This is a genomic window from Ruegeria sp. AB10, assembly GCF_056542745.1.
Window position 1 is genome coordinate 57,672 of the sequence record NZ_JBQGAI010000010.1, and the last position, 57,671, is coordinate 115,342.

Genomic DNA, 57,671 nt, shown 5'->3' on the forward strand with positions numbered 1-57,671 from the left:
GAAAGGTCGAAACGATATTGGGCTGGATCGCTGAGGGACGTACGCTTTCCCAAACCAGGGACCGTATCGGCCCTGGCCTTCATATTCTGAAAGGGGACTGGTGGGATCATGTCGGTGATGTCCCGCGCCGTTCCGTCAATACGGTACTGGTGGATGACGATCGCATCGAGAAAGTGCTGGAGGACATGCGTTGGTTCTATGGAGCCAGCGACTGGTACGCGGAACGTGGTGTTCCGTGGCGGCGAGGGTATCTGTTTTACGGCCCTCCGGGCACGGGCAAGTCGAGCCTCATTCGCGCGCTGGCGTCAGACCTGTCATTGGATATCGCGTCGCTGGATATCGGGCGCGTCACGCTGACGGATGATGATCTGCGTGAAGCGATGATGTGCGCCCCCAAGGGGTCGCTGATCGCAATCGAGGATGTGGACGCCGTGTTTACTCAGCGCGAAGGTGGTGAGAAACGCTCGGGCGTCAGCTTCTCGGGCTTGCTCAACGCCATCGATGGTGTAGCCGCTCAGGAAGGCCGTGCTCTGGTCATGACCACAAACCACAAGGAAAAGCTGGACCCGGCCTTGATCCGCCCCGGCCGCGCTGATGTGCATACCGAACTTGGATTGGTAAACGCGGCCACGGCTCGTCGGCTGTACATGCGATTTTTTCCTGGTGAACACGACTTGGCTGGGGTGTTCGAGCAGCAGTTGGGACATCAAAGGCACAGCCCTGCCCAGATACAGGGGTGGCTTTTGGCCAACAGCGCTGATCCAGAAACCGCAGCGCAGGCGTTAGGGCTGAAAAGTCACCTGCAGGATATCGCCGCAGAGTAACCGTAGCTTGGCAACCGAAAACCGTGCCTCCGCCGGGCTAGAACGCCCCCCACTCCAAATTAAACTTCCCCAGATACTTTCTAAGACGATCCGCGTCATTTTGGGTCTTTCGCTTGCCGCGAGAGACCGCAAACAGCACCCGACCAGCTGCGCTTAGACTGGATGAATTGCGGCAGGTGCGGATCACCTCAGCTAGTTGCACAAGGTCGAACGGGTCAACATCCGATACAGCGTCACCCATCACATCGGCCACCAGCCTATAGTCGTCATTGGACTGAGCAGACTTCCAATCCGCCAGAAGCGTCTCGATTTCGGCCGCGACCATCGCCCTTGTGATCCGCCCGCGTGGTGCAAGCGTGCACAAACGACGGATCGAGCCCGTGAAGTCACGGAAGTTTCCCGGCCAATGGGTTGCCGGGTCTTTGGCGAAGGCCAGATATTGGGCGCGGGCATCGGAGTTGAAACCGACATGTGTGCCCAAATCTCTTTCGCAGCGATCCAGCTCGTGCAGCAGATTTGCCTCGATATCCTCGGTGCGATTGCGCAGCGCGGGCAACGTGAAGCTCCATGTGTTCAGCCGGGCCAGCAGATCAGGGCGAAACTGTCCAGAAGCCGTCAGACTACGCAGATCTCGGTTTGCCCCGGCGATCAGGTGAAACCGGCTTGAGATTTCGTGGGCGGACCCCAGTGGATAAAACCGCCCGGTTTCAATCGCATGCAGCAGAACCGACTGCATGTTGGTGTTCAACTCGTCCACGTCATCCAGAAACAGGACACCGCCATCCGCTTCGCGCAACAACCCGCTGCGTTCAGTCCCTGCCGCCCCAAGGTAAGAGCGGCGCTGACCAAAAAGCGTCGCCATGGCATCTGGCCCGTTCAATGTTGCGCAATTCACGTGGACCAGACGGCCTTTGACGCGGCGTCGATCGAGTTTGAGGCTATGAATGCGCTCGGCCAGTTCGGTCTTTCCAGTGCCGGTTTCGCCGAGCAGCAGGATAGGTTCGTCGGAATTGCTGGCGACCAACTCAACCCTGTCAATCAGATCGTTGTATTCTGTATTGCGTGTTTCGATCCCACCCTTCAGCTGGTCGCTATGTTCCCGCGACAGCTGATCGAAGCGCTGCTGAAGTGCGTTATAGCGGCTCAGGTCCAGGTCGATGACATCGAACTTTGGCGTTTCCTCATCCGGTCCGGGTGGGCCGGTCTGGATCAGTCGCGCTGGTACATGGCGGCTTTCCGTCAGCAGGAACCAGCAGATCTGCGCCACATGTGTTCCGGTGGTCAGATGCACATGGTACCGTTCGCGTTCATCGTCAAACCCATAGGACCGCGCGAAGTCGAACAGCTTGCCATAGACCTCCTGAAAATCCCACGGGTCGTTCAGGTCAAGCCGCTGAAGCAACACTTCCGTCTCAGGTGACGTTTCCTCGATCTCACGCTGAACCTGCTTGGCTAGACGATTGAATCGCATGTCATAGAGAATCTCGAGCCGATCCACCTTGAAGTGATCATGGCTGACAAGGCTAGGTGTCGGTTTCCAACGCCTTTTCTTGCCCATATCCAACTGGGTTCCGAGAAAGCCGATGACCACGTTCTTCATTGCGTATCCAAATTTATAAATAGCGATACTATTAGATAGTATATGTGCGCGTACGAAAACTCAAACTCCATATTTTTACTTTAATATCAATGAGTTGATTGAATATTCGATTTTCTTTCGGGTGAACCGAACATCATGCCAAAACGTCCTCACCAAATATGAGGAACAAAAAAATGGCGAACAAATCCGTGTTTGCATCGATCAAAGGCCGGTTGCTGCCGAAAGCAACTGCAAAGAATGCCCACGCGGCACCGGCCTACGCTTATTCCGATGCCCATGCTCTGGCTCAAGTCGCTGTAACCGGCACTTTCGGGGGCATGTTCTATCAGTCGCCGCAGGAGGAACTGGAATATGTTCTGGACGTGGCCGAGTCTGTTGAACCTCGTTATCTGGCGCAGGCTGCAATCTATGCCCGCCGTTCGGGATACATGAAGGATATGCCTGCCGTGTTGCTGGCTGTTCTGGCTCGGCGTGATCCGGTCTTGTTCCGTTCGGCTTTTGGCCGTGTGGTCGATAACGGCAAAATGCTGCGTACCTTTGTGCAGGTTATCCGTTCCGGCCAGACTGGTCGTAAGTCATTGGGTTCTGCGCCTAAAGCTATGGTGCAGAACTGGCTGAACACCGCGTCTGGCTGGGCGCTGCTGAACGCCAATATCGGGAACGACCCGTCTTTGGCTGACGTGATCAAGATGGTGCATCCGAAACCAGTATCGGCTGAACGGGAGGCGCTGTTTGCCTGGATCGTCGGGCGGCCGTGCGAGGTGGCTTTGCTGCCACCGGCTGTGCAGGAGTGGATGGCATTCAAGGAAACCGGCAAAGGCCCGGTGCCTGACGTGCCGTTCCAGATGCTGACGCAGTTGGAGCTGTCCTCCGCCCACTGGGCGCGGATCGCACGTAAAGGCTCGTGGCAGATGGTGCGCCAGAACCTGAATACGTTTCAGCGTCACGGTGTTTTCGGCGTGGCAAAGAACATGGGTCACGTGGCGGCATTGCTGCGCAACCCCGAGGCTATCGCCAAGGCACGTGCGTTTCCGTACCAGTTGATGGTGGCGGCGCAGAACGTGAACAGCGAGATGCCGCGCGAGATCGTTGACGCCCTGCATGATGCGATGGAAATCGCGGTGCAGAACGTGCCAAAGATCGCGGGTCAGGTGATCGTGTGTCCGGACGTCTCCGGGTCCATGACCTGGTCTGTGACCGGGTATCGCCCAGGCGCCACCTCGGCCGTGCGTCACGTGGATGTAGCAGCCCTTGTGGCCGCGTCATTCCAGCGCGTGAACCGTGGTTGTCAGGTTCTGCCGTTCGACTTCGACGTGCGTGACGTACGTCTGGAGCCGCGCGACACGATCCTGACCAATGCCGAGCGTCTGGCCGCTCTGGCTGGTGGTGGAACAAACTGTTCCGCGCCGCTGAAGTGGCTGAACGATCGTGGTCGTGCACCGGATCTGGTGGTGTTCGTGTCTGACAACCAGTCGTGGGTAGATGCCCGCGCCGGCGGACAGGGCACGGCGATGTTGAAGGAATGGGAAGCGATCAAGCGTCGCAACCCAAAGGCCAAGCTGGTCTGCATCGACATCGCTCCATACGGGACCACGCAGGCGCAGACACGTGGAGATGTGTTGAATGTCGGCGGGTTCTCGGATGCGGTCTTTGACCAGATCGCGGCGTTTGCCAACGGTCAGACCGGCCCAGATCACTGGGTTGGTGAGATCGAGAATATCGAAATATGAAAGAGGTTCAGGCGGAATGCCTGTGGGACTACATTTTTAGGTAATGTCGCCGTCTCACAATCAGACTTGTCCGCCTGACCCATCCGAAACGAAACAAAAAAGGAAAGAACATCGCGTTTAGCGCAGACAGTGCGGGGGCACGATCAGAGGAACTTGGCGGTTCGACTCCGTCACTCTTGCGGGCGCTCTCTGGCATGGGCGGGACCTTATACCGCGCTGTTTGCCTTAAACGCGAAAAATCTCGGCGAATGCCGGTGGAACTACAGATCATAATCTCCGTGTCGCGGGTTCGAATCCCGCCATCGCGTTGCGATGTAGCTCAGTCAGGTAGAGCAGGTTCGTTTCACCAACACCTTGTCGCCGGGGCACGCGCCCGAAGCTCAGTGGTAGAGCAACCGCCTTTTAAGCGGTGCGTCGTGGGTTCGATCCCCACCGGGCACATAAGATGAAATGAATGAAAGGAAACAAATGGCGAATGTCGATGGAACTACAGTCCACCCCGGAGATGCGCGGTTAGCGACCACGTTGCGCCGATGCGGCGTATAGCTCAAATATGCAGAGCACCGGGCAAATTGTTTCATCAACCCCTTGTCGCCATACTATCAAGAAAACCCCGGCGAATGCCGAAGGAACTACATGGCACCAACCGGGATAGGCCGAGCGGGTTCAACTCCCCTCCTTGCCTGCGCCCAGATGGCAAACGCATCCGCCCATTCGGATGCGGGGCGGGCCTCCCATCTGTTTCTTCATCCCTTGTCGCCGGGGGCCCCAATACTCGGCTGTAGCTCAGCGGTAGAGCGCCTGACTGTTAATCAGGATGTCGTTGGTTCGATCCCAACCAGCCGAGCCAGAAATGAAAGGAAAATATCCGGGGGAATGCCCGTGGGAGTACATCGCTTGAAACGAACTGCCGAAAGGCCTCTCATGAACCTCTTGTCCTCCGAACCCGAAATATCACGGCGAATGCCGGTGGAACTACATAATCACCTGGTCGCGGGTTCGAGCCCCGCCATCGCATTCCGCGATGTAGCTCAGTTGGATAGAGCAGTTGAAAATGTTTCATCAACCCCTTGTCGCCGTGACCTTTTCACTCTTGGAGAGTTCAATGAAGACCGCTCTGTTTTGCAAGAACTGTAACGCTCGCCTTTCAAACTGGCTTTGCAAGATTGACACCGTCGAGGAAATGAACCGCCTCTGTGATCTGCGCAATGATGATCGGTACGAAGAAGAAGTTCATCCCGTGCCTAGGGGTCATGTGCTCGTCATGGCCAACGAAGTTCTACGGGAACGGCAACAAGCAGTTCCGGGTTGGAACCTTGAGGGATACTCAGAGAACTGGATGAACCTAAATGACATACTGAAAGAGGTTACCCTGACCAACATACCCTCAAGGTTAAATGGCTGTTGTGCATTGGATGGATGCGATGGCCCCAACCGGATTTGCGGCTGCGGAATCGAAGTCGGAACCGAGAGTTCTGATTGCTGGACATGGCATATGTTCGTCCCCGCTACAGACAATACATATTGGAAGAAATAAATGACTGAAGAAACTCAAAATTACCCGGTTACCGGTGAACACCTGAAGGAATGGGGGCATCGCCCCGGCAAGCAATTCCCCGCGCTGTTGGCGCGTGCGAATGAGATGCGCGCCGAAGGGTTCGGGCTGGTGCGTATCCGGCAGGAACTGGAGGGCGAGATTCCTCCCGCTCCGGTGACGTTGGACCTGCGCGCGCCCGGAGAAGTGCCGTTTCATGAAAATATCGACATGGATCATCCAGACGAGGAAGACAATGTCGACAAGGTGCGTGAAACCATGATCGCCCTGATGCGCACGCCGACAATTGAGGCGGGGGCCATCATGCCCGATGCCTGTCCGGCTGGGCCTGTTGGCACCATCCCGGTTGGAGGTGTGGCAGCGGCGCGTAATGCGATCCACCCGGGGATGCACTCGGCTGATATCTGCTGTTCGGTCATGATCACCGATCTGGGCAATGCCGATCCCAAGGCTGTGCTGGATGCGGCCCAGTCGGTCACGCATTTCGGCCCCGGTGGTCGGCCTCAGGGCAAGCGGTTTACGACCTCGATGAAGCTGATGGACGCGTTCCGGGAGAATCCATTTCTGGACAACCCGAAATCCCTGCGGATGGCGCAGGAACATATGGGCACGCAGGGAGATGGAAACCATTTCCTGTTTGTCGGGCGCTCACGCAAGACCGGACGGACCGCGATTGTGACCCACCACGGGTCGCGCGGACCGGGGGCGGTTCTCTATAAGCATGGGATGCATGTGGCCGAGAAGTTCCGCAAGGAACTGTCGCCCAAGACTGCCAAGCAGAACGCTTGGATCCCGGCAGATACTGAGGAAGGTCGCGACTATTGGGAGGCGCTTCAGCTGATCCGTAAGTGGACCAAGGCCAACCACAACGCCATCCACCAAGCAACGGTCGAGGCCGCGCGCGTGGGTGATGTGGGCGAGCGGTTCTGGAATGAGCACAACTTCGTCTTCAAGCGGGGCGATATCTATTACCACGGTAAGGGCGCGACCCCAGCCTGGGATGGGTACGCATCGGATGCGACGGGGCTCACGCTTATTCCGCTGAACATGTCCGAACCCGTGCTTGTTGTGCGTGGCAAGGATGCGGGTCACGGTCTGGGGTTCAGCCCGCACGGTGCAGGGCGCAACTTCTCACGGTCCGAGCACAAGCGGCGCATGGGATCGGTCACGCCTGAGCAAATGCTGAAGGCAGAAACCGAGGGTTTGGATATTCGGTTCCATGCCGGGGGCGTGGACGCCTCGGAACTGCCGTCGAGCTACAAAAACGCCGACAACGTGGTTGCTCAGATCAAATCCTACGATCTGGCCGAGATCGAAGATTATATCGATCCCTACGGCTGCATCATGGCGGGGGATGTACCCCCGTTCTGGAAAAACAAGAAGAAAGGTCGCCGGTAATCACTGGCGACCTTTGCGATCCACTCATGGACGTTGGGCTGCAGTTTAAACACACATCGAATTCGGCCGCCTTGTATCCGCCCAAATTGGCTTTTATGCCTTAAACTTCAACGCGTTCTTGATTGACCAAATTATGCAAATCGAAATTACCCTTACCGCACCCGACAATGCTGATTACGCCGCGAGTGATCTTGGATTCTTGCTGCACAAGCATCCTGACCACATGCATACGCGAGATACGTCGGCGGGTGAGGTCACGATTTTCTACCCCGAGAAATCTCAGGGCCGCACAACAGCTGTGATGCATCTAGATGTCGATCCCGTCGGTCTGGTGCGTGGGAAAAACCAGCACAGCGAAGGTTTGCTGGCGCAATACGTGAATGACCGCCCCTTTGTAGCAAGCTCATTTCTGTCGGTTGCGATGGGGCGGGCTTTTGCCCAGACGATGGCTGGAAAATCAAAGGACCGGCAGGCTTTGGCAGACCGTGCGCTGCCATTTGAAATCCGCGTTGTACCTGTTGCGTTGTCGGGTGATCTGGATCTGGTCAGGCGGCTGTTCGGGCCATTGGGTTACACCATTCTCTCGCCGTCAGAGATTGGCGAAGAGCAAATTATCGATCTGCGCCTGTCTGCAACATTGTGCCTCGCCGAAGTTCTCAGGCATCTCTATGTGCTGGTCCCTGTCCTGGATAACTTCAAGCATTACTATGTCAGCGAAGAAGAGATCGACAAGCTTCTGGCGAAGGGTGAGGGATGGTTGTCCGAGCATCCGGAGAAGGAACTCATCACGCGCCGCGCCTTGAAGCATCGCCGCTCATTGATGAACATGGCTCTCGCCCGCCTTGAAGAAACGGCGCTGCGGGAAGAAGAACCGGAGGAAGCTCCGAAGATCAAGCCTGAAGAGCAGCTTGAAAAGCCATTGCGCTTGCATGCGTTGCGGTTGGATACGGTGGCAGAGGTGCTCAAGCAGAACAATGTCACTTCGGTTCTTGATTTGGGATGCGGTGAAGGCAAGCTGATGTCGCGGCTGATCAAGGAACGCGGGCTGGCGCGCATTGTTGGCGTGGATGCGTCAGTGAGAACCTTGGAGGCGGCGCATCGCAAGCTGCGGCTCAATCAGGCCGGGGACGCCATGGCCGAGCGCGTATCGCTGCAAATGGGCAGCCTGACCTATGGCGACCGGCGCTGGCAGGGGTTTGATGCCGCGACGTTGGTCGAGGTAATCGAACACGTCGAACCGCACCGCTTGTCGGCGCTTGTTTTGTCGCTCTTTGCCGATGCCCGTCCGCGCATGGTGGTGATGACGACACCCAACCGCGAATATAATGTGCTGTTCGACGGTCTGAAGGACGGCAAACTGCGCCATCCGGATCACCGGTTCGAATGGACCCGAGCGGAATTCGAAAGCTGGGCCAATAAGGTGGCTGAAGAACATGGGTACTGCGTCAGTTTCACGCCTTTGGGGCCGGTTGACGACACCCATGGCGGCCCATCGCAGATGGCTGTGTTCAAACAGGAGGATGTCGTATGAGTCTGCCTGTTTTTGTCCCATCCGTAGCGCCGGATATCGAAGCGATCATTCAATCCAAGCTAACTGCCTTGGAGGCCGATCAGGGTGTGCGTATCCTCTTTGCCATCGAAAGCGGCAGCCGTGCCTGGGGATTTCCGTCGCCCGACAGCGATTACGATGTGCGGTTCATCTATGCCCGCCAACCTGACTGGTATCTCAGCATTGAGCCCGGTCGTGATGTCATAGAACTGCCCATCGAAGGCGACTGGGACATCAACGGTTGGGATATTCGCAAAGCGCTTGGCCTTCTGATCAAGCCCAATCCGGTGATGCTGGAATGGCTGTCGAGCCCGATCCGGTATCGCTGGAATGATGCGGTCTGTGATCGTCTGATCCAATTCGCGGACAAAACCACATTTGGCGAAAGCTGCCTGCATCACTATCGCAACCTGGCGGTGAAGCAATGGAACAAGCATGTCGGGGACAACCCAGATGTGTCTTTGAAGAAATACTTCTACATCCTGCGGCCCGCTCTGGCGATTTCATGGATCAGGCAAACCCCCTCGGTCCAGCCGCCAATGAATCTGCAGGCGTTGGTCGAGGGTCAGTCGCTGAATCGAGAACTCGTCAAACATATCGAACGGCTTCTGGTCCTAAAATCCGCCGCCAAAGAGATCGGGCATGGAGCTCGCATTCCGATGATCGATGCCTTCATCCACGATCAGATTGCTTGGGCTGGAGTCGTGGCAAAAGAGGAAGAACGGCCAAACTTGATGGATGAAGGCGACGAATTATTGCGGCAGATCGTAAGTGGAAGAACTTTGGAAGGGGATGCCGTATGACCAAGATATCCGTCCCCGATTTTGCTCTTGTTATTCTGATCGGAGCCACCGGATCGGGCAAGTCCAGCTTTGCGCGCAAGCACTTTCTGGAAACCGAGATTGTGTCTTCTGATGCCTGTCGTGCCATCGTGTCAGACGATGAAACCGATCTTGCGGCGACCGGCGATGCTTTTGATCTGCTCAACTACACGGCGTCCATTCGATTAAAACGTCGCTTGATGACGGTCATTGACGCCACATCCGTGAAACGTGAGGATCGGGCGAAGCTCGTGCAACTCGCGCGTAAATATCATGCGCTTCCGGTGGCGCTGGTGCTCGATATCGACCCTAAGATTTGTCACGAACGCAATCAAAACCGCCCCAACCGCGATTTTGGTGAACACGTAGCACGCAATCATGCCAAGGCACTTAGGCGCGGTGTGCGCGGCTTGCAGAAAGAGGGCTTCCGTCAAGTTCAGATCATGAAATCCCCCGAGGAAGTGGATGCGCTGGAGATTACCCGCGAACCCCTCTGGACGGACAATCGCGCTGATCATGGTCCCTTTGATATCATCGGCGATGTTCACGGCTGCTTTGACGAGTTGACCGAACTGCTTAGAAATCTCGGATACGTGATCGACCCGTTTGAGGCGGATTCCGAAGACCTGATCCGCGCCCGTCACCCGGAAGGCCGTACAGCGCTCTTTGTCGGTGATATCACGGACCGGGGTCCGCGCAATCTGGATGCTTTGCGCCTTGTCATGGGCATGTGCGATGAAGGCTCTGGCCGCTGCGTGATTGGCAATCACGACTTCAAGCTGAATAAATGGCTGAAGGGCCGGAATGTGACACAGGCACATGGTCTGGATCTGACCGTCGCTGAGCTTGAAAAAACCTCGGAGACCTTCCGCAAACGGGTCTCGGACTTCATTTGGGAATTGCGCTCTCATGCCTGGTTGGCCGATGGCAAGCTGGTCATTGCCCACGCGGGCCTGAAAGAAGAAATGCACGGGCGCGGATCCGGTCATGTGCGTAATTTCGCAATGTTCGGCGAGACAACTGGTGAGGTCGATGAGTTCGGCCTGCCCGTGCGTTTGGAATGGGCGCGCGATTACCGTGGCAAGGCAGATGTCGTTTTTGGCCATACGCCAATGGCCGAGGCCGAATGGCTGAACCACACCATGTGCATCGACACGGGATGCGTCTTTGGCGGTAAGCTTACAGCATTGCGGTGGCCTGAGCGGGAAACGGTTTCCGTTCCGGCAAAAACGCAATACGCGATCCCTGCTAAACCTTTGGATGCTGACCAATCCTTGTCTGCACAACAAGATCATGACCGTCTGCTTTATTTCGATGATTACGCAACCAAGATGCGAATAGAAACACGGTTCAAATCCACCCTGCAGATTCCCGAAGAAAACAGTCTGGCTGCACTGGAGGTGATGAGCCGTTTTGCCGTTGATCCCAGATGGCTGATCTATCTGCCACCCACGATGGCCGCATGCCCAACGGCACCAGAAGGCCCGTTTCTGGAACATCCCAATCAGGCGATGGACCATTTCGCTAGCCGGGGTGTGACCGACCTGGTTGTCGAAGAAAAACACATGGGATCGCGTGCCTTGTTGGTGGTCGCCAAGGATGCGGACGCCGCAAAGGCCAGATTTGGCGTGGAAGACGGCAAAGCAGGCGTGATCTATACACGTACCGGGCGACCCTTCTTCAAGGACGAGTCCGAAGAAGCCGCAGTTGTTGCGCGAATTGGAAATGCAATGCATTCAGCGGATCTGTGGGAAGAACTTCAGACCGACTGGGTGCTTCTTGACGCTGAACTTATGCCCTGGTCCGCCAAGGCGCAGGAGTTGCTCAAACGGCAGTATAATCCGACGGTGGCCGCAGCAAAATCATCCGCATCTGCACTGATGGAGGCAATCGCAAAAGCCGGGGAAGTTCAGGGGCTTGAGGCCCTCCGCAAACGCACCGAAACTCGGTTTTCCAATGCGGAACTCATGGGACAGACAATCGACGGGTACTGCTGGGCAGCGGACAGTATTGAGGACTATCACATAGCGCCGTTCCACATCCTGGCGAGCGAAGGCAAGGTTTACGCGGATCAGCCCCATACCTGGCATATGGAAACTCTGGGAAAATTGACCGCCACCGATCCGATCCTACAAACGACCGGCTGGAAACGCATTGACCCGAATAATGCGGCTGATCGCGAGACGATCGTTGACTGGTGGATGAAACACACTGGCTCGGGAGGGGAAGGGCTGGTGTTCAAACCCAACGCATTTATCCTGCGTGGCGACAAAGGTCTGATCCAACCGGCAATGAAAGTGCGCGGGCGTGACTATCTTCGGATAATTTATGGTCCCGATTATGATCTGCCTGAGAATATCGAACGCCTCCGCCAACGCGGGCTGGGTCGCAAATTCTCGCTCGCCGAACGTGAATTTAAACTCGGCTTTGAGGGGTTGCATCGTTTTGTCGAAGGGCTACCGCTCTCTAAGGTGCATGAATGTGCATTGGCGGTGCTTGCGTTGGAAAGTGAGCCCGTTGATCCAAGATTGTAAATCAGAAGCTGCCGTTTTGGGAGCGAGATGGGTTCGTTCTCACGGTCAGCCTGTTGGAGTGGAACGTGGTTTGAGATCACGAAGTCTGATTGCAAAAATTCCGATACCGAGATGGGCGAGAATTGCGACCCAGAGCCGACTTTGAGATCGTCGTTCGGCTTCCGCGTTTGCAACCCCTTTCCAGACGTTCGCCGCGCGCGTGAAATCTATGCTCGGTCAAACAACAGATCTGAGATGCACAAGCCAATTTCGATCTTGAATAAATGACGGCTCACATTGCTTGCCGCGTGGTCTCGAGTGCTTACATGTAATCAAGGATTGCTCAATGCGAACTTCTCACACCATTTGAAACGGAAAAATTTATGATCAATTCTGTTGCCCCAGTTGGTGGCCAGACAATCGGCAAAGCGGTAAGCCGCGAAGATGCCTGGTGGCTATGTCTTCGCTACGGCCTGAAGCCATTTCCTTTGAATGATGCCTTAACCGTGAGATTAGAAGAGGACGCGGAGAGTGGAGCAAAGGTGTGGACCGTTCCCTGCGAACATACCCAATAACGAACGGCGCAACGGCCCCTCGCGCTCTTACCGGGTCGATGACGCCGCTCAACGACAGAAAGAGGAGGAACTAGAGGCTGAATTCAAACATATCATTGAAGTTTGCGACGCGTGCTCCGTTTCAGATATCGACGAAGCTCTGCATACAATTCGAGAAAACAAGGGCTTCGAGTACAATACCGAAGACAGGTTCCTAGATGCTCTTGCCGAAAACTGTGCGGTCGAAAACCGCCCCGGCTTCGTACAAGCACTATGTGAAATCCAAAACCTTCGTTTTGATGACGTCGTTGAGCGCATTGTTGATCATGTTGAGGCATGGCAAAGCTCATCAGCATATTTCTCGAAAAACAAATTGGGCATTGTCGAGCGTCTTTTCGCTTTCCAAGGCTCGGGATTATTTGACCTGCGATATACCGGGATAAGCAGCATGTGCCGCAGTAGTTCCTGGAATGACCAAATCAGCAAACTTGGCCGAGAACCCACTATCAAATCCGCCGAATTTGGTGAAGGTTGCGTTCTTGCCCGACAAAAGTCGGTTTTCTAACCGGACAAGTCGCGATTCATACCGGACGGCACACAAGGGAAAATCATGGCTGGGGTGGTAGGATTCGAACCTACGATACACGGTACCAAAAACCGCTGCCTTACCACTTGGCTACACCCCATCGGTGAGCGGCTATCTACGATTGTTGATCGGCGGGTTCAAGAGGTTTTGAGTGAAAAACTTGGGCTTGGAGTAAAATTTATTTTGCCCTTGTTCCCGTTGGTGCGAGGCTTGGAATTTACGCCTGCCAGTCAATAGAACGATGAAGCGTTCCGTGGGGAAGGGCGGTCGCCACTGGGCCGGGTTCAGGCCACGAAGGGCGCTGTGCCAACCGCATCTTCTTTACGGCTACAAGATGTTTGGCGGCTGACTGCATCGGATCGCGGAATACCCTTGATGCTGCAAGTGCTTTTCACTTGCAAATTTTCCAGGCAAAATACTGAAAAATAAAAAAAATCCCAAAGGCAATGGTTGCGCCAGAACATGGGAAAACATAGCTGTAGGATTGCCCCGGAATACCGTGACACAGGAGATGAAGATGAAGTTGAACCCGAAGGTCGCAGAAGCGTTGAATCGTCAGATCAACAACGAACTTCACGCATCCTATACCTACCTCGCTATGGCGGCGTATTTCGAATCCGAGGACCTGCCCGGATTTGCGCAATGGTTTCGCGGCCATTCGGCAGAAGAGGGCACACACGCCATGCGCATCTTCGATTTTCTCGCTCAGCGTGGTGGGAGAATCGAAATCGACGGGATCGCCAAGCCCAAAACAGATTATGCCTCGCCGGTTGAGGCGCTGGAATACGCGCTGGCGAACGAGGAAACCGTGACCGGCCAGATCAATGCGTTGTTCGAGATGGCGCATGAGGTCAAGGAATACAGCACTCAGAACATGCTCAACTGGTTCCTGGCGGAGCAGAACGAGGAAGAAGACCTGTTCGGAAAAATTCTCGACCAGACCAAAGCGGCCAACGGGGATCGTTGGAACCTGTTGCTGCTGGATAAGGAAATGGGCACACGTACCGCCGAAAGCGCGTAGCACTTGCACGTTTCACGCGGGGCGGCAGGAACGCCCCGCTATTCGCGAATCTCGGCGGGTTCGACGCCCCAGAGGTTCGATTTCTGCGCCCAGCCGCGATAACCGCCGGCCGAGATGTGGCACCAGTCCAGGCTGCAACTGCCCAGGCGCGCCACTACACCGGATTCGAATTTCGCGCTGACCTGCGAATTGGGGTCGGGGCTTGTGTAGACGGTCAATAGCTCGGATTCGATCAGCACCGTGCGCGCACCGGACAGAAGGGCATAGTGAACCCAACCACCGGCACCGTCGCGGTCCTGTACCCGCCGCCAGTTGCCGTATTCAGCCGTGATCTGCAGCGGCATTCCGCGCCGTTTGAACACCCAGTCGATTCGATGGGTCAGCGAGGGGCCTCGGCGGACATTGCCCTCGGCGGCTTTCATCGAAACATATCGTGGCAGGGGCAGATTGGTAACGGGGCCGCGCTTGTCCTGTGCGCTGGCGGTCAGAGTGCTCAGCGCGACCAGAAATGCGGATGTGACCACCAGAAGGCGGCGTTTTACTGGTAGAAAACCACTCACTGACTGTCTGCTCTTGTGCCTGTTGATCGGGTTTCGAAAAAAGGTCGTCTCAATGCGTTGGGGTTCTTGTGCCCCGCCTTATCCTGCGCCACGATGCCATGGCGCGCGAAGGTTTGCAAAGCGGTGGGAGGACGAAGGTGCCAAGAGAACGTCTGAGTGTTGTCGTTACGCGACGGTTGCCCGAGGCGGTTGAAACCAGGCTGAGCGAGTTGTTTGATGTACAGTTGCGCGACGATGACACGCCCATGACACGAGAAGAACTGGTCGCAGCGGTGCAAAGCGCGGATGTCCTTGTGCCCACGGTGACGGATGCCATTGATGGCGGGTTGCTGGGGCAGGCCGGGGAAAAGCTGCGCCTGATCGCCAATTATGGAGCGGGGGTCGACAATATCGATGTGGCCACGGCCCGGCAACGGGGCATTCTTGTGTCGAACACGCCCGGCGTGCTGACCGACGATACTGCGGACATGACCATGGCGCTGATCCTCTCGGTCACTCGCCGGATTCCCGAGGGGCTGTCGGTCATGCAAAAAGGCGATTGGACGGGCTGGGCCCCGACCGCGTTGCTGGGTGGCCGGATCGGCGGGCGCCGTCTTGGTATTCTGGGCATGGGACGGATCGGTCAGGCTGTGGCCCGCCGTGCCTCGGCTTTCGGGATGCAGGTGCATTACCACAACCGCCGCCGGTTGCGCCCCGAGATCGAACAGGAGCTTGAGGCGACCTATTGGGAAAGCCTCGACCAGATGGTGGCGCGGATGGATGTGATCTCGGTTCACTGCCCGTCCACGCCGTCGACCTTCCACCTGATGAATGCGCGGCGTCTGAAGCTGTTGAAGCCTTCCGCCGTTATCGTGAACACGTCGCGGGGTGAGGTGATCGATGAAAACGCGCTGACCCGTCAAATCCGCTCGGGCGATATCGCCGGGGCGGGGCTGGATGTGTACGAGCACGGCACGCATGTGAACCCGCGCCTGCGGCAATTGCCGAACGTCGTATTGCTGCCTCATATGGGATCGGCCACGCTGGAAGGGCGGATTGAGATGGGCGAGAAGGTCATCATCAATATCAAGACCTTCGAAGACGGACACCGCCCGCCGGATCAGGTTGTGCCATCCATGTTGTGATGCGTTTGCGCCGCAGGGACGACAGACGAATTTTCAGGAGGATACGATGAAACGAAATCTGATTTCGGGATTGTTTTTGGCGGCGTTGACGATGGGTGGCGCGGCGTTCGCACAGGAGACTGCGGATGCAGTAGCCCCCGAGGGGGCCTCGGACGGGCAGGTTCAGGGCCTGACCGAAGAGGTCATCGCTTCGCTTGAGGCCAAGATGGCCGGTCAGCCGGTGACGTCGCAGAGCTGGATGGTTGCTGCCGCGAATCCTCTGGCCGTCGAGGCCGGGGCCAAGGTGCTGCGGGCCGGGGGATCTGCCGCTGATGCGATGGTCGCCGTGCAGGTTGTGTTGGGGCTGGTCGAGCCGCAATCCTCGGGCCTTGGCGGTGGAGCTTTTCTGGTCTGGTACGACGCCGCAACCGGCAAGCTGACCACGCTGGACGGGCGCGAGACGGCTCCGCTTGAGGCGAACCACAGGCTGTTCCACGATGAAAATGGTGAGCCGCTGAAATTCTACGATGCCGTGGTCGGCGGTCTTTCGGTCGGCACACCCGGCACACCTGCTTTGCTGGCCGAGGCGCACCGGCGTTGGGGCCGCAGCCCGTGGCCCAGCCTGTTTGAGGATGGCATCACGCTGGCGGACGAGGGGTTCCTGGTTTCGCCGCGCTTGGCCACATTGGTCGAAGCTGATGCCGAACGTCTGTCGCGGTTCCCCGTGACAGCTGAGTATTTCCTGCCGGGCGGAGAGCCATTGCAGCAGGGGCAGCGGCTGATGAACCCGGATTATGCTGAAACGCTGCGGGTTCTGGCCAGCGAAGGATCGGCCGGGTTCTATGGTGGTGAAATCGCGGCTGGGATCGTCAACACCGTCCGCAATGCGCCAGGCAATCCGGGGGTGCTTTCCGGCGTCGATCTGGCGCTGTATCAGGTGATCGAACGCGAGCCGGTCTGCGCCGCCTATCGCGCCTATGAGGTCTGCGGCATGGGACCGCCTTCGTCCGGGGCGCTGACGGTAGGTCAGATACTGGGGATGCTCGAAGGGTATGATCTAGCGACCATGGGCCCCGAGGATGTGCATTCGTGGCGCCTGATCGGTGACGCGTCGCGATTGGCCTTTGCGGATCGCGGTCGCTACATGGCCGATCACGATTTTGTCCCGATGCCCACACAGGGCCTGGTGGACCCCGATTACCTCAACGAGCGCGGGCAACTGCTGGGCGGTGAGGGGGCGCTGACCGACGTCGCGCCCGGCAACCCGGAATTCGACCACGCGTCGAACTGGGCGGATGACGTGTCGCTGGAACTGCCCTCGACCTCGCATATCTCGATTGTCGATCAGTATGGCAACGTGTTGTCGATGACGACGACCATCGAGAACGGGTTCGGTTCGCGGCTGATGACCAACGGGTTCCTGCTGAACAACGAAATGACCGATTTCTCGTTCAAAACCCACAGCGATGGTGTGCCGATTGCCAACAGGCTGGAGCCGGGCAAGCGTCCGCGCTCGTCCATGAGCCCGACCATCGTGATGCAGGACGGCGCACCGGTGCTGGCGATTGGTTCTCCGGGCGGCAGCCGGATCATCGGTTACGTGGCCAAGTCGATTATCGCTTGGGCCGATTGGGACATGGATGTGCAACAAGCGCTGTCTTTGCCGCATCTGGTCAACCGCTTTGGCACTTATGATGTGGAGCAGGGCACTGCCGCCGAGGGGTATGCCGATGCGCTGATCGGCCTGGGGTTCGAGGTCAATCCGCGCGATCTGACCTCGGGCCTGCACGCGATTGAAATCGGGGATGTTCTGATCGGTGGCGCAGACCCGCGCCGCGAAGGCATCGCGCTGGGCGAATAAGAGAGGTTCTTCATGGTGCAGGCAGTGACGTTGCCCCGAAACGAGGCCGGGATTGAAACAGCTGTCGGCATTCTGAAGCAGAAGTTCGGCGATCGTCTGCGAACCGGTCAGGCGATCCGCGAACAGCACGGCCACACGACCACATGGATCGAAAACCAGTCGCCGGATGCGGTGGTGTTCCCGCATTCGACCGCAGAAGTGTCCGAGATCGTCAAAACCTGCGCCCGGCACAAGGTGCCGGTGATCCCCTTCGGGACCGGCACCTCGCTGGAAGGGCATGTGAACGCTCCGGCTGGTGGTATCTCGGTAGATCTGACCCAGATGAGCAAGGTTCTGGCTGTCCACGCGGGCGATCTGGATTGCGTCGTTCAGCCCGGTGTCACGCGCGAGGACCTGAACACCCATCTGCGCGATCAGGGCCTGTTTTTTCCTATCGACCCCGGCGCCAATGCCTCGCTGGGTGGGATGGCGGCAACACGGGCCTCGGGCACCAATGCGGTGCGCTATGGCACGATGAAGGACAATATCCTCAGTCTGGAAGCGGTGATGCCGGACGGGCAGATCATCCGCACCGGACACCGGGCCAAGAAATCCTCGGCCGGGTATGACCTGACCCGCTTGTTGATCGGGGCCGAGGGCACGCTGGGTATCATCACCGAGCTTACGCTGCGCCTTCAGGGCATCCCCGAGGCAATCACCTCGGCCCGGTGTTCCTTTCCAACGGTCGATGCTGCCTGTCAGGCGGTGATGATGACGATCCAGTATGGCGTGCCGGTCGCGCGGATCGAGCTGCTGGATGAATTGTCGGTCAGGGCCGCCAACGCCTATTCCGGGCTGGACATGCCAGAAACGCCGCTGTTGCTGCTGGAATTCCACGGGTCCGAGGCCGGTGCGGTCGAGCAGGCTGAAACCTTTGGTCAGATCGCCGAGGAATTCGGTGGCGCGGATTTCGCCGCCACCTCGACCACCGAAGAGCGCAACAAGCTGTGGCAGGCCCGGCACGACATGTATTGGGCCAGCCTGCAACTGCGCCCCGGCGCGCGCGGCATTTCCACCGATGTCTGCGTCCCGATCTCGCGCCTTGCGGAATGCGTCGCGGCGACGCGGGCCAAAGCGCAGGACCTTGGCCTTCTGGCTCCAATTGTCGGGCATGTGGGCGATGGGAACTTTCACACTCTGCTGCTGATCGACATGGAGAACGCGGACGAGGTGGCCAAAGCTGATGGCTTTGTAGGCTGGCTGAACGATCTGGCGATCTCGATGGAAGGGACCTGTACCGGTGAACACGGAATCGGGCAGGGCAAGCGGCCCTATCTGATCAAGGAACTTGGCCCGGCGGTCACCTATATGGGGGCGATCAAGGCGGCACTGGATCCGGATAACATCATGAATCCAGGTAAAATTCTACCATCCGCAGAGTTTTGATCCGCGCCGAAATTCCGGCGTCGCAGTCATAAGACTGCCCCAATTTGGGTTTATCTTTCGCGAAAACGAGCAGCGATTGATTTCGGATATTCAGATGGACGGTTTGCGGATCTTTGGGTTTGTGATGATCATAGTCTTGGTCATCGTCGGCCTGGATTATTATCAACAGGACAAAAAACACGAAGGCACCTTGTCCGCCAATGGCTATGTGGACACGATCAAGCATCGCTTTGCGCAGCAGCAGGTCGAACGTGACGCCAAAGAGGCCGAGCGGGAACGCAAGAAGCTGTGGAAAGCGGGCGCAAAACCTCATCTCCCGGCATCCACCAAAAGATGGTCACGATACGAGCTGACCGATGCGGATAACAAGGCCGTTGCGACCGCGATCTCAAGCTATGGCATGACGCCGCTGATCAGTTCCATTTCAAACACGGCGGAACTGATGAGCCTGTCCAGCGGGGGCAAAGACGGCATTCTGCGCAAGCTCAGCGAGACTGGTGCGGTCTATGTTCAAGGTGAAGAAATCGCCTGGTTCGACATCAGCCTGAAACCGGAATCGGTGCGCAACACATTGGCGGGGCTCGCGCTGTCCCGGCAGCAGAATTTCATGGCACATGCCGTGATCAAGAAAGGGTTCGCCGTTATCGGTGGTGTCGCGTTCATCGAAGTTACTCAGGACATGACCTCTCCGACTGAGGCGCTTGCGTATCGCAAGATCACGGGGCGGATCGGAATTGACGAAGAGGTCGTGATCCGGTTGCATACCAATGCCAGCGATGCCTCGATCCGCGAACTTTTGGGCGCGGTTGACTATGCGGCCCTGAATGCTTTGCTGACCTTCCCTTCGCCTGTAGTGGGGCAGGGGTTTTCGGTACCGATGGACCGGCAGCCTGAGGTCGCCACGAAAATGGACCGCCTGTATTCCAAAATGAAGATGGTTCAGGAGAAGATAGCCAGCAAAAAGCTCGAGAATCTGGATTTTGCCGCGGTTATGGTGAACACGATGACAGCGTCGGGTTTCAACGGCGAAGGTCTGATGGACATCACCGGCGGAGAGGTTTTCGAAAATCAGGATGTCCTGCAGATCGGTTATGGGCGGGCGCAGAAATTGCTGCTGGATTCGGATGAACGTCACGCCGCGTTGGATGGCCCAGCCGAACAGGACACCGCAGCAACGGATATTACCGCTGAAGTGGATACCGCAGCAAAGGACGCCGCCGCCGAACAAGAGGCGCCCGGCTTTTTCAGCCGCCTGAAAGACAAGCTGCCGGCGTTCGGGGAATCGGAACCCAAAGAGGCCACGGCAACGCGCACAAAGGCCAGCCAGCCGGTGCGTGTGCACAAGGGCGGGTTGGGTGGCGGCTGTGCCAAGGTCGGCAGCATCAAGCGGTGTTCAGTCACCGGGCAATAAGCTCAGATAGACAGATTCCGCCGCTCATATGCAGCGGCGGGGTCGTTTTCCTTCTCTCACTGGTCGGATGAATGTCGCGTTTGGCCCTGCAAATGCGCCATATGGTTCCAACAGATTCCAAGGAGAGACGTCCGGTTATGAAAACCCAAGTCAAAGCACTGGTCGTTGGCGGCGGCGCCGTCGGGACCTCGATTGCCTATCACCTGGCCAAAGCGGGCTGGGACGATGTGATGTTGATCGAACGGGACGAGCTGACGTCCGGATCCACCTGGCACGCAGCGGGCCTGCTGCCGCTGTTCAACATGTCCTATGCGACGACCCACATCCACAAATACTCGGTCGATTTCTACAAGACGCTTGAGGAAGAGACCGGCCTGAACGCAGGTTTCGCCGTGGTTGGCAACCTGCGCATGGCGCAGACGCAGGAACGCATGGACGAATACATGCTGTATGCGTCCACAGCCGAGACCTGTGACGTTGCTTATGAATGGCTGACACCTGATCAGATCAAGGAACGCTGGCCGCTGATCGAGACCTCGGACCTGAAAGGTGCGATCTACCACACCGAAGACGGCTACATTAACCCTGCCGACGTAACCCAGGCGATGGCCAAGGGTGCGCGTCAACGCGGTGTGGACATCGTCCGCAAGATGCAGGCCGACGCCTTCCACTGGAACGGCACCCATTGGGAAGTCACCTGCACCAAGATGGTCGAAAAGGGCGGCAACCTCATTCCGTCAGATGAGCAGGTGGTGATCACCGCCGAGCATGTCGTGACCGCATCGGGCAACCACGCGCAACGCACCGCCAAGATGCTGGGCATCAAGATGCCCGCGATCCCGGTTGAGCATACCTTCATCGTCATGGATAAAGACCCCGAGCTGGTCAAATGGCGCGAAGCTGGTAACCCCGAACACCCCGTTGTGCGCGACGCTGACAATGAATCCTACGCGCGTGAGGAACGCGGCGGCTGGATTCTGGGTATCTATGAACACGGCGCACCCGCGCAGTTCGAGCATGGCGTGCCTGACAGCTTCCGCGCGGACCTGTTCCCGCTGGATCTGGACCGGATCGCTGAACAGTATATGGCGATGGCCGAGCGTGTTCCGTCCTGTGCCGAGTCCGGCCTGAAAGACGATTTCAACGGCCCGATCTGCTACACCCCCGATGGCAACCCGCTGGTTGGCCCTGCTCCGGGCCTGCGCAACATGTGGCTGGCCGAAGGCTTCAGCTTCGGTATCACAGCCGCAGGCGGCACCGGCTATTATCTGGCGCAGATGATGGTCGATGGCGAAGCCGAGATCGACATGGCCTCGCTGGACCCCAAACGCTACAGCAGCAACTGGATGACCACCGAGTTCGCGGCGCGCAAGAACGAAGAGTGCTATGAGCACGTCTACATCCTGCACCACCCGGATGAAGAGCGCGCGGCCTGCCGTCCGCTTCGGACCGTCCCGGCCTATGATCGCCAGAAAGCGCGTGGCGCCCAGTTCGGTTGGGTAAACGGTTGGGAACGCCCCAACTACTTTGGCCCCGTCGATGCGCCTGAAAACTTCGACGAGGAAAGCCGTTCGTTCCGCCGTGGCAACTGGTGGCAATATGCCGTCGAAGAAGCCAAAGCGATCCGCGAAGGCGTTGGCCTGATCGACGCGTCGGCCTTCACCAAGCATGTCGTCAAAGGCCCCGGTGCAACCCAGTTCCTGGATTGGTTCACCTGCAACAAGCTGCCCAAGGTCGGTCGTATCAACCTGACCTACGCGCTGACATCGAACGGCACCACTCGCACCGAATACACCATCGTCCGCAATGGCGAGAACAACTACTACATCGTCTCTGCCGGTGCCTGGACCGAGTATGACGCCGACTACCTGCGCAAGGCGGCTGAGGACAAGATGGAGGAGTTCGGCTACATCGAGATCCAGGACGTGACCACCCAGTGGGGCGTCTTCGCCATCGCCGGACCCAAGTCGCGTGACGTTCTGAAAGAGGTCATCAAGGACGCCGATCCGGAAACCGCTCTGTCCAACAAGCGCTTCCCGTGGCTGTCGGCCCGCCAGATCGAACTGGGTATGTGCCCCGTGAACGCGATCCGTGTGGCCTATACCGGCGAGCTGGGCTGGGAACTGCACCATCCGATCGAGATGCAGAACTACCTGTTCGACCTGCTGGAAAAAGCCGGTGAGAAGCACGGTATGAAGCTGGTTGGCGCGCGCGCCCAGAACTGGCTGCGTCAGGAGAAATCCTATCGCGCCTTCGGCACCGAATTGGGCCGCGATGCGACCCCGCTGGAAGCTGACCTGCCGCGCTTTGTCGACCTGTCGAAAGACTTCTACGGCAAGGCCAAGCTGGAAGAGACCGGTGTGCGCGTGAAGTGCTGCACTCTGCTGATCGACGGGCCGGACGATGCCGATCCGTGGGGCCGCGAGGCGCTGTATACGCCGGAAGGTGAGCGTGTGGGTCGTCTGACCTCGGGCGGCTATTCGGTCGCGTTCGAGAAATCCATCGGCATGGGCTACGTAAAGCCCGAGATGGCGGTCGAAGGCACCAAGCTGCAAGTCAAAATTCAGGACAAGCTGTGGGATGCGGTCGTCACCTGCGACAGCCCCTACGATCCGAAGAACGAAACCATCCGCAAGGACGGCTAAACACACAAAGGCCCCGGATCAGTCCGGGGCCTTTTACTTTTGGGATCAGGCGCTCAGTTCATCGTAGCATTCCAATGCCTTGGCGGCATACATCATCGATGGCCCGCCGCCCATCTGAACGGCCATGGCCAACACATCGGAAAACTCCTCTCGCGTTGCGCCCGCTTTGACCAGCGCTTCGGTGTGGAGTGTGATGCAGGGTTCGCACCGGATCGCAATGGACATGCCCAAGGCGATGTACTCTTTGGTCTTGTAATCCAGTGTTCCGCCTTGTTTGACCGCAGCGCTCAGCGCACCGAATGCGCGGGTGGCGTCGGGTATCGCGCCGTTGAGGTTGCGCAGACCATTGCGTGTGTCTTTGATCTTGTCCTGCCAGCTCATGTCATTATTCCATTTAATATCAGGCAAACGGAATATGTTTTGATGCGTCAAACCGGGCCTTGATCTTGATCAGGTGACGGTCTTTTCCGCGACAAAGGCCAGATTGTTTGCGGGCATCTCGACAATATCGAGGACAATCAGGTTCTGCCCCGCCATCCAACCGGCAATGTCCTTGTCGTCCTTATATCCAATCTCGGGGTTTTGCTGGACCAGCGCGCTATGGAACCTATGGTCGCCGTCGCTGGTCAGTTGGCCTGAGCGTTTGAACGGCCCGTAGAGGATAAACCTTCCCCCGGGGGCCAGTGCCTGTGCGGTTTCGGCAATCAGTACCTGTGTTTCCTGCCAACTGATCAGATGCACCAGATTGATCAGAACGATCAGGTTCTGATCGGCGAACGCTTCATGCCACCCTTGCGCTGTTGCATCCAGTGCGACGGCGTCAGCGACGTTGGGCAGATCGGTGGCATAAGCGTCGATGCTGGCACGCCGATCGGGTTCAACTTCGGTCGGTTGCCAATGCAGGTCGGGCAAGGCTTGAGCAAAGGCGCTGACATGCTGGCCTGTGCCGCTGGCGATCTCCAGCGCCTGTCCGGTCGTTGGGGCCCATTGCGTCAGCAGGTCACACAGCGCCTCGGCGTTGCGGGTCGCGGCGGGGGCAATCAGCCGCCCGTCCTGCCCTTCGGTGGCGACACTGGCATTGGACGGTAAAGGGCGTTTGGTCATCTGCGTAACCTTTCCGGGCTGAGGGCCGCAATCGTTTCCGCATCCAGGTCCGGCGCAGCACCGATCACGCGGTCCGCAACCAACTGCGACGCGGCCGGAGAGGTTTGGAACCCGTACCCGCCCTGACCGGCCACCCATATGAACGACGGGTCAGCCGGTTCCGGCCCCAGCACAAGGGTTCCATCGGGGGCAAAGCTGCGCAACCCCGCCCAGTTGGTTTCAACCCGCGTGACGGGCTCGGTGACCATCTCTTCGTACCGGGCCAGGCCTTCGGCCAGAATCATATCGTCGGCATAGGCATCATGTGGCGGCACCGGATCGGCCTCGGACGGAGAAACCAGCAGCTTGCCCGCATCGGGTTTGGCATACCACGCCTCACCCACGCCCAGCATCATGGGCCAGTCTTTCACGTCATGCCCGCCCGGCGCAGGCAGGCGTGCCATCGACCTGCGTTTCGGAATGATCCCGATCGGGGCAATCCCGGCCATTGCTGCGACCTTGTCCACCCAGGCGCCCGCAGCATTGATCAGGGTATCGGCCTCGTAGGTGCCACCGGCCTCGATTATCCAGTGACGGGCTTTGCGAATGGCGGTGACCTTGGCTTTGGTCAGAACCTCACCACCATTACCGCGAATGACGCGGGCGAAATCTTGCAGCAACCTGTCCGTGTCGATGTCGAAGGCCGCAGTACTGACGGCGGCGAAGCCCAACGTATCAGGGTTCAGGATCGGTACCCGAGCCCGCGCCTCCCCCGTGGTGATGACCTGCATGTTCAGATCCACCATGTCCCGTTCGAACCCCGAGGCCTGACCCTTTCCACCAACCAGCATCAACCCGCGCGGCGTCAGATAGCCACCGTTTCCGGTGCGCATGAATTCGGCGCTGGCCTTGTTCAGTGCTACAACCGACGACGGCCCATAGCTTTCTTCGAACAATGCGGCCGAACGGCCCGAGGCATGATAGCCCAGGGCCTCCTCGGCCTCGAGCACGGTGACTTTCCCGTGCTGGGACAGCCGCGCCCCGGTGCTGAGGCCGGCAATGCCGCCGCCGATGATCAGAAAATCAGTCATGTGTCCCCTTTGGTCACGTGCCGTGTTCAGTGCATGAAAACGTCTGAAAACTTAAAGCAGGCTTGAATTTACGCATCAACCCATCCAAACAAGAACCAAGCAGAAACAGGAGGGCAGGGTGAGTACCGCAGACCTACACCCGATGGCCACGGGGCATATTCCGTCCTACGTGACCCAGGCGGACGGCAGTGATTTTCTTTTGACGTTCATGTTTATTTTTACCGTTGTCGTCATCATTCTGATTGGCGTGGGATATTTCACCCTGCACTCGATCCCCGAAAAGATCGCGCATGAATCCAACCACCCACAGTTCCAATTGGTCGGCATACTGGCCCTGTTGGCGCTGTTCACCCATAACGGTCTGTTCTGGGTTGCCGCCGTTCTGGTGGCCGGGTTCCAGTTTCCCGACGTTGCCGCCCCGCTGAGGGCCATCGCCGACGCGATCCGATCTTTGGGCAAACAGGACCCGCCCGAACCGGCGCCGGTCCAGCCCTCGGAAACCGCCGCGCAGCAGGAGCAGTAAGACATGCTTGAGACATTGATGTGCGCGCTGATAACGGTGCTGCCCGACTATCTGTTCCGCCGGTTTGTTCAGGGCAAACGGATCGGTCATGAAATCACGCTGTTTACCATGTGGTATGAGCTGCGCTGGGGCCTGACCACCTGTGCCATTCTGGCGCTGACGGTGATCACCACGCTGTTTTATTTCCACCCGGCCAGTAAGACGGCGGCTTCGTATTTCCGCACGGTGACGATCCTGCCGCAGCTGGGTGGCCGCGTGTCCGAGGTGTATGTCTCCAACAACCAGCAGGTTGTCGCAGGCCAGCCGATCTTCCGGATCGAGGATTTCACCCAGACCGCCATGGTTGAGGCCGCCCATGCCCAGATCGCGCAGGTTCAGGCCTCGTTGAAAGTGGCGGAAACCGATCTGGCCGAGGCCGAAGCCGGCATTGCCGGTGCCCGCGCCGGGCTGGATCAGTCGCTTGAGGATCTTGAGCGCAACACCACGCTGCGCGACGAAGGCTCCAGTGCCGTAAGACTGGCCGAGATTGATCGGTTGGAGAATCTGGTGGCCGAACGTGAGGCGCAACTGAGGGCTGCCGAGTCGCAGCGTGCAGCCGTCGTGCAACAGATCGAGGAACTGATCCCTGCCCAACTGGCCAGCGCCAACGCGCAGCTGGATGCCGCGTTGACCGAACTGGACAAGACCGTGATCAGCGCCGGTGTGACGGGCCGGGTCGAACAATTCGGCCTGCAGGTCGGTGACTATGTCAGCCCGCTTTTGCGCCCGGCTGGTATTCTGGTCCCGTCAAGTTCGGGTCACAACCGGTTTCAGGCCGCGTTCAACCAGATGTCGGCGCAGGTTATCAAACCCGGTATGATCGGAGAACTGGGGTGCATGACCAAGCCCTTCACAGTGATCCCGATGGTGGTGGTCGAGGTTCAGGACGTGATCCCATCCGGGCAAATCCGCCCCACGGATGAACTGCGGGATGTGCAGGCCAACACCAATCCGGGTTCGATCCTGGTGTATATGGAGCCGCTCTATAAAGGCATGGCCGATGACATCCCGCCGGGCAGCAATTGTCTGGCCAATGTCTATACCGACAATCATGAACGGCTGGAGCACGAGGATCTGGGCTTTTGGCAATCTGCCGCCCTGCACGTGATCGACACGATCGGTGTGGTCCACGCCGCAGGCCTGCGCCTGCGCCTGATCCTGATGCCGGTGAACACGCTGGTTCTGACCGGGCATTGATGTTGAAAACAGCCACCAAGCGGCAGGTCACCCTGCGGCTTGGTGGCGACCCACCCCATACCCCTTAGAGAGGAGCCTGCCGTCGCGTGTTAGGCTCGGGCTCGGGTCGTCTCGTTCGGACCTTAACGGTTCGTGCGCGGCGCGGCGGCAAAAGGCCGGATCACGCGGCGTGCAAAAAGCTCACAAACCTGACACAGGGCCCGTGTCTCAGGCGCTGCCAGAATTTGCCCCTTCGGGCGGTTTGGTTGTGGAGGTGCAGATTACTCTGCGAGTTTGAACTCCACAAGGTCATCCAGTTTGTACCCGTGGTTAAGCAGTGCCTCGGCCACGAGATATGGTAATTGTCCGAGAGACGGGAAGAGTTTGGCATTATCACCGCTTGCTAGGCGCAGTGCCAAGTCTCGTAGCTTGTCCATATCCGCAACCCACACGGCCTGATCAATGGTGCCGTCCAGAAACCAAGCAGCCAGCCGATCTGTGATCAGGGGCATAGGGCCCGTGGTTTTGTTGCGTTCTGGGTAAGTGGCTATGGTCGACTCGATCACAAAGGCAAACTGATCAGCGCCCTGACGATGGATCGATACCCGGAGCGTGGGCGTTACATTTTCCTTATGAACGCCGCGGAACTTCTCTCGCAGGATCAACTTGCCTTCGACGCGGACGAACTTTCTAGGTTCTTCTTGCGTGGCCGTAGTCTGATAGAGTTTGAATGGTGTGCGCCGTAGGTGCTCACCGAATTTCTTCAGCAAAGGCGCAATATCCTTGCGTTTTGCAGGAAGTTCCCCGCTTTTCCACTTGCTGACAGTGGATTGGCTCACGTTACACAGCGAGGCAATGGTCGTCTGCCGCATCCCGTGTTTCGATGCAATTTGGATCAGTTTTTCAGTGTCACCATAGAATTCGGTGCTTCTTTTGGCGCTCATTTCTTATCCTTAAATAGGCCGGGCGCTCGAAAGCGCCCGGCTGCATGTCATGACTTCTTGGCGCTGGTCGTTTTGCGGTTTGGGTTCAGCTGCCCGCCGCGATGCCCTTGGGCATTCGCATGGGCTTTGTTCTGTCCGGGCGAGCCTTTGTTGGGGTTTTTTATGTCGGCATTGTGATTGGGCTTTTTCATGTCGTGCTCCTTTATTGTGTAACACGATTCAGTCGTAGCCTCTCTGTCCGGTTGTAATAATCTCCCCCGTTGGAATACTCGGGAATAATCGGAATATTTGTGTTTTTCTCGGATCTGAAGAACTTAAAAAAGGCCCGCGTGAAGCGGGCCTTTTCCAGTGATCGCGTGATCTAAGCTTACTGCGGAATTTCGCCTTCCAGCCCTTCGACGTAGAAGTTCATGCCTGCCAGCGTACCGTCATCGGCGGTTTCGCCTTCGGCCAGCCAGTCGCTGCCGTCCTGCTTTTTCAACGGACCGGAGAAGGGGTGGTATTCGCCCGCAGCCATGGCAGCCTTCATCGCCAGGGCTTCTTCTTTCACGTCGGCCGGTACGGCGTCGGAAATCTCACCGATCTCAACCATACCTTCGCGGATGCCGTCCCAGGTGTTCACGGTCGCCCACGACCCATCCATGACGGCCTGGGTGCGCGCGATGTAATAGGGTGCCCAGTTGTCGATGATCGACGACACGCGCGGGAACGGAGCGTATTCGCTCATGTCCGAGGCCTGGCCGAAGGTGATCACGTTGCCTGCCTCTTGCGCAGCCGCCTGAGGCGCGGTCGAGTCGGTGTGCTGCAGGATCACGTCCGCGCCCTGTTCGATCAGAACGGTGGCGGCATCAGCCTCTTTTGCAGGATCGAACCAAGTGTAGGCCCAGACGATCTTGAATTCGACATCCGGGTTCACCTTCTTGGCGTGGATATAGGCCGAGTTGATGCCGCGGATCACTTCGGGGATCGGGTAGGACCCGATATAGCCGATGATGTTCGATTCCGTCATCTTGCCCGCGATATGGCCCTGAACAGCCCGGCCTTCGTAGAAACGGGCCGAATAGACCGAGACGTTGTCGGCGGTTTTATAGCCGGTCGCGTGCTCGAATTTCACGTTCGGGAATTTCTTGGCGACGTTGATGGTCGGGTCCATGTAGCCGAAGGAGGTCGTGAAGATCAGATCGGCCCCTTCCAGCGCCATCTGGGTCATCACGCGCTCGGCATCCGGGCCCTCCGGCACCGACTCAACGAACACGGTTTCGACCTTGTCGCCAAAGTGCTCCTCAACTGCCAGACGGCCCTTGTTGTGCTCATAGGTCCAGCCGCCGTCACCGACCGGGCCGACATAGACGAAGCCGACCTTGGTCTTGTCTTCGGCCATGGCGCCTGTGGCCAGACCCAGCGCCAAGGCGGCACTTGTCAGAAGTGTAGTGAATTTCATGTGTTACTCCCCAAGTTGGTACAGTTGGCCCCTAGTGCGAGGCATGGAAGGTCCGGCCCAGTGCGGCAGGTGCGCTGCTCTTGTCGGCCGAAAGGATCACAAGCACAAGGATCGTGATGATATAGGGCGACATTGCCAGATACTCGACGGGAATGGCAACGCCCGCTGCCTGCAAATTCAGCTGCAACACCGTGATTCCGCCGAACAAATAGGCACCCAGCAACGCGCGCCACGGCTTCCAACTGGCAAACACCACCAGAGCCAGGGCAATCCAGCCGACACCGGCCGTCATGCCCTCGGTCCATTGCGGCACGCGGATCAGGCTGATGTAAGCCCCACCAAGGCCCGCGCAGGCGCCACCGAACAGGATCGCCATGATGCGAATCTTGATGACCTTGTAGCCAAGCGCATGCGCCGCATCGTGGTTTTCCCCCACCGCGCGCAGGATCAGGCCGACGCGGGTGTATTTCAGCGTAGCCCAGACAGCCGCGGTCAGAGCGATGCCGACATAGAGGATCGGATCATGCTGGAATAGGATCGGGCCAATCACCGGGATATCGCTGATCACGGGGATGTGGATTTCACCCATGTCGGGTGGCTTGACCCCCACATAGCTTTGACCCATCAGCGCGCTGAAGCCGAGTCCGAATAGGGTGAGGGCAAGGCCACTTGCGACCTGATTGGCCAGTGCGACCTGTGTCAGCAGTACGAACAGCAGCGACAGCACAGCGCCGCCAATGGCCGCCGCGACAAAGCCAAGCCAGGGCGAGCCCGTCTCGACCGAGATCGCAAAGCCGCTGATTGCGCCGACGATCATCATGCCCTCGACGCCAAGGTTCAGAACACCTGCTTTCTCGACGACCAACTCTCCGATCGCGGCCAGCAGCAGGGGGGTTGCGGCCACCATCAGAGAGGCGACCAGAAGGACGGGATTGATTTCACCAAGGTCCATTTACGCTACCTCGCTACGGGCCGCACGGATGCGGTAGTTGGTCAAAAGATCGAAGGCCAGAAGGAAGAACAGCAGCATTCCCTGGAACACCTGAATGGCCGCGGCGGGCAGACCCAGCTGGGACTGGGCGATTTCACCGCCAATATAGGTCAGCGCCATCAGGCCACCGGCCAGCAGGATGCCCACCGGATGCAGACGACCAAGGAAGGCCACAATGATCGCGGTAAAACCATAGCCGACGTTAAAGTCGATGCTGACCACACCCGACGGGCCGGAAACTTCGAACATCCCCGCCAGCCCCGCCAGCGCGCCGGACAGTCCCAAACAGAACAGGATCAGACGCGCAGGGTTCACACCTGCGAACTTGGCCGCGCGGGGTGCCTCACCCGTCAGGCGGATGTGAAAACCCAGCATATGCCGGTTCAGCAGGACATAGGCAAAGATCACCGCGATCAGCGCTGTGACGACCCCCCAATGCATCCCCGAACCCGCGATCAGCTCAGCATTATGCGCGCTGTCATAGGATTGCAGGTTGCGCGAGCCGGGAAAGCCGAACCCCTCGGGGTTTTTCAGCAACCCCAACGAGACTGAGGCCAGCATCTGCTCGGCCACATAGACCAGCATCAGCGACACGAGGATTTCGTTGGTCCCAAATCGCACCTTCAGAAAGGCCGGGATCATCGCCCACAGCCAGCCGCCAAAGGCTCCGGCAATCACCATGATCGGAAAGATGTACCACGCATCCAGAGGGTAGAAGGCCAGACCGGCCCCCGCACCAAAGATGGCGCCCATGATGTACTGCCCCTCGGCACCGATGTTCCAGATACCGGCACGGAAACCCAGCGACAGGCCGATGGCGATCAACACCAAAGGGGCGCCTTTCACCAGCAATTGCGGGCGGTAGTAAAAGGCGAACTCACCAAACAGAGGCTCCCAAAAAATGGTTCCGATGGCCTCAACCGGGTTCTTGCCCAGAATGGCGAACAGAATGCCGCCGCACACCATCGTCGCCAGCACCGCGACCAGAGGGGTGGCATAAGACCACGCCTTGGACGGCTGCGGCCGTTTCTCCAACACAATCATCTGCTCATCCCCCACCCATCTTCATCTTTTTTCAAATACTCTCGCCGAAGGCGACGCGACCGTTCATACATGCGCCACCTCCATGCCATGCGCGCCACCCATCATCAGGCCGATCTCGTCGACTGTCAGACCCGTGGTCGGGCGCGGGGCGCTCAGGCGGCCTTCGTTCAGGGCCGCGAAGCTGTCCGAGATTTCCATCAGCTCGTCGAGGTCCTGGCTGATACAGATCACCGCCGTACCTTTGGCGGCCAGATCCAGAATGGCCTGCCGGATTGAGGCCGCCGCCGCTGCATCCACACCCCATGTCGGCTGGTTGACCACAAGCACGTCGGGGTTTTGCAACACCTCGCGCCCAATCACGAATTTCTGCAGGTTTCCGCCCGACAGCGAGCGCGCTGCGTTCTCCGGCCCAGGCGTGCGCACGTCAAAAGCGCTGATGATTTTCTCAGCAAAGCTCTTGGTCTCGGCCCATTTCAGGAACCCGTTGCTTTCCAGTCCTTCGCGGACCGAGCCGGTCAGCAGGGCGTTTTCGGTCAGGCTCATATCCGGAGCCGCCGCATGACCCAGCCGTTCCTCGGGGGCGGTCAGCACGCCCAGCTTTCGCCGGGCGGTGGGGCCGAGCTTGCCGATCTTCTGGCCGTTGAACTTGATCGCATCGGCGGTTGTCAGGATTTCGCCCGACAGCACGCCCAGCAATTCATCCTGCCCGTTCCCGGCGACGCCACCGATGCCCAGAACCTCGCCCTTGCGGACCGTCATGTGGACATTGCGCAACGCCGTGCCGAATTCCGACGGCGAGGGCACAGACAGCCCGCTGACATCCAGCGCGACCTCGCCGAACTCGCGGCCCGACCGTTCGGGCGTCTGCAAGGTCGATCCAACCATCATCTCGGCCATGTCGCGGGCCGAGGTTTCAGAGGGGACACACTCGCCGACATTCTTGCCCAGACGCAGGATCGTGGCGTGGTCGCACAGGGTCCGGATTTCTTCCAGTTTGTGCGAGATATACAGGATCGAAGTGCCCTCGGACCGCAGTTTGTTCAGTGTTTCAAACAGGATATCGACCTCTTGAGGGGTCAGAACCGAGGTCGGCTCGTCCATGATCAGCAGCTTCGGGTCCTGCAGCAGACAGCGGATGATTTCGACCCGCTGGCGTTCGCCTGCGGACAGGTCGCCAACGGTGCGGTAGGGGTCCAGCGGCAGGCCGTAGGTCTCGGACACTTCGCGGATGCGCGAGGCCAGATCACCCATCGGGGGCGGGTTCTCCATCCCCAGCGCGATGTTTTCGGCCACGTTCAATGCATCGAACAGCGAAAAGTGCTGGAACACCATTGCGATCCCGTCGGCCCGCGCCGCGCGGGGTTCAGGTGGCGCAAAGGGCTGGCCCCGCAGCAACATTGTGCCGCTGTCGGGTTTCACCAACCCGTAGATCATTTTGACCAGCGTGGATTTACCCGCGCCGTTTTCACCCAGCAGGGCGTGAACTTCGCCCTCACCGATGTCAAAGGACACCTGGTCATTGGCCACGACGCCAGGATAGGCCTTGGTCAGCCCTTGCAGGCCTAAAAGTGGAGTGGTCACGCGCTCAGGTCCTTCTTCAACTCGTTCTGTCGGGCCGGGCGCAAGAGCTGCGCTGCGACACCAACGGCGATCATCTGCGGGTGTTTGCCCAGGCCGGGGTCCCCAATCGGGCAAGTGATCCGGCTGATCCGTTCGGGCGAATGCCCGAGGGCCGCCAGCCGCGACCGGAATCGCGCCCATTTGGTAGCCGAGCCGATCAGGCCAGCAAAGCGGAAATCATGCGAAAGCAGCCGGTTGCACAGTTCTAAATCCAGATTGTGCGAATAAGTCAGCACAAGATGTTCTGCATCGCGGGGGGCATGGCGCACCAGTTCGGCGGGTTTTGCCGCCGGAACCACCGTTACACCGTTGGGAATCGCGTCAGGAAACCGCTCTGGCCCCGTATCTACCCATGTGATCGCCAGATCGGGCAGGGGGGACAGAACATCCACCAGCGCGCGGCCCACATGGCCTGCGCCCCAGATCCACAGGTTTCGTGTTGGCTTGTGTACCGGCTCAACCATCCAACCGTCGACCAGTTGCGGTTCGGGCGCGACGCCCTGTCCGCGCGCGGCCGCCAGCAGACGTTTGACCGACAGGGGCATGTCGCCGCCCGACGGAGACCGCGCGATCACGGTATCGTCCAGCGCGTTCATGGCGTCTTGGTCATAGACCTCGCTCAGCAGTGACACCGCGCCGCCACAGCATTGGCCCATGTCAGGGCCAAGCGCGTGATGTGTCAGGCGGGCTTGTACCGTCTGTGTCCACGCGGCCTCAGCCGCTTGAAACTCCAGCGTGCCGCCGCCGATGGTGCCACTTTGCCCGAAGCCGGTTTTTTCTGGCCAAACCAGCATTGCAGCGCCGACTTCGCGCGGGGATGACCCCTTGATCGCAGCGATGACCACCCGGGTGACTTTCCCGTGGGTTTTGACCGCCTCCCACAAAGCCTCTTGATCAAATCCCATCAGGTTCCTCCTTTTACCCGTTGGACGCCGCGCCAGACCTCTTCGGCTGTGGCGGGTGCATCCAGTGCCGGATAGCTGTCGCCACAGGCGGCCACCGCATTCGACAGCGCCAACCACGCCGAGATGCCCAGCATGAAGGGTGGCTCACCCACAGCCTTCGAGCGATAGATCGTGTCCTCGCGGTTCTCACCATCCCAGAGCGCGACGTTAAAGATGTCCGGCCGATCCGAACAGGCCGGGATCTTGTAGGTCGAGGGCGCGTGGGTGCGCAGGTTGCCCTTGCCGTCCCAGACCAGTTCCTCGGTCGTCAGCCAGCCTGCGCCTTGCACATAGCCGCCTTCGACCTGCCCGATATCCAGCGCCGGGTTCAGCGAGGCGCCCGCGTCATGCAGGATATCGGTGCGCAGGATGCGGTTTTCGCCGGTCAGAGTGTCCACGGCGACCTCGGTGATAGAAGCCCCATAGGCGAAGTAGAAGAACGGGCGGCCACGCCCAGCGATCCGGTCCCATTCGATCTTGGGCGTTTTATAGAAGCCGGTCGCCGACAAGCTGATGCGCCCCTGATAGGCCAATGCGGTCGCTTCGGCGAAGCTATAGCGTTCCTCGCCGACCGAAACGTATCCGTCCGCAAAGGTGACCGCGGATGGGTCGGCCTGATGGCGTTCAGCCAGATAGTCGGCCATCCGGTCGCGGATCGTGTCGCAGGCCGCTTTTACGGCCATGCCGTTCAGGTCACTGCCCGAGGATGCCGCCGTGGCCGAGGTGTTCGGCACTTTGGCGGTATCGGTGGCGGTGATCTTGACCATCTCCAGCGGGATGCCAAAGCGGGACGCGGCCACCTGCGCGACTTTCTGGAACAGCCCCTGTCCCATCTCGGTGCCGCCATGATTCAGGTGGACCGATCCGTCCTGATACACATGCACCAGCGCGCCCGCCTGGTTCAGATGGGTCAGCGTAAATGAAATCCCGAACTTGACCGGAGAGAAGGCGATGCCCTTCTTGATCACGCTGTTCTCGGCGTTCCATTTCTTGATTGCGGCTTTGCGCACGGCATAGTCGCTGGATTTCAGCAGCGCTTCGGTCATACCGTGCAGCTCAAAATCGCTGACCTCCATACCATAGGGCGTGGTGTTGCCGCCTGCGGGCAGGGGGCGTACCGGAGCGTCCCCCATTTCCACTGCACCACGGCTGGTCAGGTCTTCATGCGGGTCGGGGTGACCCAGCGGTTTCTCAGCCGGTTCGACCTCGACAACCTTGTGCGCCGGCTCATAGTAGTTACGACGGCGCAGTTCGACCGGGTCAAGACCCAACTCATGCGCAGCGTGGTCCATCACGCGCTCAATCCCGACCATGCCCTGCGGGCCTCCGAACCCGCGATAGGCGGTGGCGGATTGGGTGTTGGTCTTCAGCCGGTGGCTTTCGATCCGCGCATTGGGCAGCAGATAGGCGTTGTCCGAATGCAGCATCGCACGGTCGGCGACGGGAAGGGACAAGTCCTGTGCCCAGCCGCAGATGGCGTGGTGCAGGAACGAGACGCCCTGAATATGACCATGCTCATCGAACCCGGCCTTGTAGGAAATCCGGAAGGCGTGACGCTTGCCGGTGATGATCATGTCATCGTCGCGGTCATAGCGCATCTTGCAGGCTTTACCGGTAACGCGCGCAGCGATCGCGCAGGCGACGGCCAGCGCATTGCCCTGGCTTTCTTTGCCGCCAAAGCCACCACCCATCCGGCGTGTTTCGACCCGGACAGCATGCATCGGAACGCCCAAAGCGTCCGCCACCTTGTGCTGAATCTCGGTCGGGTGCTGGGTCGAGCTATGCACCAGCATATCCGCACCTTCATTCGGCACGGCCAGCGCAGCCTGACCTTCCAGATAGAAATGCTCTTGCCCGCCGAGTTCAAAGGAGCCTTCAACCACGTGGGCCGCGCCCGCAATGGCCGCGTCGGCGTCACCCTTGGCATAGGTGCGCGGGCCGTCCTCGAACCGGCTATCGGCGGCCAGAGCCTCTTCGACCGTCAGAATGGGTGTTTCTTCGGCATAGTCGATCTTACCCAGACGCGCGGCCTTGCGGGCGGCCAGATGGCTGGTGGCGACGATCAGAAACACCGGCTGACCGATATAGTGAACTGTTCCGTCGGACAGCAGCGGTTCGTCATGGATCGAGGGTGAGACGTCGTTGGCAAACGGCAGGTCATCCGCAGTCATCACCATCACTACGCCCTCAGCGGCCTTCACGGCCGACAGGTCCATCGCGGTGATCTTGCCTTTGGCAATCGGGCTCAGGCCAAATGCCAAATGCAGAGAACCCTTTGGCGTCGGGATGTCATCCACGTAACGCGCCGAGCCGGACACATGCAGCGGTGCCGCGTCGTGGGGGAGGGGTTTGGTCACGCTCATGCCGACACCTCCAGCACATTGGTCACTTCGCCCTGATCCTCGAGGAAATATCGTTCCAGCATCGCTTTTGCGGTTTCCAGACGATAGGTGGCCGAGGCGCGCATGTCCGTGAGTGGTGAATAGTCGTCGGCAAAGGTGGGCAGCGCGGCGTCAATGGTTTCGCGCGTCCACGGTTTGCCGATCAGAGCGGCCTCGACATGGGTTGCCCGTTTCGGGATGCCCGCCATGCCGCCAAACGCGATGCGCGCTTGTGTGACGGTGCCGTCCGTAACGGTGATATTGAAACAGCCGCACACGGCCGAGATATCCTGATCGAACCGTTTGCTGAGTTTGTAGGCTTTCAAGCGATCCGCTTGACGGGGGAAACTGACGGCTTCGACGAACTCACCCGGAGCGCGGTCCTGCTTGCCGTAATCGATGAAGAACTCTTCCAGAGGCATCGACCGCCGCGCATCGCCATTGCGCAGATGCAGGGTGGCATCCAACGCGATCAGGGCGGGTGGGTTGTCTCCGATGGGTGACCCATTGGCGATATTACCGCCAACGGTGGCCGCGTGGCGCACCTGAACGCTGGCATAACGGCGGATCATTTCAGCGTAAGAGGGGTGCAGATCAGTCAGCGCCGCGCCCATCCGGTTCATGTCGACCATCGCGCCAAAGCGAACTTCGTCCTCGGTGATCGTGATCTGTTTCAGATCCTCGCAGCGGTTGAGGAAGATCACCGGGTCCAGGTCGCGCAATTGCTTGGTGACCCAAAGCCCCACATCGGTCGCTCCAGCGACAAGGGTGGCATCCGGGTTCTCGGCGTACACTGCTGCCAATTCGTCGGATGAGCCGGGCACCATCGGCGATGCCTGCACGGCGACCGGTTTGTCTTTGACCCAGACGGGAATGGGCTGATCCTCAGCGGCCTGAGCCGCGCGAATGATCGGGGCGTAGCCGGTACAGCGGCACAGGTTTCCGGCAAGCTGGGTGTCGTGATCCGTCGCACCATTCGCGTGGCTGGCGACCATCGACATGACAAAGCCGGGGGTGCAGAAGCCGCATTGAGAGCCATGCAGATCGACCATCGCCCGCTGCACCGGATGCGCTTCACCATTCGGGCCACTTGCGCCTTCGACTGTGCGAACCGCTTTGCCATGCAGTTGCGGCAGGAACAGGATGCAGGAATTCAGTGCCTTGGCACCACCCTCATCCGTCACCATGACGGTGCAGGCGCCGCAATCGCCCTCGTTGCAGCCTTCCTTGGTGCCGGTCAGGCCGCGATCCTCGCGCAGCCAGTCCAGCAGGGTCGCTGTCGGATCGACATCCGCCAGCTCCACTGTCTCTCCGTTCAGAAGAAACGTGATATTCATTCGAGAAACCCGTCGCCTTACCCGGTTGCGCCCTTGGGTGCCCTCCTTCGATGCGACGTAGAAAGAGTGGCGGGCGGATAGCTTGCCGTCAGATGTTAGAAACAGGGCAGGTTCTCTGGCAAGAAAAACTGCCTATATTATGCACCATTAGACGGGTACAGCTTGTGAATGTCGCGTTTGTGTAAAAGGCAGTCGCTTGTAAATAAAGCGCTTTTTTCGGGCGGCGCCCGGTCAATCCCGAAGCACCTTCTGCAAAAGCCGAATAATCCGCACTGATTTTTTTGGCATTCCAAAGCTGCGGTTCCCGCTTTTGCCGGGCAGCTGGCTGGGATAGCGTAGGCGGTATGAGCAGTACCCCTCGATTCATTCACCTCCGTGTTCACACCGAATATTCCCTGCTGGAAGGCGCCGTGCGGCTGAAAAAGCTGCCCGCCCTGTGCGAGAAGATGGAGATGCCCGCTGTCGCGGTGACAGACACCAATTCGATGTTCTCGGCGCTGGAGTTTTCAGTGACCGCCAGTGGCGCCGGGGTGCAGCCGATCATGGGCTGTCAGGTTGATCTGACCTATCTGCAGGCGCAGCCCGGTGAAAAGCCCAAAGCGCCTGCGCCGCTGGTGTTGCTGGCGCAATCCGAGGTGGGGTATGAGAACCTGATGAAGCTCAGTTCTTGCCTTTACGTGGATAAGGGCGGGCAGTTGCCGCAGGTCACGTTGGAAGAGTTGGCGGACCGGTCGGACGGTTTGATCTGTTTGACAGGCGGGCCGGATGGGCCGGTTGGAATGCTGCTGCAACAGGGTCAGCGCCCTGCGGCCGAGGTGCTGGTTGATCAGTTGGCGGCGATGTTCCCGGATCGCCTTTACATAGAACTGCAGCGCCATCCGGGGGAAGACGGCCAGCCCGAGGCCGAACGCCTGACCGAGCGTGGCCATGTCGAAATGGCTTATGCCAAGAACCTGCCTCTGGTCGCGACCAACGACGTCTATTTCCCGACGACAGACATGTATGAGGCCCACGACGCACTGATCTGTATCGCCGAGGGCGCCTATGTCGACCAGCAGGAGGGCCGCCGCCGCCTGACCGCGCAGCACTATTTCAAGTCGCAGCAGGAGATGGTGACCTTGTTCGCCGACTTGCCCGAGGCCATCGAGAATACGGTCGAGATCGCGCAGCGATGTGCGTTCATGGCCTATCGCCGTGATCCGATCCTGCCGAAATTCGCTGATGACGAGGTCGCCGAACTGCGCCGCATCGCGAATGAGGGCTTGCAAAAACGTCTGGCGGTGATCCCCCATGCGGTGACACCTGAAGAATACCAGGAACGGCTGGATTTTGAACTGGGCATCATCGAAGGTATGGGCTTTCCCGGTTACTTCCTGATCGTTGCGGACTTTATCCAATGGGCCAAGGATCACGACATTCCGGTGGGGCCGGGGCGGGGCTCGGGCGCGGGGTCTTTGGTGGCTTATGCACTGACGATCACCGACCTTGACCCGCTGCGCTATTCGCTGCTGTTCGAGCGGTTTCTGAACCCCGAACGGGTGTCGATGCCCGACTTCGATATCGACTTCTGCATGGACCGCCGGGAAGAGGTGATCCGGTACGTGCAGCAGAAATACGGGCGCGACAAGGTGGGGCAGATCATCACCTTTGGTGCGTTGCTGTCCAAGGCAGCCGTGCGCGATATCGGGCGGGTGTTGCAGATGCCGTATGGGCAGGTGGATCGGCTGTCTAAGATGATTCCGGTTGAGGGCGTGAAGCCTGTTTCCATTGAAAAGGCGCTGAAGGACGAACCCCGACTACGCGAAGAGGCCCGCAGCGAGGAGGTGGTAGACCGTCTGCTGACCTACGGCCAGCAGGTCGAGGGGCTTTTGCGCAACGCCTCGACCCACGCGGCGGGGGTAGTGATCGGAGATCGTCCGCTGGACGCGCTGGTGCCGCTGTATCAGGACCCGCGCTCGGACATGCCAGCGACTCAGTTCAACATGAAATGGGTGGAACAGGCCGGGCTGGTCAAGTTCGACTTTCTGGGTCTGAAAACGCTGACCGTGATCCAGAACGCGATGGACATCATTTTCAAGTCCGGGCGTCCCTTGCATGTCGCGGCGGACGGCACCGAGCTTTACGAACCTGCAGAAGGGGCCGAGAACCAGATCAACGCTATCCCGCTGGATGACGAGGCGACATACAAGCTTTACTCGGCGGCCAAGACGGTGGCGGTGTTCCAGGTGGAATCCTCGGGCATGATGGACGCGCTCAAGCGGATGAAGCCGACCTGTATCGAGGACATCGTGGCCCTTGTGGCGCTGTATCGTCCCGGCCCGATGGAGAACATCCCGACCTATTGCGAGGTCAAGAACGGGCTGCGCAAGATCACCTCGGTTCATCCCCTCATCGACCATATCCTTGAGGAAACGCAAGGCATCATCGTTTATCAGGAACAGGTGATGCAGATTGCGCAGGTCATGGCCGGGTACAGCCTCGGCGGCGCCGACCTGTTGCGCCGCGCGATGGGTAAAAAGATCAAAGAGGCGATGGACGCCGAGCGCCCGAAATTCGAAAAGGGCGCGGGCGAGAATGGCGTGGACGCCAAGAAAGCCAGCGAGGTTTTCGACCTGCTGGAGAAATTCGCCAACTACGGCTTCAACAAATCCCACGCGGCGGCTTATGCGGTGGTCAGCTATCAGACCGGCTGGCTGAAGGCGAACCACCCGGTCGAGTTCATGGCCGGGGTCATGAACTGCGATATCCACCTGACCGACAAGCTGGCTGTCTATTTCGAAGAGGTCCGCAAGGGGCTGGAACTGCCCTATGTACCGCCCTGTGTGAACCGGTCGTTGGCGACCTTTGACGTGGTGAATGGCGAACTGGTCTATGCGCTGGGCGCGTTGAAAAACGTCGGCGTCGAGGCGATGAATCTGGTTGTGGAAGGGCGTGGCGATAAGCCGTTCGTCAACCTGTTCGACTTTGCCCGGCGGGTTGATCTGAAGAAGGTCGGCAAACGCCCGCTGGAGATGCTGGCGCGGGCCGGGGCCTTCGATCAACTCGACAATAACCGCCGCCGCGTGTTCGAAAGCCTTGATCCTCTGGTGCAGTATTCTGCGGCAATCCATGATCAGAAGAACTCGAACCAGGTGTCGCTGTTTGGTGAGGCGGGCGACGACCTGCCGGAACCGCGCCTGTCGCCGACGCCCGACTGGTTGCCCGCCGAGCGCTTGAGCGAGGAGTTCAGGGCCATCGGCTTTTACCTCTCGGGCCACCCGCTGGATGACTATATGCCTGCGTTAAAGCGCAAGCAGGTGCTGACATTGGACGAGGTGACGGAAAAGGCGCGGTCAGGGCCGTTCATTGCGAAAATGGCAGGTGTCGTGGCCGGGCGGCAGGAACGGAAATCAGCGCGCGGTAACCGGTTCGCCTTTGCCCAACTCTCGGACCCGACGGGCGCCTATGAGGTCACCCTGTTCTCGGAAACGCTGGAGAAATCGCGCGAGTATCTGGAAACCGGCGCGCAGGTGGTGCTGACCGCCGAGGCGACGATGGAGGCAGATCAGCTGAAACTGCTGGGCCGCTCGGTCGGGCCGGTGGATACGGTCGTGGCCGAGGCTGGGGCAACGGGGCTACGGATATTCGTGGACGAACCGGCGGTGCTGGCAACCGTCGCCAAGGTGCTTGAGGACGCCGCTGGTGCGGCCAAGCGGGCCTCGAAAGGGCCGATCCATGTCTTTCTGATGGACCCGGGCCTGCCGGGTGATGTCGAGATGGATCTGGGGCAGGATTTCCCGATCAACCCTCAGATCAAGGGCGCGATCAAGTCTCTGGACGGTGTCACCGACGTTCAGGAAATCTGAGCCAGCCATTTGTTGCCACAGCGTTTTTGCGCGGCTAGGCTGTGATCATTGCTTCATTTGGGGCGTGTCACAGGAGGGCACTTTCATGCGCTTTTCAGCTTTGGGCTTAAGAACATTTGCATTGGCAGCCGCCGCGTCTCTGGCGATGGCGTCCGGGGGGCTGGCAGATGACAAGGATGACAAAAAGAAAAAGACGATCGAAGGCGCGCTGATCGGCGCGGGCGTCGGTGCACTGGTTGGCGACGGCAAGGGCGCAGCGATTGGCGGCGTGGCCGGGGCCATTATCGGACATAACTGGAAGTGATGGCGATGCAGTTTATGAGATTCAAAATGCCCGTTTGCGCCGCAATCCTGATGGTTCCGTGTGTGGCGATTGCCGATGACGCGGCTGAACAGATGGTACAGGACGCGTTGCCTGTGATGCACTACACCTGCGCTTCGATTGCTGAAGAGGCTGACGGGGACGAAGCCTTTGTTGTCGAGGTCGTGGGCAAGATGACGGCCCTGTCGCTGTATAATCGTCAGATCAATATCGAAGATCACGCGACCACTGACGAGGAAAAGGCGCAACTGCGTGAAGCCTTCATCGCCGCGCTGTCGGAAGGATGCGCCGCCGATAAGGATGCCCTGCTGGGCGGAGTGGTCGACAACGCGGTGAAAACGACGCTGGGCCTGTGATCCGTCAATAATGCGGCGGGCGTTCGTCTCCGAAGACGACTCCGCCCGATCCTTCCTGCGCCCGTTCGGCCTCGCGCTGCAACAGCATCTCGACGCGACGGGTGAGGCGGTCGATCTCGGATTGCTGGCGGGTGACGACCGTGTTCAGCTCTTCGACCGTGCGGGTCAGATGGGCGATCTGTTCTTCCAGATGCTGCATTGGGGACTCCTGTTCCTGCGCCGGTCATAGCGACCCTGTGACGCCGTGGCCAGCGAAAGCGCGCCTTGCCCCGATGCAGGCCATGGGATAGACCGCGCGCGGAACATGAAAATCCCAAGGACGCCCCACATGGCCAAGCCCAAGAAACAGCCCCGCCCCAAGGCGATTACGCCCAAAGGGTTCCGCGACTATTTCGGCCAGGAAGTCTCGCAGCGCACCGAGATGCTGCGGACCATTGCGGACGTCTATCATCGGTACGGGTTTGATGCGCTCGAGAGCAGCGCGGTCGAAACCGTCGAGGCGCTGGGCAAGTTCCTGCCCGACGTGGATCGCCCGAACGAGGGCGTGTTCGCGTGGCAGGAGGTTGACGAAAACGACAAGGGCGACTGGATGGCCCTGCGCTATGACCTGACAGCGCCTCTGGCCCGCGTCTATGCGCAGCATCGTAACGATCTGCCGACACCATATCGCCGTTATGCGATGGGTCCGGTCTGGCGCAACGAAAAGCCCGGGCCGGGGCGCTATCGTCAGTTTTATCAGTGCGATGCGGATACGGTGGGCACGGCCTCGATGGCCGCAGATGCCGAGATTTGTGCCATGCTGTCGGATACTCTGGAGACCGTCGGCATTCCGCGCGGCGACTATCTGGTGCGGGTCAACAACCGTAAGGTTCTGAATGGCGTGCTAGAGACCATCGGTCTCGCTGATGAAAATCAGAAGGACGCTGTTCTGCGAACAATCGACAAATTCGACAAAGTTGGTGAGCAGGGCGTGCGAGAACTGCTAGGTAAAGGCCGCCTCGATTCTTCTGGAGCTTTTATCGACGGTGTCGGCTTGAGCGATGCCCAGATGCAACCTGTTCTGGGGTTTATCAACTATTTCAGCATTGTTCAGAATGAGCTTTCTCAGGAAGCCTCACGTGCTTTCGATGAGGGCAACAATGAACGCGGCGACCAGTTGGACCGAGCGCGGTACGCAGTTTCACATGAATTTAGAAATGATCCAGTAGCTTCCGATCCGGATGCTTTGTCTATTTGGAACACAAGAGTTTTCGATCATCTGAAGAGAATTGTCGGAAGTTCTACTGTGGGTTTCCAAGGCGTTGAAGAGCTTAAGCAAATCTTTGAGCTTCTTAGCGCGCAAGGGTACGGGGCGGACCGGATCAGGGTCGATCCTTCCGTCGTACGTGGGTTGGGATATTACACCGGACCGGTATACGAGGCTGAACTAACGTTCGAGATTTTTGACGAAAAAGGCCGCAAGCGCCAATTTGGTTCTGTTGCAGGCGGTGGTCGCTACGACGATCTGGTCAAGCGTTTCACCGGACAGGAAGTACCGGCAACTGGTGTCTCCATCGGTGTTGACCGTCTGCTGGCTGCCTTGCGCGAAAAGGGCCGGATCGCCGCAAAGGCCACGGGCCCCGTTGTGGTCACCGTTATGGATCGGGACCGCATGGCTGACTATCAGGCGATGGTGGCCGAGCTGCGCAATGCAGAGATCCGCGCCGAGGTCTATCTGGGCAACCCCAAGAATTTCGGCAATCAGCTGAAATATGCGGACAAGCGCAACTCGCCGATTGCGGTGATCGAAGGTGGTGACGAAAAGGCCAACGGCATCGTGCAGATCAAGGACCTGATCCTTGGCGCCAAGATCGCCGAAAGCGCCACGCTTGAGGAATGGAAGGAACGCCCCAGCCAGTTCGAAGTACCGCGCAGCGATCTGGTCGCCAAGGTGCGTGAAATTCTGGACAGTCAGGACTAGGCCATGCCCAACCGTTCCCAGATACAGGCCCGCGCCGCGATGATGCGCGTCCGGTTCGAGGCCGCAGGCGCGCAGGTGGTGGACCCGCCGCTGCTGCAACCGGCTGAAACGCTGCTGGACCTTTATGGCGAGGATATCCGCGCGCGCGCTTACGTGACCTCGGATGCGCTGCGCGGTGAGCAGATGATGCGCCCCGATTTCACCCTGCCCGTAGTGCAGATGCACATGAGCGAGGGGGCCGAGCCCGCGCGTTACACCTATTCCGGTGAGGTCTTCCGCCGTCAGGAACACGACCCGGATCGGTCCAACGAGTACATTCAGGTCGGCTATGAGGTGTTCGACCGTGACGATCCCTCGGGCGCCGATGCCGAGGTGTTTTCGCTGTTCGCGCTGCAACTGCGCGGTCTGCCTTTGCGTGCCGCGACCGGGGATATCGGCATCCTGACCGCAGCCGTCCAGGGCTTGCGCACGACGGACCGCCGCAAAGCCGCGCTGATGCGGCATCTGTGGCGTCCGCGCCGGTTCCGGGTTCTGCTGGACCGTTTCGCGGGCCGCAAACCCGGCCCGGAAGGGCGCGAGGCTCTCTTGAATGCGGAAAACCCGTTGGACCACGACATCCCCGTGATCGGCAAGCGCCGTGCATCCGAGGTGGAGGCACGGATCGAAGCCCTGCGCGAAGATCGCGATACGCCGCCGATTTCAGACAGTGAACTGGCTGGTCTGGAAACGCTTTTGAACGTACGCGAGACCATGCCCTTTGCGCTGGAGCAACTGCGTGACGTGGCGGTGGACCTGCCGCAGATCACCCCGGCGCTAGACCGGCTTGAGGCGCGGGTCGCGTCCCTGCAGGCGCGCGGTGTCGATGTGGATCGGCTGGATTTCGAGGCCGCCTATGGCAGGACATCGATGGAGTATTACGACGGGTTTGTCTTTGGCTTTTACGCCGAGGGTCGCCCGGACCTGCCCCCGATTGCAACCGGCGGGCGCTATGATGCGCTGACCCGGCAACTGGGCAACGGCGCTGAAATTCCGGCTGTAGGCGGCGTCATCCGCCCCGACCTGATGCTGGAGATTGAGGAGGACGCGCAATGAGCCTGAAACTGGGCGTACCCTCGAAGGGCCGGTTGATGGAGAAGACCTTCTCGTGGTTCGAGAAGCGCGGCATCACCCTGTCGCGCAGTGGGTCGGATCGGGAATATGCGGGCAAGGTCGAGGGGATCGATGGCGTTTCGCTGGTCCTGTTGTCTGCCGGGGAAATCCCGCGCGAACTGGCCGCGGGGCGCATTCACCTGGGCGTCACCGGGATCGATCTGGTGCACGAGAAACTGCCGCGCTGGGAACAGCAGGTCGAAGAGATTTCGCAGCTTGGGTTCGGCAAGGCTGATCTGATCATCGCCACGCCCGCCTGCTGGGTGGATGTGGACACGCTGGACGATCTGGACGCGGCTGCTGCGGCGTTTCGCAAGACCCATGGCCACCGGCTGCGCATTGCCACCAAATATCATCGGCTGGTGCGTGAGTTCCTGACGGATGCGGGCGTGGCTGATTATACTCTGGTCGACAGCCAGGGCGCGACCGAGGGTACGGTGATGAACGAAACCGCCGAGGCGATTGCTGACATCACCTCGACCGGGGAAACCCTGCGGGCAAACCATCTGAAAATCCTGTCGGACGGGCTGATCCTGCAATCGCAGGCAACGCTGTGGCGCAGTCGGGTGGCGAAATGCGATGCCGAGGAAAAGGCGGTTCTGTCCGAACTGATGGATCGGCTGCGTTAAAGCAAGCCGATATCGGCCAGCGCGCGGTTCAGGTCATCGGGCAGGGTGTCGTCCTGCTCGCGCCCCTTGGGAAGGTCGGCAGGCGTGTCCTCGGGTTTCAGATAGCGCCAGCCCTGAAACGGTCGTTTAAGGGCGTTCTGGGTGCGATGCACCTCGGGGTCCAGCACGATGGCACAGCGGCGGATCCCATCCTCGCCCCGTACCTCGTCCAGCCGCAGGATGCGCTGGCGGCACTGGATCACGCCCTTGATGACCCAATAGATTGATCCACCGTTCAGAATTTCGGCCTCGCGCTTGGGCCACATGCGGGTGACGTGGCGCGGGCAGCCGTCCTCATACAGCGGTTTGCGGCTGTCCTGCCACGCCATCAGCGTGTCGACGCTTTCCGAGCCAACCGAGAGTTTTATGAGGTTTACGTACTTATCCACAGCTTTCCCACAGAGTCGTCCATCGACTATCTATCCATTGTAGCTCATGCGCGATTGTCATCAAGGTTTAGTAGATGATAGTCTGTATCCCTCTTCTAATACAGGGAATCGCCAATGAGCCGCTTTGCCGCCCCCATCGCCGAGCAGATCTGGGACATGAAATACCGTTTCAAACAGGCGGATGGCACGCCCATCGACCAGACGGTCGAGGACAGCTGGCGACGCATCGCCCGCGATCTGGCACGGGTGGAAAAAGACCCCGCGCACTGGGAAGAGAAGTTTTTTGAGGCGTTGGAGGATTTCAAATACCTGCCCGCCGGCCGCATCACCGCCGGCGCAGGCACTGCGCGGCAGGTGACGCTGTTCAACTGCTTTGTCATGGGCACCGTGCCCGACAGCATGGGCGGCATCTTCGACATGCTGAAAGAGGCCGCGCTGACCATGCAGCAGGGCGGGGGGATCGGTTATGATTTCTCGACCATCCGTCCGCGTGGGGCCGATGTGCACGGGGTGGCTGCGGATGCCTCGGGCCCGTTGAGCTTCATGGACGTGTGGGATGCCATGTGCCGGACGATCATGTCCGCAGGCTCGCGCCGTGGGGCGATGATGGCGACCATGCGTTGCGACCATCCGGATATCGAACAGTTCATCACCGCCAAATCCGACCCGGCGCGTCTGCGTATGTTCAACATGTCGGTGCTGGTGACCGACCCGTTCATGGAGGCGGTCAAGGCCGATGGCCCGTGGGAACTGGTGTTCGGCGACAAGGTCTATCACACCGTTCAAGCCCGTGACTTGTGGAACAAGATCATGCAGGCCACCTACGATTATGCCGAACCCGGCGTGATCTTCATCGACCGGATTAATCAGGCCAACAACCTGAGCTATGTGGAAACAATCGCGGCGACCAATCCGTGTGGCGAACAACCCCTGCCACCTTATGGCGCCTGCCTGCTGGGGTCGATCAACCTGGCGCGCCTGGTAGCCGAGCCTTTCGAGGACGCCGCGCATCTGGATGAAGCCGCGCTGCAGGAGTTGGTGGCGACGTCCGTGCGGATGATGGACAATGTGGTCGACGCGTCGAAATTCCCGCTACCCGAACAGGCCGCCGAGGCACAGGCCAAGCGCCGCATCGGGCTGGGGGTGACCGGTCTGGGGGATGCGTTGCTGATGCTTGGCCTGCGCTATGGGTCCGACGAGGCGGCGCGTCAGACCGAGTGCTGGTTGCAGGCGATCGCCCGCGCCGCGTATCTGGCGTCGGTGGATTTGGCCAAGGAAAAAGGGGTGTTCCCGCTGTTCGACGCCGAGAAATATCTGGCCAGCGGCACCATGCAGCAGATGGACGAGGACGTGCGTGATGCAATCCGCGAGCATGGTATCCGCAACGCTCTGCTGACCTCGATCGCGCCGACCGGCACGATTTCCCTGTATGCGGGCAACGTGTCCTCGGGGATCGAGCCGGTCTTTGCCTATGCCTATACGCGTAAAGTGTTGCAGAAGGATGGCTCGCGCACCGAGGAAGAGGTTGTGGACTACGCCGTGCAGATGTGGCGGGACAAGTTCGGTGACAAGGAACTGCCGGAGTATTTCGTCAATGCGCAGACGCTGTCTCCGTCGGATCACGTCAAGATGCAGGCGGCGGCGCAGAAATGGATCGACAGCTCGATCTCGAAGACGATCAACTGCCCCGAAGACATCAGCTTTGACGCTTTCAAGGATGTCTACATGCAAGCCTGGGATCAGGGTTGCAAAGGCTGCACGACCTATCGTCCGAACGACGTGACCGGGTCGGTTCTGACCGTATCGGAAAGCGCCGACACCGCACCGGGTGAAAGCGCGGCTGCCCCGCACGAGGTCGATGGAGGCGAGGTTGTCTACATGTCCGAACCGCTGGATCGGCCGCAATCGCTGGAAGGCTCGACCTATAAGCTGAAATGGCCAGATAGCGAGCACGCGATCTATCTGACGATCAATGACATCGTCATCGGCGGGCGGCGGCGTCCGTTCGAGGTGTTCATCAATTCGAAGAACATGGAACATTACGCCTGGACGCTGGCCTTGACCCGGATGATCTCGGCCGTGTTTCGGCGGGGCGGGGATGTGTCGTTCGTGGTCGAAGAGCTGAAGGCGGTGTTTGATCCCCGTGGCGGCGCCTGGGTGAAGGGCAAGTACATCCCCTCGATCCTGGCCGCGATCGGCGGGGTGATTGAGCAACACCTGATCAACATCGGTTTCCTCGAGGGCGAAGGCATGGGCCTGAAGTCCGACCCGCAAGCGCAGGTGGTCAACATGGATGCCCCCCGCGGCAAAGCATGCCCGTCCTGCGGCCAGTTCGACATGGTGATGATCGAAGGCTGCATGACCTGCCGCAGTTGTGGGCACTCCAAATGTGGCTGACCCTGGGGGGTAAACTGTTGTGGAACGACACATAAGGTGACATTTATTGACGCCGAGATGCCATTTCTCGGCGTCAAACTTACAACTTTCATAGCAGACTTTTGCGTGCTCCATTATTTAGGCGCGGACAGCGGAAGCTCGCTGCGGGTGCTAACTGCAGATGTTTCTGCGGAGAAGCGGACCTGCTTGTAAGACGGTAAGGGCTTCTTGTACAAAGGAGATCCACGACTGGAATGAGTGGTCCCTTGCGTCGTTTCATTTGGCGCTGGATCTTGCCAAGATCCAAAATCCACGCGTGCCACGTTTCCGCAATTGCCTCTTAAATACAGCCGGTGAACTTTTCGATGGACGAAAAAGAAAGAAAAGAGGCGGAAGCCGCTCTTCTAACAGAAATGCAAACCACCGCCGCCAGCATGCGTGAAATAATAGTGGCAATGCCTCCCCATGATCTACTTGGCTATATTTACGCTCAGCCTATGCTGAAAGGGATGGGAGATAAACAGGTTGCCGATGGGGAACAGCCAGGAGCCGACGACCCAGAAGACCTCATCAACCAAAATCAATTTCTGCTTGAATACGTTCATGCGGTGCTTGCGTCTGATTCTGCTCCCGACGACATGACATTCGATGAACCTAAGTGCGTGGAACTTTATCACCTCAGCCAGAAGCTGCGGGAGCAAGCAATGCTCTTCGCAATGGTCTCATCAGCGGGAACGAAAAACGGCGTATTCGGTCCTGACACAGCCGATATTGAGTTTCGCGCGAAGTCTACTTGGGTCATGCTGCGCGGCAACCGTTATCAAGTCTTAGAAGGGGAGTTTTATCGCTACGTTCTGGCGCCGCATGATGATGTTCTGACAGAGGTGTACGGCGTTGGTGCGGACGATATCGCCGAAGGTTTTCAAGCGATGGCCAACGCCACACGTACTGGTCAAGCCAACGCAATTTTGGAGATGACGCAACAGTTTCAAGCGGCGCAGGCCTTTGCAGACGCAAATGAAAAGTCCGTAGAAGACATCATGGAAGCGTGGGGGGCAGAAAATGCGGAACAACTAAGCTCCGCAAGCCGAGCAATAGACGATATGTTTCGTGGTGGCGTTGCCAATGTAAGCCGTCACACCAAACTCCCGCCGATGCTTCTAGCGGATTTGGCCTACAGTCGGGGGGAGGAAACAGAATTCTTCGCTGCTGGTGACTTTGCGGGTACACCTTACCGGACACTGCCTGCACGCAAAAAACCGTTGATCCAGCTTGGGTCTGACTACTACGCTGTAGACCCATGTTTTGCCCGTGACGCAGGGTATCGTGCACTCCTCTTCAATCTTCTTCAGCGAAAGCCTGACTACAAGAAAGCTTTTGAAGATCGGCAGAAATTTATGAGCGAAGCAGCCTTCGCCGATATTCTCTCTGCCCAACTCCCCAGTGCCAAAGTGCTTCGGGAAGTCTACTACAAGGATCCTACCGCCAAGCAGTGGTCCGAAAACGACACGCTTGTCCTGATTGATGATGTGCTTATTTTGGTTGAAGCAAAAGCTGGAGCCGCTGCAACCATTGCGTCACCTGAGCTGGATTTCGGTCGCCACGCTCAGTCCGTACAAGACTTGGTGCTCAAGGCGTATCAGCAATGCGACCGTTTCTTTCGTTACCTTAATTCTGCAGACGAAGTGCCGCTTTATCAACGTATTGATGGCAAGTACAAAGAGTGCGACCGTGTCCGCCGCTCCGACTATCGCGTGTTGGTGCCAATCGGACTTACCGTCGAGTCGTTCTCGCCCCTTGCGGCATTCTGCAAGGAACTGCCGCAAGTCGAACCGTTGCTTGGGCAGCATGCCTTTATTTCTCTGTCAATTGACGACTTATTCGTACTTAAGCGGTTTTTGCCTACGCCAGGATTTTTTGCCCACTACCTAGAGGTTCGGCAATCCGTTGCCAGGGTTCGCCGAGCTCATCTCTTCGACGAGTTCGACCATCTTGGTGCTTACCTGACAAAAAATCGATTTGATCATGATTTGGCTGAACAGCTCAAAGACGGCAAAGCCAGCATGGTCTTGTGGGATGGAATGAGTGAGATTGTTGACAAGTGCTTCGAAGGAGAGGACTGGGAAACTAAAGCGCTTCCTATGCAGGAAATCCCGTTGGAAGTGTCGAAGATTCTTGATGCCCTTGATGCCACTCGAGCAAGCGGATGGCTTTCAGCGGAAAGTCATATCCGTGACTTCGGGGGGGACGGCAAAAATAATCTCGCGAAAATGCTGATTGATCTTCGGAAAACCCTGACCGAGCACCCATTTCGCTACTTTTCTCTGGGCGGAGATAGCGACCCGCTCTTCGTTTGGCTTCAGCAATACAATCGCCAAGTCGACTGGACACAAGTGAACAACAAAGCAAGCGCAGTCGCAGTGGCCCTCAAAGCTAAGAACGTCATTGGTGTCTTTGCTGAGGTCAGCGCAGATGGTGTTTATCATCAAGCAAAATCATTTGCAGTCCAAATTCCCACATCTCGGACAGCCGAAAATGCCCACATCTATGAGGATGCCTCTCGAATGGCTCAACCTGCCAGGAGGATGACACTCAACCGACCAGGACAAACTGCCCCGCCTGCTAAAGCCAAGAAAACAGGCCGGAATGAACCTTGTCCCTGCGGCAGCGGTAAAAAATATAAAAAATGTCACGGCCGCTAACAGTGCAGTCTATGGCTGGTCAAGACAAGCTCACTACTGCCCTCTATGCAATTTTAGGCCCCGTAAAGGAGAGCCCACAGGATTCTATGCTATCGCTTTCTGCGAGAAACCCGTTGTTTCGGTGGCGCGGCGTCAATTTTTTAGTGCGGATGAACTATGGAAATCAGTGATATTATCCCCAAAGACGGTGTTCCTCAGCAGATCTACTGCGGCAACTGTAATGCACACACTGAACTTTCTTTTTTTGACTTCAATGAAACTGTCTCTGGTGTCGCCATCAAAATCTGCGGTCTACCGGTACTGAGGTGCCCTCAATGCGGACATGAACAGCTTCCGGACGGTTCACGTTTTGCGATAGTAAATCTCCACAAAGATGCTTTTGAGCGATCGTCAAAGGTGGTTAGGGTCAATAGGCGGAAACATACTGAAAAATTCGGGTTCACGAATGTACCTTTTCTCTTTGACCCTGACGACTATTTTTACATTCCTGGTTTGTATCGTGCCTTTGATGAAGGATTCCTCCAACCCGTGTTTTTCAATCGCAGTGTGCTATTGAAGTATGACAATTCCCCTGAATACAGCGTGAAATTCGCATCGACTACCTACGGATCGATTGACACTCAAGAGGACAGCATTAGCTTTGGTCTCAATCGTCATGGACATGTCGTCATGTGGCTGGGAGATATCGCCAAGCTGCCTGAGAAAGAGCAATTTTACCTGCGCTCAGAAAACATTCCTTCTGATCATTCGCTAGGGAGCGAATTCTATGATGGTCAGATAGAAGCGGTGTTCACCGAACTCGCCAAAGAAGAAGTGCTGTTCCGCCTCCGATCTGAATTCCTAAGCAAGAGCCTTGCCCGGTTTGGTGTTGCGCTTGGTCACCTCGAGGCGGAGGCTTATGATCTTGCACTATCCTTCACTCCACCGGTCGTCGATACGCCGAAAGAGCGACGTCACGTCGCCGACACTTTGAACAAGGTCTATTTGGAATCTCTGGATAACGCTGCGCTCGACGGAGTCGTAAAGAGCCTTGGCGTGAAATCTCCGGGGCCCGGAAGTTTGAAGCGTTTGCAGACCATATTGGAAACAATGGCGTCAAACAAAGAGGTTGCGGCTCTTATGTCGCCGCTTTATGTGCTCTACGACCTCCGCGTTGCCTACTCGCATTTGACGCCGGGATCAAATCCGCCTCAGCTGGAAACCGTGACAAGACGCCTTGGCCTAGAAGCAGATGCATCGCTCTTTGATATCTATGAAAAGCTCATTGATGGCCTTTCAAGTACGTTTTCCAGGATGAGCAAAATTTTGGAAAACGCTGGTGACCACAAAGCTGTTCCGCACTAGATCACTACCGGTTGCCAAGTTCTGCCACCAGACCCAGCCTAAGAAGCGCTTCGTTCGCAGCCGAAAATCGGTTCAATCTCCCGAAACGTTACTACTGCGACGCTGTTCTCTTCTCCAACTTTTGCAAACTGCAGGGGGGTCGCTTGGCTCATGAGAAGAATCCGCTCTATTTCGTTCACTTCGAAGCCTACAAAAGTCGAAAGCGCTTGTCGGTTTTCTTCGATTTCTTCGCAGCGGTTTAAATGCTTTCGAAGAAGGTCGGGTTTTCCGTTTGGTTTTATCTTGCCTTTGTATTTGCTAAGTAGCCATGCGATGTCGCCCATGGTTTTGGCAAATGAAAGGTCTTTGCACTCGATTATCAGCACTCGCCTCTGGTCTTGATTCCATGCCAAGACGTCGACATCACCAAAGCCTTGCTTTTTCGCACGGGAGAGAATTTGCCCATCCGATAGATTTGCTCCGGCCTTCCAGCCAAATCGACGAAGTTCTTTCGCCACTGTTTCATTGAATTCTTCTCCCTCGCTACCATTGATCTTGCCCATCCATTTGAACATGCTTCCGCCAGCGCGAAAGAACTTCTGGTCAAAATCACCGAGGCGCGCATCAGAGACGTATTTCAGAATGTGCAAGTATGTCATTGCCGGGGCGACAAGACAGGTCGGATCATGGCGCGTGTCGAGCTGAATGATCGGTCGTGAGACTATTGAGAGTTGGCGCTGGAAGCGCCAAGGGTGCCAGCTCGACTCCTCAAAACCCTCCGGTACATCGTTCCATGATGCTCTGGGCGCGAGGAGGAAAGGTTCTAGGCAAGTTCTTAACCGCTCTTCTTCCAGCCCAGTGTCGGCTGCTAAACGAGCTAAAAGTTCGGAAAGCCGCATAGGCATCACCGCCTTGCGATCAGTATGAGCGATTGTTTCGAAGCCGCCGAGAATTGCTGCTATCTCATCAATGGAGGAGCCATACTCATCAAACCAAGCCTGTTCGAAACTCTCATCCAACTCTGACTTGTCCGACTTTGGGTGATCATTTTCCCAAGCCCGTGGCAGGGCATAGTTCTCAACATAGGCGTCAGCGGCATCGCGTAGTGCCTGCGACTGAAAGCTTTGTCCAAAGGGTGTGATGACATCATCCGAGAAGGAGTGATTCATCATCACATCGCCTGCGGGTGATATCTTGATCTCCGCTGGCATCATCCCTGCTTCCATAGCAACCGAATAGCCTCCAAGGTGATGAAGCAGTGCGGCGCGCGACATGAGTTGAGCAAGATCATACCGCCCCGGCGTCAAACCGTCATCTAGTGGGCACTCTGAAACTGCAGCTTCCACAACCAGCCTGGAAGCCATGCTTGCGGCATTCAATTTTGCAATCGACTCTGAAGCCTCATCCGTTGCACCTCCCTCGACGGTACTTAGAGCATTCACCGAAGCGAAGGTCCGCTTCCAAGTTTCGAATTCCTTCATCGCAGCTTCATGATTTCGAAGCAGGGCGTAGATCGTCTTAAGGCGGTTGAAATTGGCGAGACTCGCCTTCAGTTCGTTCACAACTGCATCAACCAGTTGGCGAAGATAAATTTTGCAGTCCTGGAGGCCGTTGATGTAGAGGCCTTGCGAAGGGTCGCGGCACTTCCAACCTAGACCAAGGCGCGACTGTGCATCATCCAGAGATGTGATCTTGATGACTGATCTTGGTAGATCATCCCTGATGAAATCGCGGATGTTTGGCACGGTAAAGCCGTGAAAATGCCTCGCATGTTCAGAGGGCATCACGGCGCTTACAACGGCTTCGATTTGCTCGTCTTCAACGGCATCTTGTAACTGACCAATAATACTGGAAACCATTGCGCGGACGACAATCCGCTCTCCGAGATTATCATGACGTTGCGACGAGAGGAGATATCCCTCATGCAATTGAATTCTGGCGGCAATATATCCCGCAATTTCGATCGGTCGCGTACTTACTTGGCTAGATATCTCCTTCTCATCGGGGATGGTTGTAGCCTCCACGGGCATTTCATGGTCGTCAAAAAATGCCTTAAGGCAGACATTGAGGTTTTCCGTGGTCACAGTTTCATCCAAGTGTCGGAAAACCTGCTCACTCCAGTGCATCACCATCGCAAGCATGTGGTAGCTTAGTGAAGCGTCTGTGCCTTGCGGGACACGACCCTCTATCCAATAGGTTCCCTTTTTTCCCAGATAGACAGATCTCCACAAGTCTCCGCCGATACCTTTAAGGTCAACGTAAAAGGGAGATAGCTCATCGGTGCCGTATCTCGGTGTCCCACTGTTCCGCCTAAATCGCGACAGCGTTCCATCGGGGCGTCTCAGCGTTTTAATATGCGCGCCAAGATTTGCTCTCTGACGTAGGTTCAGATTTGAGTTAATCGGTAGGTGAAGAACGCTTGCTCCGGGAGCATCCAGAAAATCGTCCTGAAGCTTTTCGTGCGGAACAATATGCCCGTGGTTCTCCTTCATCCACGCGTACAAGTTCAGTAATCCGTTAGCATTTAGGATTTCAATCCCCATCGCCTCGGCGCTGCGCTTTGCATCCAAAACACGGAATATCTCCAAGGATGAAAACGAAGGGAGACGCGACAAAGTGAAGGCGTCAAACGCAGGCATCATTTCAATGCGCCAGTTTGGTGGTAGTTCATGCAGCCCAAACCCAAATCCGCGCCCCCAACCGCAGCCGATGACAAGGGTGACGGCCTCCCGATATCCCGCTCGTTCCGCAACCTCGCTGTGTGCTTCTTCTATTGCGCGCCTTACAAAGCCGGCCGTCTTGTCGAAGTCGTTGTGTCCTGCAAAAGTACCATCCTCATAGCCGTCGAAGCTATCGACCACGAAGACAACGTGAAGATATCTGCCAGGGTCGATTTCTTTCGTGGCATGGGACACATAAAGACCGGCATATTTTGCAAGTTGGGGCGTAAGGCGAGTATCCCCCAAAAATGGCTCTGATGAGAAAAGACGAGTATATGCATTTGTAATCGAGGCGTGCAAAACCTCTTGCATGTCTGCTTCGATACATTGCTCGATGATGAAATGGCGGATTGCCAAGCCTATGACGCTTGGCGCAAAAAATATCAGACCTTTCTTTGTCTCGTAAACCGGATGCGCTTCGACGGGGGTGTGACCAGGTTGGAGCTTGTCTAGTAGCTCAAAGGTATCTTCATGAATGATGAAGGGATCTAGCTCTTGCCTGGTAACACCAATTTCATCCAACTCATCGAAAGAAAAGGTGACGTTCTTCATCAGCTGTGACCAGACTTCAGCGCCCGGCTTTCTAATTTTTGAAGCTGGTACTGTGTTTCCAATGAGGAACTCGTCAACTCCAACTCGCTCAGCTATCGTCTGAGATACTCTCAAGAGCGCTCGCACCGAGTTTTTCAGAGCGAGATAGGCTCCGCGATCGGGCATATCATCTAAAGCATTCAGGAAAATCTGTGTTTGAAATGCGTTTCCTTCCGCGGTGCCTTCGAATACCAGAAATGACTCTGATGAGAGCGCGACCGGAGCGACGAAAACATCCTCCGCAGGATCTTCCAAGCGGCCACATGTGCCGTCGTCAAGTTGGTTAAACCAAGCGGAGGCCTTTCCCGGAGTGATTGAGGTCCGGCCCCGCGCGAACATAAGCGCAAGGTGGATAAGGACTTCAAGCCGTCGATTGTTCGACTGGAACTCAGGCAAGGTCAGCATCGCGCCAAAACATGACAGGCAAGAACTAAGTGAACAGTTCTTCATAGCTCGAATGACCACGGGATACTCGGCTGCGAAATCTCCGTAGTACCTGCTCAGCTGTGGCATTATGAATTCATCGATGTTCGGTTGACCCGTTACCGATAGCTGCGCAGCATTCATGTCCGGTGGACCAGACTTGCCTTTGATGAAGTCTGAGATCAGCTTAAATACATCATCTTCTTCGTTCATTTTCGCGAAATCACTTGCTGCTCGTTGTGTCCCACTTCAGTTGCAAGAACTGCGCCAAGCCGAATTCTTTTTGCGATAGCATATCAATTTGGTGTGCGCAGGACTGCGGGAAGGAAACACTAATATCTTTCGTTTGCTCTTACCACTGCGATTGAGGGGACGTTGAGAGACCAGTGTTCAGTCCGAAGTTTACCTATGACTGCAACTCAGACTAACGTCCGCATTGGCAAAGCTGCACTGCGGCATTGGCAAACGCGCTCAAAGTCTGGAATGGGCCGCTCATTGAAAAAGGCGCTTGGGTACAGGTAGTTGCGAAGCCAGTCTTGCAAATTGTAGCGACGCACGGTTGGCAGCCGAGAAGTATGCTTCCAGCTCATCGATTTCAAAGCTTTCGGGTGGTGGTGCCGATGCTTTTAGGTGGTCTAATTGTGATCTTGCCGCGAGTTCAATCCTCTGTATCTCCCTTTGCTCTTCAGGAATGTGCCGTGGATCGCGAAGTTGTGGCCCATTTCGCCATTCGTGGTCCCGCCATGAATCCCGAGCAGACTGGCACTTCATTTGTAACTCAGCGAAACTCTTCTCCACATTTATTTCAGTTTTTTGACGTTCTATACGTAAAGAGTTGATTTCGGTGTGCCGGGCCGCTTCTAGCGCAGCCTTCATAGATTGTCGGTCTAGAAACCAGAAGGCGACTCCTAAAGTCGCAACCACAGCTGTGTAGAACTCCAAAGGGTTTACTAAAAATAGATTTTGCGCAGCCTCAATCACTAAATGCCCCTTAAATTGCTACGGTTCACCACTACAGGTGGGCATTGCTCCACTTCCGTTCAACCGTTTGGATCGACTAAACGAAGTAAGTGTTTG

The 57,671-nt window shown here is 57.9% G+C and carries 43 protein-coding genes and 3 tRNA genes (1 of these 46 only partly in view); 27 read left to right on the forward strand and 19 right to left on the reverse strand.

The window, feature by feature from the left end; translation table 11 throughout:
• Window positions 1–824 carry the 3' portion of an AAA family ATPase gene (locus tag ACR0NT_RS16410; RefSeq protein ID WP_170440621.1) on the forward strand. The gene continues 421 nt to the left of window position 1, outside the view, so only the last 824 of its 1,245 coding nucleotides appear in the window; its start codon lies off the left edge, out of view; its stop codon occupies window positions 822–824.
• A 37-nt stretch (window positions 825–861) separates the two neighbouring features.
• Here the strand turns inward: ACR0NT_RS16410 and rtcR are convergent, their stop codons facing one another.
• The gene (gene rtcR / locus ACR0NT_RS16415) at window positions 862–2,424 is read right to left on the reverse strand and encodes an RNA repair transcriptional activator RtcR (protein ID WP_170440623.1); all 1,563 of its coding nucleotides are present in this window, start codon (window positions 2,422–2,424) and stop codon (window positions 862–864) included.
• A gap of 173 nt (window positions 2,425–2,597) precedes the next feature.
• Between rtcR and ACR0NT_RS16420 the strand changes: the two genes are divergently transcribed.
• The 9 genes from ACR0NT_RS16420 to ACR0NT_RS16460 all read left to right on the forward strand — a co-directional run bounded on the left by ACR0NT_RS16420 (window position 2,598) and on the right by ACR0NT_RS16460 (window position 13,109).
• Window positions 2,598–4,154 (forward strand): RNA-binding protein, encoded by a 1,557-nt coding sequence (locus ACR0NT_RS16420; RefSeq protein ID WP_170440625.1) that lies wholly within the window; start codon window positions 2,598–2,600, stop codon window positions 4,152–4,154.
• A gap of 369 nt (window positions 4,155–4,523) precedes the next feature.
• Window positions 4,524–4,595 (forward strand) — tRNA-Lys (locus ACR0NT_RS16425).
• Between the two features lie 334 nt (window positions 4,596–4,929).
• Window positions 4,930–5,004: transfer RNA gene (locus ACR0NT_RS16430), tRNA-Asn, on the forward strand.
• A 255-nt stretch (window positions 5,005–5,259) separates the two neighbouring features.
• Entirely contained in the window at window positions 5,260–5,691 is a 432-nt protein-coding gene (locus ACR0NT_RS16435; protein WP_170674672.1) for a hypothetical protein, read from the forward strand.
• Window positions 5,692–7,107, forward strand: coding sequence for an RtcB family protein (locus tag ACR0NT_RS16440; RefSeq protein ID WP_170674674.1), 1,416 nt, complete (start codon window positions 5,692–5,694; stop codon window positions 7,105–7,107). It abuts the gene before it with no gap.
• A 133-nt stretch (window positions 7,108–7,240) separates the two neighbouring features.
• A complete protein-coding gene (locus ACR0NT_RS16445; RefSeq protein ID WP_170674676.1) occupies window positions 7,241–8,638 on the forward strand; it encodes a 3' terminal RNA ribose 2'-O-methyltransferase Hen1 in 1,398 nt (465 codons plus the stop codon).
• Entirely contained in the window at window positions 8,635–9,459 is an 825-nt protein-coding gene (locus ACR0NT_RS16450) for a nucleotidyltransferase domain-containing protein (protein ID WP_170440632.1), read from the forward strand. The genes ACR0NT_RS16445 and ACR0NT_RS16450 overlap by 4 nt, the downstream gene beginning before the upstream one ends.
• Window positions 9,456–12,011, forward strand: a complete 2,556-nt coding sequence (locus ACR0NT_RS16455) for a polynucleotide kinase-phosphatase (RefSeq protein WP_170674678.1) — start codon at window positions 9,456–9,458, stop codon at window positions 12,009–12,011. The genes ACR0NT_RS16450 and ACR0NT_RS16455 overlap by 4 nt, the downstream gene beginning before the upstream one ends.
• 510 nt (window positions 12,012–12,521) lie before the next feature.
• A complete protein-coding gene (locus ACR0NT_RS16460; RefSeq protein WP_170440636.1) occupies window positions 12,522–13,109 on the forward strand; it encodes a hypothetical protein in 588 nt (195 codons plus the stop codon).
• Between the two features lie 46 nt (window positions 13,110–13,155).
• On the opposite strand, the gene ACR0NT_RS16465 is transcribed toward ACR0NT_RS16460, so the two are convergent.
• Window positions 13,156–13,230: transfer RNA gene (locus ACR0NT_RS16465), tRNA-Gln, on the reverse strand.
• Window positions 13,231–13,647: 417 nt separating this feature from the next.
• Between ACR0NT_RS16465 and ACR0NT_RS16470 the strand changes: the two genes are divergently transcribed.
• A complete protein-coding gene (locus ACR0NT_RS16470; RefSeq protein ID WP_170440638.1) occupies window positions 13,648–14,151 on the forward strand; it encodes a ferritin in 504 nt (167 codons plus the stop codon).
• A gap of 38 nt (window positions 14,152–14,189) precedes the next feature.
• Here ACR0NT_RS16470 and ACR0NT_RS16475 read toward each other — a convergent pair whose 3' ends face one another.
• Window positions 14,190–14,678 (reverse strand): SH3 domain-containing protein, encoded by a 489-nt coding sequence (locus tag ACR0NT_RS16475; RefSeq protein WP_480443403.1) that lies wholly within the window; start codon window positions 14,676–14,678, stop codon window positions 14,190–14,192.
• Window positions 14,679–14,848: 170 nt separating this feature from the next.
• Here ACR0NT_RS16475 and ACR0NT_RS16480 point away from each other — a divergent pair, with 170 nt between their 5' ends.
• The 5 genes from ACR0NT_RS16480 (at window position 14,849) to ACR0NT_RS16500 (ending at window position 23,156) form a co-directional block, all read left to right on the forward strand.
• Complete coding sequence (locus tag ACR0NT_RS16480; RefSeq protein WP_170440640.1) at window positions 14,849–15,835, forward strand: 2-hydroxyacid dehydrogenase; 987 nt, start codon at window positions 14,849–14,851, stop codon at window positions 15,833–15,835.
• A 46-nt stretch (window positions 15,836–15,881) separates the two neighbouring features.
• On the forward strand, window positions 15,882–17,675 hold the full coding sequence (gene ggt / locus ACR0NT_RS16485; protein WP_170674680.1) for a gamma-glutamyltransferase: 1,794 nt from the start codon (window positions 15,882–15,884) through the stop codon (window positions 17,673–17,675).
• Window positions 17,676–17,687: 12 nt separating this feature from the next.
• Window positions 17,688–19,100: an FAD-linked oxidase C-terminal domain-containing protein gene (locus ACR0NT_RS16490; protein WP_170440644.1), complete on the forward strand. Its 1,413-nt coding sequence runs from the start codon at window positions 17,688–17,690 to the stop codon at window positions 19,098–19,100.
• A 94-nt stretch (window positions 19,101–19,194) separates the two neighbouring features.
• Window positions 19,195–20,511, forward strand: coding sequence for a hypothetical protein (locus ACR0NT_RS16495; RefSeq protein ID WP_170674682.1), 1,317 nt, complete (start codon window positions 19,195–19,197; stop codon window positions 20,509–20,511).
• Window positions 20,512–20,648: 137 nt separating this feature from the next.
• Window positions 20,649–23,156 (forward strand): GcvT family protein, encoded by a 2,508-nt coding sequence (locus tag ACR0NT_RS16500; protein ID WP_170674684.1) that lies wholly within the window; start codon window positions 20,649–20,651, stop codon window positions 23,154–23,156.
• 45 nt (window positions 23,157–23,201) lie between these two features.
• Here the strand turns inward: ACR0NT_RS16500 and ACR0NT_RS16505 are convergent, their stop codons facing one another.
• The 3 genes from ACR0NT_RS16505 to ACR0NT_RS16515 form a co-directional block, all read right to left on the reverse strand.
• On the reverse strand, window positions 23,202–23,537 hold the full coding sequence (locus tag ACR0NT_RS16505) for a carboxymuconolactone decarboxylase family protein (RefSeq protein WP_170440650.1): 336 nt from the start codon (window positions 23,535–23,537) through the stop codon (window positions 23,202–23,204).
• A gap of 69 nt (window positions 23,538–23,606) precedes the next feature.
• A complete protein-coding gene (locus ACR0NT_RS16510; RefSeq protein WP_170674686.1) occupies window positions 23,607–24,260 on the reverse strand; it encodes a DUF938 domain-containing protein in 654 nt (217 codons plus the stop codon).
• Window positions 24,257–25,330 carry an FAD-dependent oxidoreductase gene (locus ACR0NT_RS16515; protein ID WP_170674688.1) on the reverse strand — a complete coding sequence of 358 codons (1,074 nt, stop codon included), beginning with the start codon at window positions 25,328–25,330 and terminating at the stop codon, window positions 24,257–24,259. The genes ACR0NT_RS16510 and ACR0NT_RS16515 overlap by 4 nt, the downstream gene beginning before the upstream one ends.
• A gap of 118 nt (window positions 25,331–25,448) precedes the next feature.
• On the opposite strand from ACR0NT_RS16515, the gene ACR0NT_RS16520 reads away from it, so the two are divergent.
• Window positions 25,449–25,853, forward strand: coding sequence for a hypothetical protein (locus ACR0NT_RS16520; RefSeq protein ID WP_480443387.1), 405 nt, complete (start codon window positions 25,449–25,451; stop codon window positions 25,851–25,853).
• Between the two features lie 3 nt (window positions 25,854–25,856).
• Window positions 25,857–27,089, forward strand: a complete 1,233-nt coding sequence (locus ACR0NT_RS16525) for an HlyD family secretion protein (protein ID WP_170440656.1) — start codon at window positions 25,857–25,859, stop codon at window positions 27,087–27,089.
• A gap of 260 nt (window positions 27,090–27,349) precedes the next feature.
• Here the strand turns inward: ACR0NT_RS16525 and ACR0NT_RS16530 are convergent, their stop codons facing one another.
• From ACR0NT_RS16530 to xdhA, 9 genes are all read right to left on the reverse strand, one after another.
• Window positions 27,350–28,012: a helix-turn-helix domain-containing protein gene (locus ACR0NT_RS16530; protein ID WP_170440658.1), complete on the reverse strand. Its 663-nt coding sequence runs from the start codon at window positions 28,010–28,012 to the stop codon at window positions 27,350–27,352.
• A 47-nt stretch (window positions 28,013–28,059) separates the two neighbouring features.
• Complete coding sequence (locus ACR0NT_RS16535; RefSeq protein WP_170440660.1) at window positions 28,060–28,203, reverse strand: hypothetical protein; 144 nt, start codon at window positions 28,201–28,203, stop codon at window positions 28,060–28,062.
• Window positions 28,204–28,379: 176 nt separating this feature from the next.
• A complete protein-coding gene (locus ACR0NT_RS16540; RefSeq protein WP_170674689.1) occupies window positions 28,380–29,453 on the reverse strand; it encodes a BMP family ABC transporter substrate-binding protein in 1,074 nt (357 codons plus the stop codon).
• A 31-nt stretch (window positions 29,454–29,484) separates the two neighbouring features.
• Window positions 29,485–30,405, reverse strand: coding sequence for an ABC transporter permease (locus ACR0NT_RS16545; protein ID WP_170332151.1), 921 nt, complete (start codon window positions 30,403–30,405; stop codon window positions 29,485–29,487).
• Window positions 30,406–31,488 (reverse strand): ABC transporter permease, encoded by a 1,083-nt coding sequence (locus ACR0NT_RS16550; protein WP_170440664.1) that lies wholly within the window; start codon window positions 31,486–31,488, stop codon window positions 30,406–30,408.
• 63 nt (window positions 31,489–31,551) lie between these two features.
• Complete coding sequence (locus tag ACR0NT_RS16555) at window positions 31,552–33,069, reverse strand: ABC transporter ATP-binding protein (RefSeq protein ID WP_170674691.1); 1,518 nt, start codon at window positions 33,067–33,069, stop codon at window positions 31,552–31,554.
• Window positions 33,066–34,013 (reverse strand): xanthine dehydrogenase accessory protein XdhC, encoded by a 948-nt coding sequence (gene xdhC / locus ACR0NT_RS16560; protein ID WP_170440669.1) that lies wholly within the window; start codon window positions 34,011–34,013, stop codon window positions 33,066–33,068. The genes ACR0NT_RS16555 and xdhC overlap by 4 nt, the downstream gene beginning before the upstream one ends.
• On the reverse strand, window positions 34,013–36,415 hold the full coding sequence (gene xdhB / locus ACR0NT_RS16565) for a xanthine dehydrogenase molybdopterin binding subunit (protein ID WP_170674693.1): 2,403 nt from the start codon (window positions 36,413–36,415) through the stop codon (window positions 34,013–34,015). The genes xdhC and xdhB overlap by 1 nt, the downstream gene beginning before the upstream one ends.
• Window positions 36,412–37,770, reverse strand: coding sequence for a xanthine dehydrogenase small subunit (gene xdhA / locus ACR0NT_RS16570; RefSeq protein WP_170674695.1), 1,359 nt, complete (start codon window positions 37,768–37,770; stop codon window positions 36,412–36,414). The genes xdhB and xdhA overlap by 4 nt, the downstream gene beginning before the upstream one ends.
• Window positions 37,771–38,114: 344 nt before the next feature.
• On the opposite strand from xdhA, the gene dnaE reads away from it, so the two are divergent.
• The 3 genes from dnaE to ACR0NT_RS16585 all read left to right on the forward strand — a co-directional run bounded on the left by dnaE (window position 38,115) and on the right by ACR0NT_RS16585 (window position 42,293).
• Window positions 38,115–41,615, forward strand: a complete 3,501-nt coding sequence (dnaE, locus tag ACR0NT_RS16575) for a DNA polymerase III subunit alpha (RefSeq protein WP_170674697.1) — start codon at window positions 38,115–38,117, stop codon at window positions 41,613–41,615.
• A gap of 85 nt (window positions 41,616–41,700) precedes the next feature.
• Window positions 41,701–41,919, forward strand: coding sequence for a YMGG-like glycine zipper-containing protein (locus ACR0NT_RS16580; protein ID WP_170440677.1), 219 nt, complete (start codon window positions 41,701–41,703; stop codon window positions 41,917–41,919).
• Window positions 41,920–41,945: 26 nt separating this feature from the next.
• On the forward strand, window positions 41,946–42,293 hold the full coding sequence (locus tag ACR0NT_RS16585) for a hypothetical protein (protein ID WP_480443393.1): 348 nt from the start codon (window positions 41,946–41,948) through the stop codon (window positions 42,291–42,293).
• A 4-nt stretch (window positions 42,294–42,297) separates the two neighbouring features.
• Here ACR0NT_RS16585 and ACR0NT_RS16590 read toward each other — a convergent pair whose 3' ends face one another.
• Complete coding sequence (locus ACR0NT_RS16590) at window positions 42,298–42,492, reverse strand: SlyX family protein (protein WP_170440680.1); 195 nt, start codon at window positions 42,490–42,492, stop codon at window positions 42,298–42,300.
• A gap of 129 nt (window positions 42,493–42,621) precedes the next feature.
• Between ACR0NT_RS16590 and hisS the strand changes: the two genes are divergently transcribed.
• From hisS to hisG, 3 genes are read left to right on the forward strand one after another with little or no spacing between them, the layout of a single operon-like run.
• The gene (gene hisS, locus ACR0NT_RS16595) at window positions 42,622–44,253 is read left to right on the forward strand and encodes a histidine--tRNA ligase (protein WP_170440683.1); all 1,632 of its coding nucleotides are present in this window, start codon (window positions 42,622–42,624) and stop codon (window positions 44,251–44,253) included.
• 3 nt (window positions 44,254–44,256) lie between these two features.
• Window positions 44,257–45,345: an ATP phosphoribosyltransferase regulatory subunit gene (locus ACR0NT_RS16600; RefSeq protein WP_170440685.1), complete on the forward strand. Its 1,089-nt coding sequence runs from the start codon at window positions 44,257–44,259 to the stop codon at window positions 45,343–45,345.
• Entirely contained in the window at window positions 45,342–46,031 is a 690-nt protein-coding gene (gene hisG, locus ACR0NT_RS16605; RefSeq protein ID WP_170674699.1) for an ATP phosphoribosyltransferase, read from the forward strand. Before ACR0NT_RS16600 ends, hisG begins: the two co-directional genes overlap by 4 nt.
• Here the strand turns inward: hisG and ACR0NT_RS16610 are convergent.
• Window positions 46,028–46,459 carry a DUF1489 family protein gene (locus tag ACR0NT_RS16610; protein ID WP_170674701.1) on the reverse strand — a complete coding sequence of 144 codons (432 nt, stop codon included), beginning with the start codon at window positions 46,457–46,459 and terminating at the stop codon, window positions 46,028–46,030. The genes hisG and ACR0NT_RS16610 overlap by 4 nt on opposite strands.
• Before the next feature lie 114 nt (window positions 46,460–46,573).
• Here ACR0NT_RS16610 and ACR0NT_RS16615 point away from each other — a divergent pair, with 114 nt between their 5' ends.
• The 3 genes from ACR0NT_RS16615 (at window position 46,574) to ACR0NT_RS16625 (ending at window position 52,881) form a co-directional block, all read left to right on the forward strand.
• Entirely contained in the window at window positions 46,574–48,856 is a 2,283-nt protein-coding gene (locus tag ACR0NT_RS16615) for an adenosylcobalamin-dependent ribonucleoside-diphosphate reductase (protein WP_170674703.1), read from the forward strand.
• 344 nt (window positions 48,857–49,200) lie between these two features.
• Complete coding sequence (locus ACR0NT_RS16620; RefSeq protein WP_170674705.1) at window positions 49,201–51,537, forward strand: SEC-C metal-binding domain-containing protein; 2,337 nt, start codon at window positions 49,201–49,203, stop codon at window positions 51,535–51,537.
• Between the two features lie 156 nt (window positions 51,538–51,693).
• The gene (locus ACR0NT_RS16625) at window positions 51,694–52,881 is read left to right on the forward strand and encodes a hypothetical protein (protein ID WP_170674707.1); all 1,188 of its coding nucleotides are present in this window, start codon (window positions 51,694–51,696) and stop codon (window positions 52,879–52,881) included.
• A 38-nt stretch (window positions 52,882–52,919) separates the two neighbouring features.
• Here the strand turns inward: ACR0NT_RS16625 and ACR0NT_RS16630 are convergent, their stop codons facing one another.
• Both ACR0NT_RS16630 and ACR0NT_RS16635 read right to left on the reverse strand, forming a co-directional pair.
• Entirely contained in the window at window positions 52,920–56,807 is a 3,888-nt protein-coding gene (locus ACR0NT_RS16630; protein WP_170674709.1) for a hypothetical protein, read from the reverse strand.
• 279 nt (window positions 56,808–57,086) lie between these two features.
• Complete coding sequence (locus tag ACR0NT_RS16635; RefSeq protein ID WP_170674711.1) at window positions 57,087–57,575, reverse strand: hypothetical protein; 489 nt, start codon at window positions 57,573–57,575, stop codon at window positions 57,087–57,089.
• Window positions 57,576–57,671: the final 96 nt, after the last annotated feature.

Coding starts and splice junctions, on each gene's coding strand:
- rtcR (WP_170440623.1), bottom strand. CDS start 2,424: ATGAAGAACGTGGTCATCGGCTTTCTCGGAACCCAGTTGGATATGGGC.
- ACR0NT_RS16420 (WP_170440625.1), top strand. CDS start 2,598: ATGGCGAACAAATCCGTGTTTGCATCGATCAAAGGCCGGTTGCTGCCG.
- ACR0NT_RS16435 (WP_170674672.1), top strand. CDS start 5,260: ATGAAGACCGCTCTGTTTTGCAAGAACTGTAACGCTCGCCTTTCAAAC.
- ACR0NT_RS16440 (WP_170674674.1), top strand. CDS start 5,692: ATGACTGAAGAAACTCAAAATTACCCGGTTACCGGTGAACACCTGAAG.
- ACR0NT_RS16445 (WP_170674676.1), top strand. CDS start 7,241: ATGCAAATCGAAATTACCCTTACCGCACCCGACAATGCTGATTACGCC.
- ACR0NT_RS16450 (WP_170440632.1), top strand. CDS start 8,635: ATGAGTCTGCCTGTTTTTGTCCCATCCGTAGCGCCGGATATCGAAGCG.
- ACR0NT_RS16455 (WP_170674678.1), top strand. CDS start 9,456: ATGACCAAGATATCCGTCCCCGATTTTGCTCTTGTTATTCTGATCGGA.
- ACR0NT_RS16470 (WP_170440638.1), top strand. CDS start 13,648: ATGAAGTTGAACCCGAAGGTCGCAGAAGCGTTGAATCGTCAGATCAAC.
- ggt (WP_170674680.1), top strand. CDS start 15,882: ATGAAACGAAATCTGATTTCGGGATTGTTTTTGGCGGCGTTGACGATG.
- ACR0NT_RS16490 (WP_170440644.1), top strand. CDS start 17,688: ATGGTGCAGGCAGTGACGTTGCCCCGAAACGAGGCCGGGATTGAAACA.
- ACR0NT_RS16495 (WP_170674682.1), top strand. CDS start 19,195: ATGGACGGTTTGCGGATCTTTGGGTTTGTGATGATCATAGTCTTGGTC.
- ACR0NT_RS16500 (WP_170674684.1), top strand. CDS start 20,649: ATGAAAACCCAAGTCAAAGCACTGGTCGTTGGCGGCGGCGCCGTCGGG.
- ACR0NT_RS16505 (WP_170440650.1), bottom strand. CDS start 23,537: ATGAGCTGGCAGGACAAGATCAAAGACACACGCAATGGTCTGCGCAAC.
- ACR0NT_RS16510 (WP_170674686.1), bottom strand. CDS start 24,260: ATGACCAAACGCCCTTTACCGTCCAATGCCAGTGTCGCCACCGAAGGG.
- ACR0NT_RS16515 (WP_170674688.1), bottom strand. CDS start 25,330: ATGACTGATTTTCTGATCATCGGCGGCGGCATTGCCGGCCTCAGCACC.
- ACR0NT_RS16525 (WP_170440656.1), top strand. CDS start 25,857: ATGCTTGAGACATTGATGTGCGCGCTGATAACGGTGCTGCCCGACTAT.
- ACR0NT_RS16530 (WP_170440658.1), bottom strand. CDS start 28,012: ATGAGCGCCAAAAGAAGCACCGAATTCTATGGTGACACTGAAAAACTG.
- ACR0NT_RS16535 (WP_170440660.1), bottom strand. CDS start 28,203: ATGAAAAAGCCCAATCACAATGCCGACATAAAAAACCCCAACAAAGGC.
- ACR0NT_RS16540 (WP_170674689.1), bottom strand. CDS start 29,453: ATGAAATTCACTACACTTCTGACAAGTGCCGCCTTGGCGCTGGGTCTG.
- ACR0NT_RS16545 (WP_170332151.1), bottom strand. CDS start 30,405: ATGGACCTTGGTGAAATCAATCCCGTCCTTCTGGTCGCCTCTCTGATG.
- ACR0NT_RS16550 (WP_170440664.1), bottom strand. CDS start 31,488: ATGATTGTGTTGGAGAAACGGCCGCAGCCGTCCAAGGCGTGGTCTTAT.
- xdhC (WP_170440669.1), bottom strand. CDS start 34,013: ATGGGATTTGATCAAGAGGCTTTGTGGGAGGCGGTCAAAACCCACGGG.
- xdhB (WP_170674693.1), bottom strand. CDS start 36,415: ATGAGCGTGACCAAACCCCTCCCCCACGACGCGGCACCGCTGCATGTG.
- xdhA (WP_170674695.1), bottom strand. CDS start 37,770: ATGAATATCACGTTTCTTCTGAACGGAGAGACAGTGGAGCTGGCGGAT.
- dnaE (WP_170674697.1), top strand. CDS start 38,115: ATGAGCAGTACCCCTCGATTCATTCACCTCCGTGTTCACACCGAATAT.
- ACR0NT_RS16580 (WP_170440677.1), top strand. CDS start 41,701: ATGCGCTTTTCAGCTTTGGGCTTAAGAACATTTGCATTGGCAGCCGCC.
- ACR0NT_RS16585 (WP_480443393.1), top strand. CDS start 41,946: ATGCCCGTTTGCGCCGCAATCCTGATGGTTCCGTGTGTGGCGATTGCC.
- ACR0NT_RS16590 (WP_170440680.1), bottom strand. CDS start 42,492: ATGCAGCATCTGGAAGAACAGATCGCCCATCTGACCCGCACGGTCGAA.
- hisS (WP_170440683.1), top strand. CDS start 42,622: ATGGCCAAGCCCAAGAAACAGCCCCGCCCCAAGGCGATTACGCCCAAA.
- ACR0NT_RS16600 (WP_170440685.1), top strand. CDS start 44,257: ATGCCCAACCGTTCCCAGATACAGGCCCGCGCCGCGATGATGCGCGTC.
- hisG (WP_170674699.1), top strand. CDS start 45,342: ATGAGCCTGAAACTGGGCGTACCCTCGAAGGGCCGGTTGATGGAGAAG.
- ACR0NT_RS16615 (WP_170674703.1), top strand. CDS start 46,574: ATGAGCCGCTTTGCCGCCCCCATCGCCGAGCAGATCTGGGACATGAAA.
- ACR0NT_RS16620 (WP_170674705.1), top strand. CDS start 49,201: ATGGACGAAAAAGAAAGAAAAGAGGCGGAAGCCGCTCTTCTAACAGAA.
- ACR0NT_RS16625 (WP_170674707.1), top strand. CDS start 51,694: ATGGAAATCAGTGATATTATCCCCAAAGACGGTGTTCCTCAGCAGATC.
- ACR0NT_RS16630 (WP_170674709.1), bottom strand. CDS start 56,807: ATGAACGAAGAAGATGATGTATTTAAGCTGATCTCAGACTTCATCAAA.